55 protein-coding genes, 1 tRNA gene, 1 pseudogene and 1 riboswitch (2 of these 58 running past the window's edge) are annotated in these 56,946 nt (G+C 65.5%); of the genes and pseudogenes, 29 read left to right on the top strand and 28 right to left on the bottom strand.

The window, feature by feature from the left end:
- The 6 genes from der to ACRVY7_RS14030 form a co-directional block, all read left to right on the top strand.
- Positions 1-864 carry the 3' portion of a ribosome biogenesis GTPase Der gene (gene der, locus ACRVY7_RS14055; RefSeq protein ID WP_431817482.1) on the top strand. The gene continues 585 nt to the left of window position 1, outside the view, so 864 of the gene's 1,449 nt are visible here — the last part of the coding sequence; its start codon lies off the left edge, out of view; it ends in the stop codon at positions 862-864.
- Positions 865-912: 48 nt separating this feature from the next.
- Positions 913-1,179, top strand: a complete 267-nt coding sequence (locus ACRVY7_RS14050) for a GlsB/YeaQ/YmgE family stress response membrane protein (protein WP_049700735.1) — start codon at positions 913-915, stop codon at positions 1,177-1,179.
- A gap of 87 nt (positions 1,180-1,266) precedes the next feature.
- A tRNA-Pro gene (locus ACRVY7_RS14045) sits at positions 1,267-1,340 on the top strand.
- Positions 1,341-1,588: 248 nt separating this feature from the next.
- On the top strand, positions 1,589-1,975 hold the full coding sequence (locus tag ACRVY7_RS14040; RefSeq protein WP_431817481.1) for an ArsR/SmtB family transcription factor: 387 nt from the start codon (positions 1,589-1,591) through the stop codon (positions 1,973-1,975).
- Positions 1,975-2,454 (top strand): SRPBCC family protein, encoded by a 480-nt coding sequence (locus tag ACRVY7_RS14035; RefSeq protein ID WP_431817480.1) that lies wholly within the window; start codon positions 1,975-1,977, stop codon positions 2,452-2,454. The genes ACRVY7_RS14040 and ACRVY7_RS14035 overlap by 1 nt, the downstream gene beginning before the upstream one ends.
- Before the next feature lie 12 nt (positions 2,455-2,466).
- Entirely contained in the window at positions 2,467-3,027 is a 561-nt protein-coding gene (locus ACRVY7_RS14030) for a dihydrofolate reductase family protein (protein ID WP_431817479.1), read from the top strand.
- 128 nt (positions 3,028-3,155) lie between these two features.
- Here the strand turns inward: ACRVY7_RS14030 and ACRVY7_RS14025 are convergent, their stop codons facing one another.
- Positions 3,156-3,842, bottom strand: a complete 687-nt coding sequence (locus ACRVY7_RS14025; RefSeq protein ID WP_431817478.1) for a DUF899 domain-containing protein — start codon at positions 3,840-3,842, stop codon at positions 3,156-3,158.
- A gap of 191 nt (positions 3,843-4,033) precedes the next feature.
- Entirely contained in the window at positions 4,034-5,698 is a 1,665-nt protein-coding gene (locus tag ACRVY7_RS14020; RefSeq protein ID WP_431817477.1) for an ABC-F family ATP-binding cassette domain-containing protein, read from the bottom strand.
- Positions 5,699-5,775: 77 nt separating this feature from the next.
- Between ACRVY7_RS14020 and ACRVY7_RS14015 the strand changes: the two genes are divergently transcribed.
- The 4 genes from ACRVY7_RS14015 to ACRVY7_RS14000 all read left to right on the top strand — a co-directional run bounded on the left by ACRVY7_RS14015 (position 5,776) and on the right by ACRVY7_RS14000 (position 8,117).
- Entirely contained in the window at positions 5,776-6,171 is a 396-nt protein-coding gene (locus ACRVY7_RS14015; RefSeq protein ID WP_049700718.1) for a tautomerase family protein, read from the top strand.
- Positions 6,172-6,250: 79 nt separating this feature from the next.
- Entirely contained in the window at positions 6,251-6,832 is a 582-nt protein-coding gene (locus ACRVY7_RS14010; protein WP_431817476.1) for a dihydrofolate reductase family protein, read from the top strand.
- A 47-nt stretch (positions 6,833-6,879) separates the two neighbouring features.
- Entirely contained in the window at positions 6,880-7,227 is a 348-nt protein-coding gene (locus ACRVY7_RS14005; RefSeq protein ID WP_431817475.1) for a VOC family protein, read from the top strand.
- Positions 7,224-8,117: an exodeoxyribonuclease III gene (locus ACRVY7_RS14000; RefSeq protein WP_431817474.1), complete on the top strand. Its 894-nt coding sequence runs from the start codon at positions 7,224-7,226 to the stop codon at positions 8,115-8,117. Before ACRVY7_RS14005 ends, ACRVY7_RS14000 begins: the two co-directional genes overlap by 4 nt.
- Here the strand turns inward: ACRVY7_RS14000 and ACRVY7_RS13995 are convergent.
- The gene (locus ACRVY7_RS13995; RefSeq protein WP_431817473.1) at positions 8,082-8,297 is read right to left on the bottom strand and encodes a hypothetical protein; all 216 of its coding nucleotides are present in this window, start codon (positions 8,295-8,297) and stop codon (positions 8,082-8,084) included. The genes ACRVY7_RS14000 and ACRVY7_RS13995 overlap by 36 nt on opposite strands.
- Here ACRVY7_RS13995 and ACRVY7_RS13990 point away from each other — a divergent pair.
- Together ACRVY7_RS13990 and ACRVY7_RS13985 are read left to right on the top strand one after the other, a co-directional pair.
- Positions 8,287-8,460, top strand: a pseudogene (locus ACRVY7_RS13990) (ATP-binding protein); the annotation flags it as partial. The gene ACRVY7_RS13995 and the pseudogene ACRVY7_RS13990 overlap by 11 nt on opposite strands.
- A gap of 50 nt (positions 8,461-8,510) precedes the next feature.
- Complete coding sequence (locus ACRVY7_RS13985) at positions 8,511-9,119, top strand: MSMEG_1061 family FMN-dependent PPOX-type flavoprotein (protein WP_431817472.1); 609 nt, start codon at positions 8,511-8,513, stop codon at positions 9,117-9,119.
- On the opposite strand, the gene ACRVY7_RS13980 is transcribed toward ACRVY7_RS13985, so the two are convergent.
- From ACRVY7_RS13980 to ACRVY7_RS13970, 3 genes are all read right to left on the bottom strand, one after another.
- Positions 9,113-9,931: a DUF1684 domain-containing protein gene (locus ACRVY7_RS13980; RefSeq protein WP_431817471.1), complete on the bottom strand. Its 819-nt coding sequence runs from the start codon at positions 9,929-9,931 to the stop codon at positions 9,113-9,115. The two genes, ACRVY7_RS13985 and ACRVY7_RS13980, sit on opposite strands and share 7 nt — an antisense overlap.
- 137 nt (positions 9,932-10,068) lie before the next feature.
- On the bottom strand, positions 10,069-10,881 hold the full coding sequence (gene thiD, locus ACRVY7_RS13975; RefSeq protein ID WP_431817470.1) for a bifunctional hydroxymethylpyrimidine kinase/phosphomethylpyrimidine kinase: 813 nt from the start codon (positions 10,879-10,881) through the stop codon (positions 10,069-10,071).
- Positions 10,882-11,021: 140 nt separating this feature from the next.
- The gene (locus ACRVY7_RS13970; RefSeq protein WP_431817469.1) at positions 11,022-12,395 is read right to left on the bottom strand and encodes an NADP-dependent succinic semialdehyde dehydrogenase; all 1,374 of its coding nucleotides are present in this window, start codon (positions 12,393-12,395) and stop codon (positions 11,022-11,024) included.
- A gap of 104 nt (positions 12,396-12,499) precedes the next feature.
- Between ACRVY7_RS13970 and ACRVY7_RS13965 the strand changes: the two genes are divergently transcribed.
- Together ACRVY7_RS13965 and ACRVY7_RS13960 are read left to right on the top strand one after the other, a co-directional pair.
- Positions 12,500-12,922: a nitroreductase family deazaflavin-dependent oxidoreductase gene (locus tag ACRVY7_RS13965; protein WP_049700763.1), complete on the top strand. Its 423-nt coding sequence runs from the start codon at positions 12,500-12,502 to the stop codon at positions 12,920-12,922.
- A gap of 80 nt (positions 12,923-13,002) precedes the next feature.
- Complete coding sequence (locus ACRVY7_RS13960) at positions 13,003-13,500, top strand: flavin reductase family protein (RefSeq protein WP_431817468.1); 498 nt, start codon at positions 13,003-13,005, stop codon at positions 13,498-13,500.
- On the opposite strand, the gene ACRVY7_RS13955 is transcribed toward ACRVY7_RS13960, so the two are convergent.
- The 6 genes from ACRVY7_RS13955 to ACRVY7_RS13930 form a co-directional block, all read right to left on the bottom strand.
- Positions 13,501-13,737, bottom strand: a complete 237-nt coding sequence (locus ACRVY7_RS13955; RefSeq protein ID WP_431817467.1) for a hypothetical protein — start codon at positions 13,735-13,737, stop codon at positions 13,501-13,503.
- A gap of 99 nt (positions 13,738-13,836) precedes the next feature.
- Positions 13,837-14,691, bottom strand: coding sequence for a sigma-70 family RNA polymerase sigma factor (locus ACRVY7_RS13950; RefSeq protein ID WP_431817466.1), 855 nt, complete (start codon positions 14,689-14,691; stop codon positions 13,837-13,839).
- A gap of 143 nt (positions 14,692-14,834) precedes the next feature.
- Positions 14,835-15,911, bottom strand: coding sequence for a threonine aldolase family protein (locus ACRVY7_RS13945; RefSeq protein ID WP_431817465.1), 1,077 nt, complete (start codon positions 15,909-15,911; stop codon positions 14,835-14,837).
- 89 nt (positions 15,912-16,000) lie between these two features.
- Positions 16,001-17,527, bottom strand: a complete 1,527-nt coding sequence (locus ACRVY7_RS13940; protein WP_431817464.1) for a pyridoxal phosphate-dependent decarboxylase family protein — start codon at positions 17,525-17,527, stop codon at positions 16,001-16,003.
- A 19-nt stretch (positions 17,528-17,546) separates the two neighbouring features.
- Positions 17,547-18,935 carry an MFS transporter gene (locus ACRVY7_RS13935; RefSeq protein ID WP_431817463.1) on the bottom strand — a complete coding sequence of 463 codons (1,389 nt, stop codon included), beginning with the start codon at positions 18,933-18,935 and terminating at the stop codon, positions 17,547-17,549.
- A complete protein-coding gene (locus tag ACRVY7_RS13930) occupies positions 18,928-20,886 on the bottom strand; it encodes a sphingolipid ceramide N-deacylase (protein WP_431817462.1) in 1,959 nt (652 codons plus the stop codon). Before ACRVY7_RS13930 ends, ACRVY7_RS13935 begins: the two co-directional genes overlap by 8 nt.
- Before the next feature lie 178 nt (positions 20,887-21,064).
- On the opposite strand from ACRVY7_RS13930, the gene ACRVY7_RS13925 reads away from it, so the two are divergent.
- The gene (locus ACRVY7_RS13925) at positions 21,065-22,096 is read left to right on the top strand and encodes an LLM class flavin-dependent oxidoreductase (protein ID WP_431817461.1); all 1,032 of its coding nucleotides are present in this window, start codon (positions 21,065-21,067) and stop codon (positions 22,094-22,096) included.
- A 40-nt stretch (positions 22,097-22,136) separates the two neighbouring features.
- On the opposite strand, the gene ACRVY7_RS13920 is transcribed toward ACRVY7_RS13925, so the two are convergent.
- Positions 22,137-24,029, bottom strand: coding sequence for an acyl-CoA thioester hydrolase/BAAT C-terminal domain-containing protein (locus ACRVY7_RS13920; protein ID WP_431817460.1), 1,893 nt, complete (start codon positions 24,027-24,029; stop codon positions 22,137-22,139).
- A gap of 174 nt (positions 24,030-24,203) precedes the next feature.
- Between ACRVY7_RS13920 and ACRVY7_RS13915 the strand changes: the two genes are divergently transcribed.
- Positions 24,204-26,672 carry a Tex family protein gene (locus ACRVY7_RS13915; RefSeq protein ID WP_431817459.1) on the top strand — a complete coding sequence of 823 codons (2,469 nt, stop codon included), beginning with the start codon at positions 24,204-24,206 and terminating at the stop codon, positions 26,670-26,672.
- A gap of 39 nt (positions 26,673-26,711) precedes the next feature.
- Positions 26,712-27,128, top strand: coding sequence for an NUDIX hydrolase (locus ACRVY7_RS13910; RefSeq protein WP_431817528.1), 417 nt, complete (start codon positions 26,712-26,714; stop codon positions 27,126-27,128).
- Here ACRVY7_RS13910 and ACRVY7_RS13905 read toward each other — a convergent pair.
- Positions 27,100-27,903, bottom strand: coding sequence for an SGNH/GDSL hydrolase family protein (locus tag ACRVY7_RS13905; RefSeq protein ID WP_064867701.1), 804 nt, complete (start codon positions 27,901-27,903; stop codon positions 27,100-27,102). The genes ACRVY7_RS13910 and ACRVY7_RS13905 overlap by 29 nt on opposite strands.
- A 118-nt stretch (positions 27,904-28,021) precedes the next feature.
- On the opposite strand from ACRVY7_RS13905, the gene ACRVY7_RS13900 reads away from it, so the two are divergent.
- Positions 28,022-28,834 (top strand): shikimate 5-dehydrogenase, encoded by an 813-nt coding sequence (locus ACRVY7_RS13900; RefSeq protein ID WP_064870074.1) that lies wholly within the window; start codon positions 28,022-28,024, stop codon positions 28,832-28,834.
- 134 nt (positions 28,835-28,968) lie between these two features.
- Positions 28,969-30,333, top strand: a complete 1,365-nt coding sequence (locus ACRVY7_RS13895; RefSeq protein WP_431817458.1) for a glycoside hydrolase family 183 protein — start codon at positions 28,969-28,971, stop codon at positions 30,331-30,333.
- Between the two features lie 21 nt (positions 30,334-30,354).
- Here the strand turns inward: ACRVY7_RS13895 and poxB are convergent, their stop codons facing one another.
- Together poxB and ACRVY7_RS13885 are read right to left on the bottom strand one after the other, a co-directional pair.
- On the bottom strand, positions 30,355-32,088 hold the full coding sequence (poxB, locus tag ACRVY7_RS13890) for a ubiquinone-dependent pyruvate dehydrogenase (RefSeq protein WP_049700758.1): 1,734 nt from the start codon (positions 32,086-32,088) through the stop codon (positions 30,355-30,357).
- A gap of 95 nt (positions 32,089-32,183) precedes the next feature.
- On the bottom strand, positions 32,184-32,585 hold the full coding sequence (locus ACRVY7_RS13885; RefSeq protein WP_049700701.1) for a PIN domain-containing protein: 402 nt from the start codon (positions 32,583-32,585) through the stop codon (positions 32,184-32,186).
- A 70-nt stretch (positions 32,586-32,655) separates the two neighbouring features.
- Between ACRVY7_RS13885 and mug the strand changes: the two genes are divergently transcribed.
- Positions 32,656-33,240 (top strand): G/U mismatch-specific DNA glycosylase, encoded by a 585-nt coding sequence (mug, locus tag ACRVY7_RS13880; RefSeq protein WP_064867689.1) that lies wholly within the window; start codon positions 32,656-32,658, stop codon positions 33,238-33,240.
- A gap of 22 nt (positions 33,241-33,262) precedes the next feature.
- Here mug and ACRVY7_RS13875 read toward each other — a convergent pair whose 3' ends face one another.
- The 4 genes from ACRVY7_RS13875 to ACRVY7_RS13860 all read right to left on the bottom strand — a co-directional run bounded on the left by ACRVY7_RS13875 (position 33,263) and on the right by ACRVY7_RS13860 (position 36,113).
- A complete protein-coding gene (locus tag ACRVY7_RS13875; RefSeq protein ID WP_049700700.1) occupies positions 33,263-33,559 on the bottom strand; it encodes a DUF503 domain-containing protein in 297 nt (98 codons plus the stop codon).
- 83 nt (positions 33,560-33,642) lie between these two features.
- The gene (ppk2, locus tag ACRVY7_RS13870; RefSeq protein WP_049700699.1) at positions 33,643-34,497 is read right to left on the bottom strand and encodes a polyphosphate kinase 2; all 855 of its coding nucleotides are present in this window, start codon (positions 34,495-34,497) and stop codon (positions 33,643-33,645) included.
- 74 nt (positions 34,498-34,571) lie between these two features.
- On the bottom strand, positions 34,572-35,558 hold the full coding sequence (locus ACRVY7_RS13865) for a malate dehydrogenase (protein WP_431817457.1): 987 nt from the start codon (positions 35,556-35,558) through the stop codon (positions 34,572-34,574).
- A 60-nt stretch (positions 35,559-35,618) separates the two neighbouring features.
- The gene (locus tag ACRVY7_RS13860; RefSeq protein WP_431817456.1) at positions 35,619-36,113 is read right to left on the bottom strand and encodes an META domain-containing protein; all 495 of its coding nucleotides are present in this window, start codon (positions 36,111-36,113) and stop codon (positions 35,619-35,621) included.
- 131 nt (positions 36,114-36,244) lie between these two features.
- Here ACRVY7_RS13860 and secA2 point away from each other — a divergent pair, with 131 nt between their 5' ends.
- The 8 genes from secA2 to gcvP all read left to right on the top strand — a co-directional run bounded on the left by secA2 (position 36,245) and on the right by gcvP (position 45,854).
- The gene (secA2, locus tag ACRVY7_RS13855) at positions 36,245-38,692 is read left to right on the top strand and encodes an accessory Sec system translocase SecA2 (RefSeq protein ID WP_431817455.1); all 2,448 of its coding nucleotides are present in this window, start codon (positions 36,245-36,247) and stop codon (positions 38,690-38,692) included.
- A 1-nt stretch (position 38,693) separates the two neighbouring features.
- Entirely contained in the window at positions 38,694-39,314 is a 621-nt protein-coding gene (locus ACRVY7_RS13850) for a CDP-alcohol phosphatidyltransferase family protein (RefSeq protein WP_431817454.1), read from the top strand.
- Positions 39,315-39,342: 28 nt separating this feature from the next.
- Positions 39,343-39,747 carry a glycine cleavage system protein GcvH gene (gene gcvH, locus ACRVY7_RS13845; RefSeq protein ID WP_049700694.1) on the top strand — a complete coding sequence of 135 codons (405 nt, stop codon included), beginning with the start codon at positions 39,343-39,345 and terminating at the stop codon, positions 39,745-39,747.
- Between the two features lie 212 nt (positions 39,748-39,959).
- Positions 39,960-40,409 carry a glycogen accumulation regulator GarA gene (garA, locus tag ACRVY7_RS13840; protein WP_049700693.1) on the top strand — a complete coding sequence of 150 codons (450 nt, stop codon included), beginning with the start codon at positions 39,960-39,962 and terminating at the stop codon, positions 40,407-40,409.
- A 43-nt stretch (positions 40,410-40,452) separates the two neighbouring features.
- On the top strand, positions 40,453-41,139 hold the full coding sequence (ftsR, locus tag ACRVY7_RS13835; protein ID WP_005206868.1) for a transcriptional regulator FtsR: 687 nt from the start codon (positions 40,453-40,455) through the stop codon (positions 41,137-41,139).
- A gap of 117 nt (positions 41,140-41,256) precedes the next feature.
- Positions 41,257-41,757: a bifunctional nuclease family protein gene (locus ACRVY7_RS13830; RefSeq protein WP_049700692.1), complete on the top strand. Its 501-nt coding sequence runs from the start codon at positions 41,257-41,259 to the stop codon at positions 41,755-41,757.
- Between the two features lie 310 nt (positions 41,758-42,067).
- Positions 42,068-42,673 carry a MerR family transcriptional regulator gene (locus tag ACRVY7_RS13825; RefSeq protein WP_049700756.1) on the top strand — a complete coding sequence of 202 codons (606 nt, stop codon included), beginning with the start codon at positions 42,068-42,070 and terminating at the stop codon, positions 42,671-42,673.
- Positions 42,674-42,699: 26 nt separating this feature from the next.
- Positions 42,700-42,791, top strand: a riboswitch (glycine riboswitch).
- A gap of 168 nt (positions 42,792-42,959) precedes the next feature.
- Positions 42,960-45,854, top strand: a complete 2,895-nt coding sequence (gene gcvP, locus ACRVY7_RS13820; protein WP_431817453.1) for an aminomethyl-transferring glycine dehydrogenase — start codon at positions 42,960-42,962, stop codon at positions 45,852-45,854.
- A gap of 10 nt (positions 45,855-45,864) precedes the next feature.
- Here the strand turns inward: gcvP and ACRVY7_RS13815 are convergent, their stop codons facing one another.
- The 6 genes from ACRVY7_RS13815 to guaB1 all read right to left on the bottom strand — a co-directional run bounded on the left by ACRVY7_RS13815 (position 45,865) and on the right by guaB1 (position 54,488).
- A complete protein-coding gene (locus ACRVY7_RS13815) occupies positions 45,865-47,064 on the bottom strand; it encodes a substrate-binding domain-containing protein (RefSeq protein ID WP_431817452.1) in 1,200 nt (399 codons plus the stop codon).
- 67 nt (positions 47,065-47,131) lie between these two features.
- A complete protein-coding gene (locus ACRVY7_RS13810; RefSeq protein WP_431817451.1) occupies positions 47,132-49,348 on the bottom strand; it encodes a malate synthase G in 2,217 nt (738 codons plus the stop codon).
- A gap of 142 nt (positions 49,349-49,490) precedes the next feature.
- Entirely contained in the window at positions 49,491-50,420 is a 930-nt protein-coding gene (locus ACRVY7_RS13805) for a 3-methyladenine DNA glycosylase (RefSeq protein ID WP_431817450.1), read from the bottom strand.
- A 2-nt stretch (positions 50,421-50,422) separates the two neighbouring features.
- Positions 50,423-51,499: a hemolysin family protein gene (locus ACRVY7_RS13800; RefSeq protein WP_431817449.1), complete on the bottom strand. Its 1,077-nt coding sequence runs from the start codon at positions 51,497-51,499 to the stop codon at positions 50,423-50,425.
- Entirely contained in the window at positions 51,492-52,898 is a 1,407-nt protein-coding gene (locus tag ACRVY7_RS13795; RefSeq protein ID WP_049700686.1) for a hemolysin family protein, read from the bottom strand. The genes ACRVY7_RS13800 and ACRVY7_RS13795 overlap by 8 nt, the downstream gene beginning before the upstream one ends.
- A 150-nt stretch (positions 52,899-53,048) precedes the next feature.
- Positions 53,049-54,488, bottom strand: coding sequence for a GMP reductase (guaB1, locus tag ACRVY7_RS13790; RefSeq protein WP_431817448.1), 1,440 nt, complete (start codon positions 54,486-54,488; stop codon positions 53,049-53,051).
- Between the two features lie 148 nt (positions 54,489-54,636).
- Here guaB1 and ACRVY7_RS13785 point away from each other — a divergent pair, with 148 nt between their 5' ends.
- Positions 54,637-55,689 carry a glycosyltransferase family 2 protein gene (locus ACRVY7_RS13785; RefSeq protein ID WP_431817447.1) on the top strand — a complete coding sequence of 351 codons (1,053 nt, stop codon included), beginning with the start codon at positions 54,637-54,639 and terminating at the stop codon, positions 55,687-55,689.
- A 255-nt stretch (positions 55,690-55,944) separates the two neighbouring features.
- On the opposite strand, the gene ACRVY7_RS13780 is transcribed toward ACRVY7_RS13785, so the two are convergent.
- Both ACRVY7_RS13780 and gndA read right to left on the bottom strand, forming a co-directional pair.
- A complete protein-coding gene (locus tag ACRVY7_RS13780) occupies positions 55,945-56,568 on the bottom strand; it encodes a PIG-L deacetylase family protein (protein ID WP_431817527.1) in 624 nt (207 codons plus the stop codon).
- A 53-nt stretch (positions 56,569-56,621) separates the two neighbouring features.
- Positions 56,622-56,946, bottom strand: partial view of an NADP-dependent phosphogluconate dehydrogenase gene (gene gndA / locus ACRVY7_RS13775; RefSeq protein WP_431817446.1) — the 3' portion only. 1,136 nt of this gene lie beyond the right edge of the window; only the last 325 of its 1,461 coding nucleotides appear in the window; its start codon lies off the right edge, out of view; it ends in the stop codon at positions 56,622-56,624.

Below are 56,946 nucleotides of genomic sequence, written 5' to 3'. Positions count from 1 at the left end.
CTCCTCGACGTGATCCTGGAGAAGATGCCCGAGACCCCGCGGGATGCGGCGCCTGCGTTCGGCGGCCCCCGTCGCGTGGCGCTCGTCGGTAAGCCCAACGTCGGGAAGAGCTCGCTGCTCAACAAGCTCGCGGGTTCCGACCGTTCGGTCGTCGACAACGTCGCGGGCACCACCGTCGACCCCGTCGACGAACTCGTCGAACTCGACGGACGGCCCTGGCTGTTCGTCGACACCGCGGGCTTGCGCCGCAAGGTGCACACCGCCAGCGGGCACGAGTACTACGCGTCGCTGCGCACGAGGTCGGCGCTTGAGGCCGCTGAGGTCGCGATCCTGCTGATCGACGCGTCGGAGCCGATCACCGAGCAGGACCTACGCGTGCTGTCGCTGATCATCGAGACCGGCCGTGCCTTGGTGATCGCGTTCAACAAGTGGGATCTGGTCGACGAGGATCGTCGCTACCAGCTCGACAAGGAGATCGACCGCGAGCTCGCGCGCGTGCCGTGGGCACGGCGTGTGAACATCTCGGCGATGACCGGACGCGCGGTCCAGAAGTTGGTGCCTGCCCTCGAAGGTGCGCTGGAGTCGTGGGACAAGCGCATCTCCACCGGCCAGCTCAACAACTGGCTCAAAGACGTCATCGCGTCGAACCCGCCTCCTCTTCGCGGAGGGCGGCAGCCGCGCGTGATGTTCGCGACCCAGGCATCGGTACGACCACCGACGTTCGTGCTGTTCACGACCGGATTCCTGGAGGCGGGCTACCGCCGCTTCCTGGAGCGTCGACTCCGCGAGGAATTCAACTTCGACGGCTCGCCCGTCCGGATCAACGTGCGCGTGCGCGACAAGCGAGACCGCCGCAAGCGTTGACCGCCCCGGACAGCGAGTCCCGCCCGAAGTCGTGACATACTCCCATGCGTGCTTATCTTGGCGATCATCGTATTCGGGATGGTTATCGGCGCCCTCGCGCAGCTGATCATCGGTGGCAAGAACATGTGGAACATCGACTGGACCTTGGCCATTGTCGCGGGCCTGGTCGGCTCGTTCGTCGGCGGACTGTTGATCAGCTTGCTCTCGGGTGACGGACTGTCGTTGCGTCCGAGTGGAATCATCGGATCGTTGGTCGGCGCACTCATCGTGACCGGTGGCTGGATCTGGTACCGGAAGCGCTCCACGGTCTCCTAGCAGAACCGTCGGCGCGGCCGTGACCAGGCGATTAGCCTCGAACGGCCGCCGTCGGCTAATGTTGTCGAGGCCCTCGCGAGAGGGCAACGGGCTGTGGCGCAGTTTGGTAGCGCACTTGACTGGGGGTCAAGTGGTCGCAGGTTCAAATCCTGTCAGCCCGACGTAAAACCCAGGTGAGAGAGTTTCTCGCCTGGGTTTTTTGTATTCAGACGTGGACCCCTCTGGTCCCCGGTCCGGTCGAGCCCCGCACTCGTCGGTGCGCATCGTCCTACTCCGCTGCCGCAAGAGCTGACGGCCCGGTCAGTGCGCGTACCCAGCCTGCATTTGAGGTCAGTCTTTCGACCTGCGCTGGACGAACTCGCTCCAATATTGGATACTTAACAAAGTCGTTAAATGAACAGAGGTGGATATGGCTGGGACGGATCAACTCAGCGTCGTGTTCTCGGCGCTGGCAGACCCGACTCGGCGTGCGATTCTCGCTGAGTTGGCGAAGCGCGACGCCACAGTCACTGAACTGACTGCACCGCTGCCCATGTCTATGCCGGCTGTTTCCCGACACCTGAAGGTGCTTGAACAAGCCGCACTCATATCGCGTACACGTTCGGGGAAGTTGCGAGCTAGCCACCTAGAAGCCGAGCCGCTTCGCGAAGCTGCCGATTGGATCGCTCGATACAAAGAGTTCTGGGACTCGTCTCTTACCCGGCTCGATGCCCATCTTGCAGCCATTCAGGAGGCGACTCCCACGCGCCTCTCGTACCAAGAGGTCACTGACACCTCTGGTGAGGAGGAACTCTGATGCATACCGAAAATCCGCAGATCGACATCACCCATGTGCTCGCGGCGCCTCGGGATCTTGCCTTTCGGGTTTTCACGGATCCGATGCATTTCGCGGCCTGGTGGGGCCCGGTCGGCAACACTTTGCCCGCAAGTGAGATCGAGTTCGATATCCGATCAGGCGGTTATCAGCAATGGACGGAGGTATCCGCCGCCGATCCACACATCCGCGTCCGGGTGCGCGTCGATTTGACCGACGTGGTGGAGGGCGAACTCATCGACGGTCTGATGTATGTCGGTGGTCAGCTTCCGGGAGGGATTGAGCCATTCCAGACCAGGATTCGGTACGAGTTTTCCGACGAGAACGGTGGACGGACTCGGCTCACGATCCGCCAATGGCTCCCTCCAGAGCAACGGGGCAATGCTCGGCAAGGCTGGAGCGAGGCATTGACCAAATTGGACGCCGAGCTACTCGCGGCCAGACCCCATCATCCGAGATAGGAGAACAGTGAAGTGGCCAAGCTGATCTACGCCAACAACATGTCGCTTGACGGGTACGTGGAAGACGAAAGTGGCAAGTTCGATTGGTTCCCCATCGACGATGAAGTTTTTGCGGCGCACACCGACCTTCTTCGCTCCGCGGGCACCTTCCTCTACGGCCGGCGCCTCTACGAAGCGATGTCTGTTTGGGAGACCGACCCCGCCTTTGCAGAACAATCGGACCTCATGGCCGAGTTCGTAAAAGTATGGAAGGCGGCGAGCAAAGTTGTGTACTCGTCCACCTTGACCGACGTGGCAACCCTAGACACGAGAATCGAGCGCCAGTTCGATGCCGCATCGATACGCGAAATGAAGGCGGCGGCCACGAGCAATCTCACCGTCGGCGGCGCACAGGTAGCCTCGGCGGCGTTCAACGCAGGGCTGGTCGACGAGTGCGAACTCTTCGTTCTCCCCATTGTTGTCGGCGGCGGTAAGCCAGCTCTGTCGCGTGGCGTTCGAGCCGAGCTCGAACTGCTCGATGAGCACCGTTTCAGAAACGGTGTAGTTCGCCTTCGGTATCGCGTCCTGACCTGAGCCACCGCCGGGACTAATGGCCAGTCGAGTTCCGGTTGCCCAGAAGCGCGGATTCCGCGCGTGTGGGCAACCGCAACGACACCGCAAGGGAGCGGTGCGCTTGGGAGGTCCCGCCCTCGGCAGGTGCGCTAGTCGTTCTCGTACCGGTCGCTCAGGCGCATCCACGAGTACGTCGGTTCTTGCGGGACGCCGGGTGGCGAGTTCTCCCAGTCCTCTTGGCGACCGAACGGCGTGAGGTCGAGAAGGTCGAACACGAGCATGAATGTCTCTTCCCCTCGACCGAACGTCGACCACGTGTGAAATACACGGTCGCCCCGGCGAACGAAGACGCTGATCGCCTGGCGCTCCTCGCCGTCGACGGTCGCGCCGAAGTCGGTGTTGAATGCGTCGCCGACGGTCGAGTACCACGGCAGCTGCCAGCCCATGCGATCCCTGAAGGCACTCAGCCGATCCAGTGGTGCACGGGAGGTCAGGACGAACGACGTCCGTCGAGCGTGGAGGTGGGAGAGCGGACCAATATGGTCGGCCATCATCGAACAGCCGTCACAGCCTTCCTCCCAGTCAGGACCAAACATGAAGTGCTGCACGATGAGTTGAGGCCGTTCGTCGAACAGGTCAAGCAGTGTCACGCGGCCATTCGGGCCTTCGAAGGCATAGTCCGAGCGCACTTCGACCATCGGCATGCGGCGTCGTGCCGCGCTGACGGCGTCCTTCATGCGGGTGAGCGCCTTCTCCTGCTGCAGCAGAACACTCCTGGCGTCGTCCCAGGTAGCGCGGTCGACGATGGGGGGCCAGTCGGGTTCGCTGCTCGTCATCGGCGCACCTCTTCCGTGCGATCACTACCGCGCTGTAACCGTGCCTCGAGCGATGCGTGCATTTTGCGTCCACCCTTCACCGTGATGTCCACCATTCAGCACCACCGGACGTCGCATTGTTCCCATTTGGGTAGATTGTCGGGAAGCCTGCCGCCAAACCGGCGCGCAACCTATCGCGGTCGCCGCCCGGATCACTCGACCGTCACGTGCCCGCCGTCGACGTGCCATCGGGTATCGATGCGCACCTTCTCGAGCATCCGACGGTCGTGGGTGACCAGTAGCAGCGCGCCGTCGAACGACTCGAGTGCCGCTTCGAGCTGTTCGATCGCGGGCAAGTCGAGATGGTTGGTCGGTTCGTCGAGCACGAGCACGTTGACTCCGCGCGCCTGAAGCAGTGCCAATGCCGCGCGGGTGCGCTCGCCGGGTGACAGGTCGCCGACGGCGCGGTCGACGTGGTCGGCGCGGAGGCCGAACTTGGCCAGCAGTGTTCGCACTTGTTCGGTCGAGTAGTCGGGGACGAGTTGCTCGAACCGGTCGGCCAGCGGTTGTGAACCGGTGAATTGTCCACGCGCCTGGTCGATTTGGCCGATCGCCACACTCGCGCCGAGACTTGCCGTGCCCTCGTCGGGCGTCACGGACCCGGTGAGTAGGTGCAGGAGCGTCGACTTGCCGGCTCCGTTCGGTCCGGTGATGCCGATGCGCTCGCCGGCGTTGACCTGGAGCGACACCGGACCGAGGGTGAAGTCTCCCTGTCGTACAACGGCGTTGGCGGCGGTGGCGACGACCGAGCTTGATCGCGGCGCCGATCCGATGGTGAATTCCAGCACCCACTCTTTGCGGGGCTCGGCGACTTCGTCGAGCCGAGCGATGCGACTCTCCATCTGCCGCACCTTCTGCGCCTGCTTCTCGCTGGACTCGCTGGCTGCGCGGCGTCGAATCTTGTCGTTGTCGGGAGCCTTGCGCATGGCGTTGCGCACGCCCTGACTCGACCACTCTCGTTGAGTGCGCGCCCGAGCCACGAGGTCGGCCTTCTTCTCGGCGAACTCCTCGTACTCCTCGCGGCGGTGGCGCCGCGCGACCTCTCGCTCCTCCAGAAAGCTCTCGTAGCCGCCGTTGTAGACGGTGTTGGTGTGCTGGGCGAGGTCGAGTTCGATCACGCGAGTCACGCAGCGCGCCATGAACTCTCGGTCGTGGCTCACCAGCACAACGCCACCGCGCATGCCGCTGACGACTTCTTCGAGTCGCGCGAGGCCATCGAGATCGAGGTCGTTCGTGGGTTCGTCGAGGAGCACGACGTCGAAACGTGAACACAGCAGTGCGGCCAAGCCCACGCGAGCGGCCTGGCCTCCCGACAGTCCGGTCATGAGTGCGTCTTCGGGAGGAGTGTCGCCGGTTCGAAGGCCGACGTCGGCGAGTACGGCCGGCAGTCGCTCGTCGAGATCGGCGGCGCCGGTTGCCAGCCAGTGGTCGAGTGCAGCCGAATACACATCGGCCGGATCCTCTGCGCCAGACGCCGGCGTATCGTCGGCCAGTGCAGCCGCTGCTAGCTCCATGGCCTCGCTGGCCGCGGCGCATCCTGTTCGTCGAGCGACGTACTGTGCGACAGTCTCACCGGGCACGCGCTCGTGCTCCTGCGGCAGCCATCCGACGAAAGCGTCTGCCGGCGCACGGCTGACAGTGCCTTCGAGCGGAGCGAGGCTGCCCGACAGGACCGCCAGCAGCGTCGACTTGCCCGCACCGTTGGCGCCGACGACTCCGACGACGTCGCCCGGCGCGACTGTCAGATCGAGGTGATCGAACAGCACACGATGGGCGTAGCCGCCGGCGATGTCCTTGGCGACGAGTGATGCGGTCATTGCTACATCGTCGCACTCACATCGTTGCGGCATGTTCGCCGAGCCCATCCGTGGTGGGCAGAAGGTATCGTTTCTTGATGCCAAGCACCCAGGTCGAAGTTCGTCGGACGTACGCCCCCGAGACCGAAGCGGCGATTCTGGACGCGGTTCACGAATCCTTGGTCGCAGCGTTCGCGATCCCCGTCGAAGACAAACACGTGAGACTTGTTGTGCACGAGCCTCATCGCTTCGCGGTACCTCCGACGCTGTCCTCGCCGGAGGCGTACACCCTTGTCGTCGTCGACTGCTTTGCCGGCCGGAGCGTCGACGCCAAACGTGCTCTCTACCGAGAGGTTTCACGACGACTGGGCGTGCTCGGCATTCCGGCTGATCACATCACCGTCATCGTTCGCGACATCGAGACCACAAATTGGGGTATTCGAGGCGGACAGGCCGCCTGTGATGTGGACTTGGGTTTCGATGTCAACGTGTGAGTGAAGCGCACGCCGCCTCACGACGACGCGCGCGTGAGCAGGCGCCGTCGATCGACGTCCGTTCTGCGAGAATCAACCGATGCGCAGACTCGTCTACTACGTGGCAACGACGCTCGACGGATTCATCGCAGGACCCGACGGTGGCGACCCTTCCGGCGCCGACTTCTTCCCGATCACCGACGACGTTGTGCAGTTCATCGTCGAGAACTATCCCGAGACGCTACCGGGGCCTGCGCGCGAAGCACTCGGAATCGACGGTGCAGGAACAGTTTTCGACACCGTCGTCGAGGGGCGTGCATCGTATGAGCTCGGTCTTGCCGAGAGTATCGACGACGTGTATCCGCATCTTCGCCACCTGGTGTTCTCCACGACGCTTCCCGAGAACAACTCTGGTGCGGTGGAGATCGTGCGAGACGAACCCGCCCAGATAGTGCGCGAACTCAAACGCGAAGAGGGACTCGACATTTGGCTCGTCGGCGGCGGAACGCTGGCACATGCGTTGCTTCCCGAGATCGACAGACTGGTGCTCAAAGTGAACCCGTCGATCATCGGCAGTGGGGTGCCGCTGTTCAACGGGCCGTTCGCGCCGACCCTGTTCACCTCGGTCGACGAGACCCATCTGCCCGGCGGCGTACGGGTCCTCACCTACGACCGCCATTGACTGCAGCCCGCGCCGTCGGACCAGACCGTCGGTGAGAGAGTGGGAGCATGCACGTTGATCGAGTGGTCCCCAATCTCACCGTCTCGGATCTCCACCAGGCCGTTGCCGAGCATTCTGCGATTCTCGGCTTGCGCGTCCTCATGGATCACGGGTGGATCGTGACTCTGGGAGACGACGACGGGCACCAGCTCAGCATCATGACCGCCGACGCATCCGCGCCGGTCAACCCCGACGTCTCGATCTTCGTCGACGACGTCCGAGAAGCGCTCGCCCGGGCTCGTGACGCAGGAGTGGAGATCGTGCACCCACTGACCGACGAACCGTGGGGCGTCACACGATTCTTCTACCGGGCGTCCGACGGTCGAGTGATCAACGTCGGCACTCACACGCGATGAACGACGCCGGGTCCACGTCCGACGACCGGCCTGACCCGTTCACCGTGGTGTCGTTCAACGTCAACGGGATTCGAGCAGCGCGACGTCGGGGATTCGACGGGTGGTTGGCAGAACGAAATCCCGACGTCGTGGCGCTTCAGGAACTGCGCTCTCCGGCAACGGAAGTCGGCAGTTTTCCCGGCTACTCGGTCGCGCTCGACGTCGGATCGATCGCCGGTCGCAACGGCGTGGCGATTCTGACCAAGACACCACCGACCGGAGTGCGGACCTGGCTGACCGATCCGCCGAAAGCACGCGGCCTCAACGAGTTCGCCACGCATGGAAGGTATATCGAGGTCGACCTCGCCGACCGACCTGTCACCGTCGGGTGCCTCTACCTACCGAAGGGTGGACTGCCCGCGCATCGTCAACGAGCAGGAGCCATGCGCGACGCACCCGACGGTGGAGCGAAGTACGAACGCAAGCAGCGATTCCTGAGCGCTTTTGGCCGCGAGCTGAACCGAAATCGCCTGTCGGCCCACCGTGACGGTCGGGAGTTTCTGCTCGTCGGGGATCTCAACATCGCTCACACCGAATACGACGTGACCAACTGGCGTGCGGCCCGGTCGATGGACGGCTTTCTGCCCGAAGACCGCGCCTGGTTCGACGCGGTCCTCGGGTCGCGTCGACTCGTTGACGTGGTCCGGCAGGTCTACGGCGACCGACCCGGACCGCTGACCTGGTGGAGCTGGGCGGGGGAGTCGTTCGCCAAGGACGTTGGCTGGCGCGTCGACCACCAGCTCGCCACGCCAGGTCTGGCTCGCCGTGCGGTGTCGGTGACAGTGGACAAAGAACCGTCACCGGCGCAGCGATTATCAGACCACGCGCCGCTCGTGGTGACCTATCGGTAGCGACGACGTGTGATGCGGGTTGACGGCCGCCAGCGTGGTGCGCAGGTTTATTCGTGACGCCGACGACGCGAATGCCGCGACGGCTACAGAGAGCGCAAGCATGACCGGGTATTGCGTGACGAGCTGATCCGCCGACCAGTAGTTGCAGAGCTGAAACGCTGACAGCAGCCGCGCGGACACCGCGCGCACATCTGACCGCGATGACTCCGCGACGACTGGCGCAGGTCTGGGCCTCGCGATCGTGCGAGGCATCGTCGAAGCGCACGGTGGCACGATTCGGGCGCAGCGCACGGCCGCCGGCTTTCAACTGGACATGGAGCTGCCGACCGCCGCAGCCGGGTGACCGCGTATCGAGTTGACTGGGCATCGAGTCGACTGGGCATCATGGAGGGTATGCAGATCACCACGCAGGCACAGTTGCGGGAGATCGTCGGACATCCGGCAGAGATCATCGCGAACAAGGCCATGTCGCAGCTGCTGTCGGCGCACATCGACTGGCTCGCTGCGACACCGATGATCTTCCTGGCCACATCCGACGCGTCGGGGCGTGTCGATGTGTCACCCAAGGGCGACCCTGCGGGCAAGGTGGTGCACGTCATCGACGAACGCACCATCGCGATCCCGGAGCGCCCCGGCAATCGGCGGGTGGACGGTTACGAAAACCTTCTCAGCAATCCGCACATCGGCGCGATCGCGGTGATTCCTGGGCGCGGCGATACCTTGCGGGTCAACGGATCGGCACGCATCGTCGACGACGGTCCGTACTTCGATCAGCTCGCGGTCCGCGGCAGGCGACCCATCCTCGCCGTCGAAGTCGACATCGAGGAGGTGTTTTTCCACTGCTCCAAAGCGTTTATGCGATCCGAACTCTGGAAGCCCGAGACGTGGGAACCCACCAGAGTGCCGAGCACCGCGAAGCTCGCCAAACAGGTGATGGCGGGCCTCGACGACATTCCGGACGAAGAGTTCGGCGACGAAGCGTACCGACCGTGGCTTTACTGAGCCGAGCGCTCGTACGGCGTCTTCTCGCCGGCGGTGACCTCGACATCGAGGTGGTTGCCCGCGGGCGGTAGCGGGCACGTGGCGAAGTCGATGAACGCGCACGGCAGATTGGTCGCGCGATTGAAGTCGAGCACCACACGTCCGCCGTTGCGCAGAACCTCGTCGGCAGCCTCGACGGCCAGGCTTCGATTCGCCGCGTACGTGGTGATTCCCGAGGTGGCGTCTGTGAACAGGACGCTCAGCCCGCCCTGCTTGCCGTTGAAGGCGATGAGTCGACGCTGCTGCCCGTCGTGGTCAAAGACCAGGTCACCGGGGGAGACGTACACGTGGGCCAAGCCCTCCGCGACTGCGCCGACGGTGACCGGCCGCGGCTGTTCGTATGGCTCGAACCGCGCTTCGACGACCCACGCGAGATCGGCGTCATACGCCGGCACGCCACGAAAATTGCGCACCGTGGGCGCGTTCTCGTCGTGCACGCGGATCAGATAGCCGTCGCCGCGACGTGCGACCTCGATGTGCACGTCGTCGATGTCCACAACCTCGCCCGGGCCGGTCGGTTCGAGGTCGAAATCGCGGGCGTCGAAAGACTCGCCGTCGCCTGGTCGAAGGTGGGCGGTCGGGCCGTCGAACCACCAGGTTCCCGGCAGTCCCTCGAAACGCGACGGTTCGGTGTCGAGCCATTCGAGGCGGTTGATCGACAGCCATCCAAGCGGAGCAGCGAGGTCACGCTCGCGAATGGTGTGCCACTGCTGCCATTCGTCGGCGAAGTCGCCGTCGGCTGGTGTCGTCGAGGTGGACAGTGCTCCGGTCATTCGATGCTCCCTGAGTCGTCGCGTATGTGACTCTTTCTGCAACGTCGACGACGTCGCACCCATGGCCATTCGCGTCCGCTGGGCGCAACCCTTGACGTCGAGCCAGATCGCCCTGACTCACGGTGAAAGTGTGCAGCTCAGCCCTCGAGCGCGTCCACGAAAGCGCCCTGCCACACGGTGTCGAACGGCGTGTGCGCCGACACGCGGCCGTTGATTCCCGCTGTGGTGAACTCCTTGGCGAACGCGACAGCGTCTCCGACCTCGGCGCCCTTTGCCAACTCGGCGGTTATGGCGGCAGCGAGCGTGCAGCCCGCCCCGGAGACACGCTCCGACCCGACTTTCGGCGCAGCCAGCACGGTCACGTCTGTGCCGTCGAACAGCACGTCGACGGCGTCGTCGCCGGGAAGTTCGACGCCGCCCTTCGCGATGACGTACTTCGGCCCGAGATCGGCGATCCGGCGCGCGGCCTCAGCGAGATCCTCGACGCTGGTGATCTCGTCCATCCCGGAGAGGATCTGCGCCTCGAAGAGATTCGGGGTGACAACTGTCGCGAGCGGAATGATCTTCTCGCGCAACGCGGTATCGGTGTCGAGGGCAGCTCCAGGCTCCTGCCCCTTGCAGATGAGGACGGGATCGACCACGACGTGACGCCACTCCCGAGCGGCGAGGGCATCGGCGACGACGTCGATGGTCGCAGGCGTACCGAGCATGCCCACCTTCACCACGTCGAGATCGTGGGTGGCGGTGGCCGCTTCGATCTGGTCCGCGATGACCTGCGGTTCGACAGGGACGAACCGGTGTGCCCAGCCGTTCTTCGGATCGAACGAGACGATGCAGGTGATGGTGCCGACTCCGTAGACACCCAGCTCCTGGAAAGTCTTCAGATCGACTTGGATCCCGGCGCCGCCAGTCGCTTCCGAACCGGCGATGACATATGCAAAATCAACCACTCATCAAGCCTACGACTCCGCAACTTGCGGCCTGAAGTCGCCTTTCACGAGGGCGACGATGTCTGCCGCAAGCCGAGGCGGGCGCGCCCGGTGCAGGCGTGTGACCCCTCACCAGACGATCTGACGATCAAGCCGCCTGATCAGGCAATCCAGACCGTCTTGATGTTGCAGAACTCGTGCATGCCGTGGGAGGTCAGTTCGCGGCCGTTGCCCGACCGCTTGATTCCACCGAATCCCAGTTCGGGATACGAGGTGGTCATGCCATTGATGAACACCTGGCCCGATTCGATCCGGTCGATGAATTGATCCTGTTCGGCGGTGTCGGTGGTCCAGGCGTTTCCGCCGAGGCCGAAGGTGGTGTCGTTGGCGATCGCAATCGCCTCGTCGATGTTCTCGACTCGATAAAGCGCTGCGACCGGGCCGAACGCTTCGGCGGAGTAGATCTCCATGTCGTCGGTGATGTCGGCGAGGATCGTCGGTTCGTAGAACCATCCGGGCCGCTCGACCCGGCTGCCCCCGATGAGTACCTTCGCGCCCTTGCCCACCGCGTCGTCGACGAGTTCTTCGAGATCGGTGCGTCCCTGTTCGGTGGCGAGCGGTCCGACGTCGGTGGCCCCGTCGGTGGGATCTCCGATGACGAGCCCGCGAAATCCTTCGGTGAACGCGTCGACGAACTGGTCGTACACATCGGCGTGGACGATGAATCGTTTTGCGGCGATACAGGATTGGCCGTTGTTCTGCACTCGTGCCGTGACGGCGGTCTTCGCTGCGGCCGCGATGTCGGCGCTGGGCATGACGATGTAGGGGTCGCTTCCTCCGAGTTCGAGCACGGTGTGCTTGACCTCGTCACCCGCGATCGCGGCCACCGATCGACCCGCTGGCTCGCTTCCGGTCAACGTCGCTGCGGCGACCCGCGGGTCGCGCAGGATCGACTCGATCATTCCCGAACCGATCAGGAGTGTCTGGAAGCAGCCCTCCGGAAAGCCGGCTCGACGCAGGACGTCTTCGAGATACAACGCGGACTGCGGAACGTTGGAGGCGTGCTTGAGGATGCCGACATTGCCTGCCATCAACGCGGGTGCCGCGAAGCGCACCGCCTGCCAGAGCGGGAAGTTCCACGGCATGATCGCCAGTACGACGCCGAGTGGCTGGTAGCGCATATATGCGCGACTGGCGCCAACGGCCTCGGCGTCGGCGGGTTCGTCGGCAAGCATGGCGGCACCGTGGTCGGCGTAGTAGCGAAAACCCTTCGCGCACTTCAGTGTTTCTGCCTTGGCGGAGGCAACGGTCTTGCCCATCTCCTCGGTCATCATTGCCGCGACACCGTCCGCTTCGGCTTCGAGCAGGTCGGCGGTGGCACGCAGCCAGGTCGCCCGCTGCTCGAACGACGTCGTGCGATAGCTGGCGAATCCACTGACCGCGCGGTCGAGCGCCTCGTCGACTTGCGCTTCTGTCAGGGAATCGAACTCCCGGACAGTTTCTCCGGTCGCCGGATTGATGGTGGCAATGGCCATGTCGCTGGTCCTTCCGCGTCGGGTCCCCTTTCATGCCTACCACTCGTGATCGAAACGTTGCGCCGATGCGGAATCAGCGCGGTACGACGAGTGTTGTGTGAGCCATGAGCGAACAACCGGAATTGAGCCCGAGCGACTGGGTACGCGATCAGACCAAGAAGATTCTCGAGCAGGGGACAACCGACGGCGTGCAGGTCGCCGATCGTCCCGTCGTGCTGTTCACCACGACGGGCGCCAAGTCGGGGAAGAAGCGGTACACACCGTTGATGCGCGTCGAGGAGAACGGCAAGTACGCCATGGTCGCGTCGAAGGGCGGCGCTCCCGAACATCCGGCGTGGTACTTCAACGTCAAGGCGCACCCACAGGTCACAGCCCAGGACGGCGACAAGGTGTACGAACTCACCGCCCGCGAGGTCGAGGGCGACGAGCGTGCGCATTGGTGGGAACTCGCGGTGGCCGCCTTCCCGCCCTACGCCGAGTACCAGACCAAGACCGATCGTCAGATCCCGGTGTTCGTGCTCGAGTGACGATATAGGCAGCTCCCGCGGGGTGATTTGCATCCCATCTCATGGACTTGAAGTGCCCTTGAGGTTTTATTGTCGACGGTATGCAGTCACTGTCTGACGCGGTGGATGCGCGCATTGCCTTCACCACCGCGTTTCGTCTCCACCCCGCGGGGGTTGCCATCGTCGCCGCCGAGACGTCTGAGGGTCTCGCGGGCCTGACGGTGTCGAGTTTGGCGTCGGTGTCGGTCGACCCATTCGCCGTGTCGTTCTCCGTGACCAGTTCGCGGGGGAGTGCCGGCGCGGTCCTCGGCGCAGACACCATCGGCATCAGTCTGCTCGACGCCCGACACGTCGACGTTGCCGACGCCTTTGCACGTCCGGGAGCACCCCGATTCACGACGAACCAGGGCTGGACCAGCTTCGAGTCGGGCGAGCCGATCCTGCGCGATGCACACGCGGCGTTGCGTTGTGTCATCGTCGAGACGATCGCGGTGGGGTCGTCGACCCTCGTCGTGGCCGAAGTGCTCGAGACGCGGCTCGGATCGTCGACACAACCGCCGATCGTCTACCGCGACCGCGCTTTTCACACGCTGACCTGATCAGTCCTCGGGCAGCCCGGCGAACGTCTGCTTGACGCCCTTGTACCAACCCATCGACTGACGAGGGTGGCGCCAGCGACCTTTCATCGCGTCGCGGGCATCCTGATGCGTTGCGTCGCCGGCCTTTTCGGCATCCTTGAGGTGCTGGTCCTGCGCGTTGATGATCTCGTCCGCGGTCGCGCCGTGGTGCGCCAGTCCGCACGGACCTCCGAGCTGCGTGCAGGTCATGGTCTTCATTGGATCTCCTCAGTGACATGGCCGGTTCTTTGTCACGCGGCCGGTTGTGGTGCTGCATAGGGATGACGAATCGGCGGCCTCGAATGTGACCGAACGAGGTCAGGCGCGGTGCTCGTTCTTCTCGCGCCGGACAACGCGGTCGAGAACGTCCTGATCGGCGCGGAACGTGATCCGAGAGACCGTGCCGTCGACCACGTCGAAGTCGAACAGAACCATCGCCGTGCCGCGATGGAACCACGCCGACGCCGGGCGATCGTCGACGAAGACCGCCAGCGCGGCCTTGGCGCTCCCGTTGAAGAAGTCGGCGATGCTGCGTCGGCCGTCGATCTGCGCGGGCGTGCCGGTGGCTATGGCAACCTCGTCGGCTCTGACCTGGGCATCGGGGGCCAGGAGTTCGAGAAGACGCTCGAAGTCGCCTTCGCGGGCCGCTGTCATGAACGCGTCGACGACCTCCCAGTCGGCGAGGGCGTCGTCGGCCGCGGGTTGGCGTACTTTCGCCCTGGCTCTCGAGGCGAGTTTGCGTGCGGCAGTCGGCGTGATCTCGAGTGCTGACGCGATGGTCGCGAATTCGAAACCAAACGTGTCATGCATGACGAACGCGACGCGTTCGGCCGGTGACAGGCGGTCGAGAACCACGGTGAGCGCGATCCCCACTGAATCCGACAGCGCGATCACGTCAGCGGGATCGGGATCTTCGGAGTGCTCGTCGATCGCGGGTTCTGCTGCCTCGGGGATTCGCGCTCGCAGCCGGTCGAGACACAGCCTGCTGGTGACGGTGGTCAGCCATGCCGGCAGATTGTCGATGTCGGTCTCGGTCGAGTTCATTCGCAGCCATGCCTGCTGCACCACATCCTGGGCTTCGGCGTCGTCGCCCAGGATGCGGCCGGCCACGCGGACAAGGCGTGGTCTTTCCGCCTCGAATTCGTGGGCGCGATCAGCCGAGTTCAGAACCATGTCACCACCTCGTTTCCGGTTGGCTTGTCCCAGTCCGTTGTGTTCCGGTCCGCAGTGTCGTGTTGTTGACTCACACCTTGTTGACGAGTGACAGCGCACAGATGTGACAGCGCTCAGATGTGACAGGGCCGCGGCGAGCACGACTACTTCGTCGCGAATCCCCACCGGATGGCGTCGACGAAACGGTCGACGTCGTCGGTGGTCGTGTCCCACGCGGTCATCCAGCGCACCTCGCCGACGCTTCGGTCCCAGTCGTAGAAGTGCACGCGTTCGCGGATGCGGTCGGCGATCTCGACGGGCAGTCGGGCGAAGACGGTGTTGGACTCCGTCTTCTGGGTCAGCGTGAGCCCGGGCAGGGAGCCGTCGTCGATGCCCTTCTCCAGCTCGGCGCGTAACCGCGCCGCCAGAGCGTTGGCGTGCGCGGCGTTTCGGAGACCGAGATCACCGTCGAACAGCGCGAGTAACTGTGCGGAGGTGAACCGCATCTTGCTCGACAGTTGGGTGGTCGACTTTCGGAGGAATCCGACGCCGGGTGCCCGGTCGGGTTCGATGACGACGACCGCCTCGGCGGCCATGGTTCCGTTCTTCGTCCCGCCGAGGCTGACGATGTCGACGCCGGCGTCGGTGAGGAACTCCCGAAACGGTTGTCGCAGAGCGGCGGCGGCGTTCCAGAGCCGCGACCCGTCGACATGTACTGCCATTCCGAATCGGTGTGCCGTCTCACTGAGGTCGGCGATTTCTGCTGCCGTGTACAGGGTTCCGAGTTCGGTCACCTGTGTGATGCTGACGGCCAGGGGCTGTGCGAGTTGCTCGTCGCCCAGCGCGGCCGCCCCTGCCTCGATCTGCGAGGGTGTCAGCTTGCCGTCGTCGGTGCTCATGCCGATCACCTTGATGCCCGAAAGACGCTCGGGCGCAGCACCTTCAGAGGTGTTGATGTGTGCGCTGGAAGGCGCGATGACAGCACCCCAACGCGGGAGAAGCGCCGACAATGCGACGACGTTCGCGCCCGTGCCATTGAAGAGCGGGTAGACCTCGGCACGATCGCCGAAGTGACCACGAACGACGTCGCGCAGGCTGCGCGTGTACTCGTCTGCGCCATACGGAGACTGGTGTCCGCCGTTGGCGGCTGCGAGCGCTGCGAACACGTCGGGATGGATTCCGGCGTAGTTGTCGCTGGCGAAGGAGCGGTGGTTGTCGTCGTGGAGCGAGGAGATGGTCACGCTGTCCACGTTGTCACTGTCGGCGAGCCGACTCAATGTTGTCCCGTCGGCGAGCCGACTCAATGTCGCTGTCGGCGAGCCGACTCAATCTATGGGCTGCAATACGCCGCGAGGAACTCGGCGAGCAGACGGGCGGTGACGGGGCGTGGCAACGATTCGACGGCCGCGATGATCGCGGGCATGTCCAGGTCCGACGCCCCACCATGCCGATGTGGGTCGATCCCGGCGGCAATCAGAACCTCTTCCGCTGCAGCACTGGGCAACGCGAGCGCCTGGTCGAGAGTGACGGCGCCGCTGTCGAATGCTCCGGCCAGTTCACGTAGGGCCTCGGGCGCCAGCCGAGCGGGCGCGCCGCGGACCTCCTCGGCCGCGAGCGAGAGAACCTCGACGAGTTCGTCGACGACCGAATCGGTGACCGGTGTGATCGTCAGGTGTGTGGTGGCAGGCAGGACTGTGCCGTCCGGCTGCGTGAATGCGGGCTGAGCCTGCAATGCGAATCCGCGGGCAGACACCGCAGAGCCCCACAGGTGGGTGTCGACGGGTTCGGACGCCTCGGGGTCGGTGCGTACGGCGAGCACCGGTCCCGACGGCGCGCCGACGACGCGTAGCCCGTCGATTCCGTCGATGGCTGTGACGACGGCATCGAAGGCGTGTCGGATTCGTCCCGTGAGTGCGGCGTACCCGTCGGCACCCAGCGTTCGGCTGACCGCCCATGCCGAGGCGAGTCCCGCAGCGGAGCGGGAGCCGAGCAGCGTCGGATTGACGATCGGGTAGCCGGGCCAGTCGGTGATGGAGAAGAACTGGGCGCGGTGTCGGTCGCGGTCGCGGTGCAGCAGGAGCGACGAGCCCTTTGGCGCGTAGCCGTACTTGTGCAGGTCGGCGGAGAGACTGGTGACGCCGTCGACTCGAAAATCCCAGGGAGGCAGACCATCCCACCACGCCAGTGCGAAACCGCCGAGGCAGGCGTCGACGTGGAAGGCGAGATTGCGCGACCGGGTGATCTCGGCGATCTCGGCAATCGGATCGAGCACTCCCGTCGGGTAGTTGGGTGCCGAGGCCACGACGAGGATCGTGTCGTCTCGAATGGCATCGGCGATGTCGTTGGCGCGCACCGCGGTCGATGCCGTCGGCACGGGTACCCGGATCGCCTCGACACCGAACAATTCGGCTGCCTTGAGGAACGCCGCGTGTGCGGTCGTCGGTAGGACCATCGACGACTGCCCGGGTCCGGCGCCTGCGCGATCGCGGGCAGCCTTCACGGCGAGCAGGCAGCTCTCGGTGCCACCAGAGGTGACCGACCCGACGGCGTCCGGACCATGAAAAGTTGTGCGGCCGAACTCGATCAGATCGCGTTCCATCGCTGCCACGGAACCGAAGACGGTCGGGTCGAGTCCGTTGACCGACTGCACCAGTCGTGCTGCCGACGCCGCGACTTCGTCGAGCACCTCGAGCCCGGAATCGTAGACGTACGACAGCACGCGTCCGCCATGCGTCGGCGCGTCCGTCGACCGATACCCAGCCAGCTCCCGCAGAGCCGCGTCGGCTCGCTCCTTCAGGTCTGGTTCATGAGCTAGTGGTTGTGTCGGGTCGGCTGCGTCGGGGCCGGGAGACGTCATCGACATCGGTCCTTTCGGGTCACTGCGCGGGGTGCCTTGTCGTGTCGGGGTGAGCTGACAGAGCGTCGACGCCGGCGTCGTCGCGGTACCCGCGAAGGAAGAGCAGACTGAACGCGACGAGGAGCGCGGGTACCAGTGAGAAGGCGAGCGCGATCGCTGTGAGCGCCGAATCCGGTTGTCCGACTGTGGTATCGCCGCTCGACGACACGAACCCTCCGATCGCGAGAATCAGCAGGAACACGCCAGGTCCCAGAGCAAGGCCAACCGTCTCACAGGCGGTCCACACTCCGGACATGGCGCCACCCCTGTCATGGCCGGTGGTGCGGCGATCCGATTCGATGATGTCGGGCAGCATCGCGAGCGGGAATGCCTGCATGCCCGCATATCCGATGCCTGCGACCGCCACGGACGCCAGCATCCACCAACCAGGTGCCCACGCTGCGACCACCAACGACGCCGTTGCCGCGATGAACAGCGCGGACGCCAGGACTACTCCGGCCACCTTCCCGAATCGATGTCCGAGTCGATACCAGAGCGGCATCACGATCAGTGCGGGTCCGACCAGCGCGACGAACATGTACGTCAGGGCGGATTTGTCGCCGAGGAGATACGTCGCTACGTACTGCGCGCCACCGAGCATGACGGCGCTCGCCAGTGCCTGAATCACGAAGAGCGCGACGAGAAGTCGGAAGCTGCGCACCTGGGCCAGTGCGGCGACTCCGTCGCGCAGGCGAGTTCTGGGAGGTTCGGCCGCTTGCGGCGCTGGAGTGGATCGGGGTGCTGCGCCGAACGTCGCGATGAGCATGCCGGTGCAGAGGACCAGGGCTGCCACGACAGCCATGACCGCGTAGCCCACGTGGCCGCCGCCCGCAGCGTCGCGGATGGCCGGGCCGCCCGCGCCGACCAGCAAGATGGCGAGCGCGAGTACCGCGATTCGTGTGGTGATGAGGCGGGTTCGTTGGTGGTAGTCGTGCGTGATCTCTGCGGGTAACGCGACGTAGGGCACCTGGAAGAAGCCGTAGGCGATAGCCGTCAACGTGAAGAACACGAACACCCAGGCCGCGGCCAGCGCAGGGGACGCGCTCGGTGGGACGAGGAACGTGAGCACGAACAGCGGGACGAGCGCCAGCGCCCCGAACAGCATGAAGGAGCGTCGGCTTCCGGTGCGGGCGGCACGTGCGTCCGAGCGGGCACCGATGATCGGGTTCACGACGACGTCGATGATCTTCGGTGCGACCACGACCACCGACGCAACCGTCGCCGCCACCGCAAGGGTGTCGGTCAGGTAGTACGCCAGTACCAATCCGGGAAGCGTGCCGAAACCGCCCGTGCCGACACTGCCCGCGGCGTACGACAGCAGTGTCCGACGTCCGAGCACGTCTGCAGGTGCCGCTGGCCGGTCAGCCACGGTATGCCTCGACCCGTTCCCACATCCGCGTGTACGCCTCGGCGGCGGCGAACAGGTCGCCGACGACGCGCGGACCCTCGACCGGTCCCGCCTGCACGCGAAGGCTCTCGATCCAGTCCGGCAGTAGTCCGTAATGTGCTGTGCCGTCGACGTTCACGTCGAAGACGCGTTTTCCTGAGACCTGCCTGCTGATCTCGGTGACCCCGTCGGCTCCGCGGAACGGATACCGTACGGGGTTGCGACTTGCTGACGGTCGCGGGTGTGCTTGGGCGCCCAGACCACCCATGTCAGGGCCGAAGCCGACGCCGAAGAAGTAGTCGGGACTGCGCTGCTCGCGCAGCACCCGCCACGCGGAGAGGTAGTCGGGCGGTAGATCGCCGTGTCGCCCCTTCTCACCCGGTTTGCCCTCGGCAGGTGTCGCGAACAATCCGACGATGCCGCCGGCGGAGAGAATGCGGCCGTAGTTGCGCGGGTCGGTCCATGTGTGCGACGAGATCACTCCCGGATAGTGGCGTCTGGAGATGATGTCGAGGACGGCTTCGGCCGATTTTGTACTGAAGTGGTCGATGTCGATGGCCATGTTGCGGTCGATGAGCCCGTTGACCGCGTACGCGCCCAGCGACGTCAGTCCGCGGACGTTGCACTGCTGCCCGCGCGGGTAGCCGAGGACCGGGTTGTCCTTCTCGGCCGTCTGGCACTTCTCGACCTGCCACGGATGCCCGTTGGACAACTGCTCGCCGGTGTTGACCGCGGTTCCGGTGACGCCCTGGTCGAATCGTGTTCCGCCGAGCGCGTTGTCGAACTTGTGCGTGAGGATCACCTGGCGGATGCCCATCGACTTCAGTTCGTCGAGTCCCGCGTCGATATCGGTGCGCGAGCACAGTGAACGACCGGAGACCTCGCGACAGCCGAACGGCTCGGAGATCTCGATGCCGAGCGTCACGGCCACCTTGCCGTCCGCGATGACTCGACGGGCGTCTGCCGCCGAGGACACGATGCGCAGGAATCCCTTTCCTGGGCCGCCGTTTTGGGCGTCGACGTAGTCGACGAGCTGGCGCAGCAGCCGGTGCTGGATGCGCACCGATTCCATTTCGTTGCACGGCTGATCACCACGCCAGTACTTCTCGCACAGCACGCGGTTCTGCACGTAGTAGTTCTGGATCATGCGCAGTCCCGACCGCCACGAACGTTCGATCCAGCGGTAGTAGGTCTGCTCGTGCGTCAGCGAATCCCACCTCGGCCAACCAGAGAATGTCGGCCAGCCGTCGGTGGCGTGCGGGCCGGGGCGCGACAGCACCTGCTCGGACACCGCGGGAATACCCTCGGGCTCGTGGTCGGGGCAGTCGCGCAACGCAACCGTCACACCCAGCGGATCAAAAGGCTTGCCGCAGTGCAGTTCTCCGCCGAGAAACTGCTCGGAGAGCAGATGCGCGTGCGAGTCGACGAAGCCGCGAAGATTGCCTTGGGCATCCGTGCCACGCATGACCGGGCCTGCCACATCGATCTCGGGTTCGGGAAACGGTCGACATCCAGTTGCCGGGGTGAGGCGCACATCTCGAGGTCCGCCACTTCCTGCGACGGCGGGTGTCAGCGTGAAGTCGCGACCGCTGCCTGTCACATTCCACTGGGCGCGAGGACTGACGGCGGGCGTGAGTGTCGGCGCTCCGGAAGTCGCGGTGAGGAGACGTCCGTCCCTGCCGGAGAAGAGATAGCTGCCGAGGCCCGCGGCCTTGGCGGTGAACGGCCCCGACTGCCCGCCCACATTCTTGCCGCCTCGATCGACGATCTGAACGCAGGTGTTCGCCAGAGCGTAGACGTCGCCCGTGACCGCTCCCGCAGGTGCAGGGAGAAGGATTGTGAAGACGCCGACGGCGATGCAGCACGCGAGGAGCATGGCGGTCGGTGCGACGCGAACCCGGTTGCGTCGGCGATGCGTCGCCGTTCTGGTCATTCCCGGCACGGTAACCGAGGGCGCTTGTACGCGCAGACTTTTCGATACCCGTGAGCGAAAGTCGAACGTGGTCACGTCGTCGCATCGACGTGCATTTCCTGCGACGACGCTCCGCGACGCGCAGCGGGCACGGACGGAGTATCACTGACACGAGAGCAGAATCACGACGGGAGATGTGATGCCGCGCGAGGGTCAATCGCTACAGAAGATGGGTTTCCTCACCATCGGTCGGTTCGACGAAGCCGACCCGAGGCAGGGGCACCTCGAGACGCTGCGCACGATAGAGGCGGCCGAAGAACTCGGCTTCGACAGCGTGTGGCTGCGCGACCGGCATCTGCAGCACGGTATCTCGTCGCCGGTCGCGATGCTCGCGGCCGCGTCGATGCGGACGACGCGGATCGAACTCGGTACGGCGGTGATACCGCTCGGACTCGAGAATCCGTTCCGCCTCGCCGAAGACCTCGCCACGGTCGATCTTCTGTCCGGTGGTCGTATCAATCCGGGTGTGTCCGTGGGTACTCCGATGAGATACGACGATTTCAAGACTGCGCTCTATCCGGACACATACGACCGTGAGGACTTCTCCAAGAACCGGGTGCTTCGGCTGCTGTCGCATCTGCGGGGTGAACCGGTCAGTGAGTTCGAGGGCACCGTCGGGATCGAGACCTTCTCCCGAAGCGTGCAGCCGCAGTCACCTGGCCTGGCAGGACGTGTCTGGTACGGCGGCGGACTCGAATCGGCGAAGTGGGCCGCGCAGCACGGACTGAACTACCTGACCTCCTCGGTGGTCAGCATCGAGGGCACGACGTCGCGCGACTTCGCGACGATTCAGGCCGAACACATCGACGCCTACCGGGCAAACCATCCCGATCCGTCGTCGGCGCGGGTGTCGCAGGGGCTCGTGGTGATCCCGACGGACTCCGCGACACCTGAGCAGGTACGCAAGTACGAGGCGTACGCACAGTCGCGCTTCGAGCGGACGCTGAGCCCGCAGGGTCCGCGCGGCATGATGTTCTCGCCGGACTACGTCGGAAAGTCTGCCGATCTGGCCGAAAAGCTGTTCTCGCACCAGGGTTTTCAGAGAGCGACCGAGGCGGCATTCGCGTTGCCCTTTACCTTCGACGCGGCAGACTACGAGCAGATCATCACCGACATGGCGCAGCATCTCGGACCAGCGCTGGGCTGGACACCCAAGACCACCGAGTCATAGGCAGTCGAGTCATAGACAGTCGGGACATAGGCAGTCGGGGTCACGCAGGGGCGGCGTCGAGGAATTCGGTGATCTCGTCCGTCAGCGCGAGGCAGGCCATGCCGTGTTCACGAGGCCGGCCACCGAGGTCGATGCCGCCGACCACCTGAACCTGTGCAGGGTAGAGACCAGGACGCAGCAGGTGGCCCGCGCCGTCGTAGCGGATGTGCGTGTCGGACTGGGACTGACGCCTGCCGAGCAGTGCATCAGCCATCTGTTCCGACGGCCAGAGGTGATCGTCGGAGCCGCTCACGCACAGGATCGGGCAGGCGATGTTCTCCGACGCGATGAGAGCACCGGTGGTGTGCGTGCGTTTGCGTGACATGGTGTCGAGTCCCGCACTGTATGCGGGGGCCAACCTCAGCAACGTCGGCTTGCTGCGCGCGACATCTCGCGAGAGATGCCATGCGTTGCTGACCAATTGGGGCATGAGGACCCCGCTCGGCAGCGGCGCGTACGGGCACGGTTGGCCGCGATAGCTCCACGACGACGTGTCGGGTATCTCGCCGCCGTCGCCGATCGCCTGCCAGGTCACCGAACTCGGGCTCAACAGGACCAGGGCGCCGACGGGAAGGTCCGGTTCGCGTGCGAGGGTGGCCGCAACCCCTTCGGCCCCGCGGGAAATGCCCAGTGCGGCAACGTCGCTCGAATCGACCTCGGGCCGCCGCGACAGCCATGAGATCGCGGTGGCGAAGCGTTCGAGCGGAATGCCCGACACCGGAACTGCTTCCGGGTCCGCGTCGAGCCAGTCGTAGGCAAGGGCGACGAAACCCCGCGACGCCAGTGCGCAGATCGTCGCCCGCTGCGAGTCGTACCCACCCTCCGAACCACCGAAACAGACCACCGCGCGTCGTGCGTGGCCATCGGCGGGCAGTGCGAGAAGGCCCGGTCTGCCGTCGACGTCGACCTCGCTGACGCTGACGCCGGGAGCTGTCGCGTACCGGAGTCGCGTCACGATGGAGCGATGCTGACCTCCGCTCGCCTCGATGCGGAGCTGCCATGGTTCTGCGGGAGGAACGAATAGGTCGGCGCGGTCGGGTTCGCCGGTGAATGCCATGGCCCAGAGAATGTCGTCGACGGATTGTCCTGTGCCTGCCAGGCGGCCCTGCCAGCGCCAGAGTCTGCCGAAGAGATCCTGGCCGGACACCGACACCGTGAGGTCGGGTATGCCGGCGGCGTCGACGCCGATGGAGAACGGTTCGTCGTGACGGCTGGTCGACGACGCGCGCACGACGACGCGAGGATCCTGCACGTCAGCGGGAGCGTCGGGCTGGGCGACCGGATCACCCGGACGCGTCGCGTCCTGTCGCTTGCCGATCGCGTCGGTGTGCGACGAGAACCACGCGGGGAAGACCCCGGAGACGGTGCCTGCGACACCCAGGAGCGTGAACGGCACAACCCAGTAGCAGACGATCGACAACGTCGACGCGCCGTCGCGGATCGTCGCGTCGCCCTGTACGAGGGGCGGGATCAGCGACACCACGGTCATCACTCCGAAAACCGCGATCCACATCCACGTCATCGCAGAGGTGATCACGCGGAATCCGTCGCTCCGAGCGACGTCGTCGGTGACCGACGCACGCGCGTACTCGCGGACGAAGGGTCGACCGATCACCATGCCGACGAGGGCGATGAGGAAGATCGCGGCGTTGCCCAGTGGTTGTAGCCAGCGCTCCAGAAACGAGTCGCTGACGGTGAAGGCGAGGACGGTGAACATCGCGAAAACCAGGACGGCGCCGGCCTCGAGTGTGTGCCAGGGCTGTTTACGCAGCCGCTGCACCGCGACAGCGAGCACGGCCAGGCAGAGCGCGACGATCACGGCGACGCGAAACGAGGTGTTGCCTACCAGAATCCAGTAGATGATCCAGGGGGAGAAGCCGATCAGGAATCCCATGAGGCACTCGATTCTCGGTAACGGACCGGCCGGCGGCGACCCCCACCGGCCGATCTTACGGCTGGTCCCGGCGGTGCGGGACCGAAACGCGCACCGCATCCGCGGCGATGCGGTCGACGACACGCACATCCACCGCACAGATCGTTGTCAGCGCGCTTCGGTAGGGTGCTCCGAGTGACTTCGAGTGCATCCGAGACGGTTTCCGGAATCAAGTCGGTCAACGCGCGCCTGGCGGACGAACTCCAGGTCGGCGAGCATCAGGTAGCCGCGGCGGTCAGACTCCTCGACGAGGGGTCGACGGTCCCGTTCATCGCGCGCTACCGCAAGGAGGTGACCGGCTCGCTCGACGACGCGCAACTGCGCCTGCTCGACGAACGGCTGCGTTACCTGCGTGAACTCGACGAACGACGGGCCGCCGTGCTCGCCTCGATCGAGGAGCAGGGCAAACTCACCGACGAGTTGCGGAACGCTCTGCTGGCCGCGGAGACCAAGTCGCGCGTCGAGGACATCTACCTGCCGTACAAGCCCAAGCGCCGAACCAAGGCGCAGATCGCCCGCGAGGCAGGTCTCGAACCGCTCGCCGACCGATTGCTCGCCGATCCATCACTCGACCCCGCCGTCGCCGGAGCCGAATTCGTCTCCGACGCGGTGACCGACTCCGCTGCGGCGCTCGAGGGTGCCCGACAGATCCTCATCGAGCGGGCCAGTGAAGATGCACAACTCGTCGGCGAGGTGCGCGAGACGTTCTGGCGACAGGGATCGTGCGCCAGCGCCCCACGCTCGGAGGAGATCGCGAAAAGCGCTGCGGGACAGAAGTTCCGCGACTACTTCGACTTCGCGGAGCCGCTCGACGAGATGCCGTCGCACCGGGTCCTCGCCGTGTTGCGCGGTGAGAAGGAGGGCGTGCTCGCCGTCGACTTCACCGGCGGCGACGACGAGGGTTATCAGGCGATGGTCGCGGCGAGTCTCGGTGTCGACCTGTCCGGGACCGGCGCGGCGTCGACCTGGTTGGCCACCACCGTGCGGTGGGCATGGCGTACCAAACTCATGATCTCTACGGCCGTCGACGCTCGGGTCCGTCTGCGTCAGCGTGCCGAGGACGACGCTGTCGCGGTGTTCGCGAAGAACCTGAAAGACCTGCTCCTGGCGGCACCCGCGGGTAACCGCACCACTCTCGGTCTCGACCCGGGGTTCCGTACCGGCGTCAAGGTCGCCGTGGTCGACGGCACCGGAAAGGTGCTCGATTCGTGCGCCATCTATCCGCATCAGCCGCAGAAGCAGTGGGACACAGCGAAGGCGACGTTGGCCGCATTGGTAGCACGTCACGGCGTCGAACTGATCGCGATCGGAAACGGTACTGCGTCGAGGGAGACGGATTCTCTTGCCGCCGAGCTGATCTCGGACATCTCGGCCTCGGGTACGCGGCCGCCGATCAAGGCAACGGTGAGCGAAGCGGGAGCGTCGGTCTACTCGGCGTCGGAGTACGCGTCGGGTGAGCTACCCGACCTCGACGTCTCGATCCGAGGTGCGGTGTCGATCGCGCGCCGCCTGCAGGATCCCCTCGCGGAGCTGGTGAAGATCGACCCGAAGTCGATCGGCGTCGGCCAGTATCAGCACGACGTCACGCCGGGCACGCTCGCGCGCAGCCTCGACGCGGTGGTCGAGGACGCGGTGAACGCAGTCGGCGTCGACCTCAACACCGCGTCGGTGCCGCTGTTGGCCCGAGTGTCCGGTGTTACCCCGGCACTCGCCGAAGCCATCGTCGGACATCGGGATGCCGCAGGTCGCTTCCGCAGTCGCGGGGCACTGCTCGAGGTTCCTCGATTGGGGCCCAAGGCATTTGAGCAGTGCGCGGGATTCCTGCGGATCACCGACGGCGACGACCCGCTCGACGCGTCCGGCGTGCATCCCGAGGCGTATCCCGTGGTGCGTCGCATCCTCGACCGCACAGGCCTCGAACTCGCAGAACTCATCGGCGACGAGCGCTCGCTGAAGTCGTTGAAGCCCGCGGAGTTCGCCGACGAGAGGTTCGGCGTGCCGACGGTCACCGACATCCTCGGCGAGCTCGAGAAGCCGGGACGCGATCCGCGCCCGGCCTTCACCACCGCGACTTTCGCCGCGGGCGTCGAGAAGGTCTCCGACCTCCAGCCCGGCATGGTCCTCGAGGGTGTCGTCACCAACGTCGCTGCGTTCGGCGCATTCGTCGATGTCGGGGTGCACCAGGACGGGCTGGTCCACGTGTCGGCCATGGCGAATCGGTTCGTCTCCGACCCGCACGAGGTGGTCAAGTCCGGCCAGGTGGTCAAGGTCAAGGTCGTGGAGGTCGACGTCGATCGGCAGCGCATCGGCCTCAGTCTTCGACTCGACGACGAGGTGCGCACACCGGGCGGCGATCGCGGCGCGCGGCGCAACGACGCCCGCACCGGTCAGGATTCGCGCCAAGCCCCTCGTGGCGGGGCGGCGAACGGACGCGGCGGAAACGACGGCCGCTCCGATCGAGGTCGTGCAGGCAACGGGCAGGCTCGTGGCGGTCAACCGCGCGGGGGTAAGGGACGTGACGGCAAGGGGCGAGATCGGCGGGAATCCCAGCCGATCAACGGATCGATGGCACAGGCGCTGCGCGACGCGGGCTTCGGCAAATGACGCGGCTTACGTCACAGCGTGAGTGAGCCCGACGAGCCGATGACGTCGCCCGGCGGGCTCGCCCCGGTCATCACGGTTGCTGCGGTCGTCATCCGCGACGACGACGGTCGGTTGTTGACGGTCCGGAAAAAGGGAGCCGTCAGATTCATGCTGCCCGGCGGTAAGCCCGAGCCGGGGGAGGATCGTCGACGTACGGCGCTGCGCGAGTCCCGGGAGGAACTGGCGGTCGAGCTACGCGCCGACGACCTCGTCGAACTGGGCGTGTTTCGCGCCGACGCCGCCAACGAGGTCGGTCATCTCGTCGGAGCCACGGTGTTCGAGCATCCGTACGTCCGCGTCGACGCGCCTGCCGCCGAGATCGCAGAGCTTCAGTGGATCGACATCGCGTCGACGGATATCCCGCTGGCGCCGCTGCTCGCCGACCACATCATCCCGTTGTTGCTGGCTCGGCGCTGACATCACCGAGCGCTTCGGCAGCGACGACCGGCTCCGGCCACCGCGGACTGATGCTGTCACCTGACGACACCCCACGAACGCGACGCATGAGCCAGGGATAGAGAAAAGTGCGCGCCCACTCGACGTTGTCACGCCGACGCTGCTCACGTGTCGGCACGGGGAGTGGCGCCAACGGGGGCACGTCGATGCTGTGCGGTGCGCCGATCAACTCGAGCACCTCGGCTGCCATGCGTGTGTGTCCGAGCGACGACATGTGCAGTCGGTCGGAATCCCACATCCGATAGTCGTCGTATCCCGCCAGCCGCCAGAAATCGAGGATGCGCGCACCCTGGCGCTCAGCGATCGCCCGCAGCAGCTCGTTGTAGATCGCGCTCCGGCCGCGCGTGAGCCGGAAGATGGGAGCCCAGCCTGCGTCGTACGCGGTGAACACGACGACAGTTGCACCTGTCGAGAGCAGTCTGGCCAGCGCTGCCTCGTAGCGGGACATCATCGCGTCGAGGTCGACCGAACCACGCATCAGATCATTCCCGCCCGCGTAGATCGTGATCAGATCCGGCTGCAGCGATATGGCGCGGTCGATCTGCTCGTCGAGCACCTGATCGAGCAGGCGGCCACGGATCGCGAGGTTGGCGTAGCGCAGCGACGGGTTGTCGACGGCGAGTTGTTCTGCGACACGATCGGCCCATCCGCGTAACCCGTTGGGGCGGGTGGGATCCGGATCGCCAACCCCCTCCGTGAACGAATCACCAAGTGCCACATATGTGTTCCAGCCCACAGAATCGACCTCCTGATGTCCCAGTGCGACTAACGACGAGGCTACGACGCGACTCGTAGTGCTGTCACATCGTCGTTCGGTCGGTCTGAGTGGCGCCGTGGGCCGTAGCGTGGCACGCATGCCGATTCTCAACAAGGACATGACCCTGTGCATCTCGCTCGCCGCGCGGCCGTCGAACATCGGCACGCGGTTTCACAATTATCTCTACGACGAACTCGGCCTGAACTACATCTACAAGGCATTCACCACCACCGATATCGACGGCGCGATTGGTGGTGTTCGTGCGCTCGGCATTCGCGGGTGTTCGGTATCGATGCCGTTCAAAGAAGCCGTGATCGAGCTTGTCGACGAGGTGGAGGAGTCTGCGGCAGCGATCGACTCCGTGAACACGATCGTCAACGACGACGGCCACCTCAGGGCGTCGAACACCGACTACGAGGCGGTGGCCACACTCATCGCAGACATCGATCCTGCGTCGTCGGTGGTGGTGCGGGGATCTGGCGGAATGGCGAAAGCCGTGGTTGCGGCGTTCCGTGGCGCAGGCTTCGACGATCTGACGGTGTGGGCTCGCAACGCTGCGGCCGGTCAGGAGTTGGCAGCGAAGTACGGCTACCGTGCGGCGGATACCGAGCAGGCTCCGGGACCGCAGATCCTGGTCAACGTGACTCCGCTCGGCATGCGAGGTGCCGACGAGGACGTGCAGTCGTTCGACGACGACGCGATCGCCGCTGCTGATCTCGTGTTCGACGTCGTCGCGTTGCCCGACCAGACGCCGCTGATCCGCGCGGCGTCGGCATCAGGGACCCCCGTGATCACCGGAGCGCAGGTCATCGCACTACAGGCGGCGGCGCAGTTCGAGAAGTACACCGGCCGGGTGCTGACCGCAGAACAGGTCACCCGAGCGTCGGAATTCTCGCGCGCCGAAACGTGATCGTGACCATGCCTGCGAGTGAACGGTAATACTCGTACGTCACACTGGCCTCTTGAATCACATCTGTCACACAGGGTGACGGACGTGGTGCCACCGACTCACAGTCGGACCGTTCATCGAGAGGACCGTCGACCATGCTCCGAACCCGAGCGGGTGCACGCAGACTCGTCACCGCGGCGCTTGTGGCGACTTCCGTAGGCGCTTTTCTCGTCTCCGGTGAGGGACGTGCGACCGCGGCGCCGTGCGCAAATGTGGGCAACGGCTCGCTTCCCGATCTCGGCAGCGCATCCGGGTCTCTGGGCGGAACGGGCTCCCTGGGGACCGGCTCGCTGGGCTCGGGTTCGGGTTCTGGCTCGTCCGGCGCGCGACCGGGCCTCGGAACCCAGGGGCCACTGCCCATCTACGTCACGCCACGCGCCCGCACGGTGTCGTGGGTGACCGGGCCGCGCAGCATCAACAGCACCTTCAACCGGTTCACGATCAGCGGCACCGATCTCGGAATCTCCTGGGACAACGGCTCCGGGCAGACGCTGATGGCGTTCGGCGACACCTTCGGCGACTGCAACGTAGTCGGTCAGGAGTGGCGACACAACACGCTGATGCGGACCCGCGACACCAAGTTCGACGACGGCGTGAGCGTCCCGCCCGGTATCCCCGGAGATGTGCAGTCCGGGAGTCCCGTCGACGCCGCACGCCCCACCTATGCCCGCGAACTGATTTCAGCACTCGGTGTCAGTCCCATCGAGACGACGACCATCCCCACCGCTGCGATTTCGCTGCCATGGGGCTCGGGGTATCGGCAGTACATCAACTTCATGTCGGTGCGATCGTGGGGTTCAGCGGGGCACTGGGTGACCAACTACTCGGCCGTCGCCCACTCTGACGACAACGGTCAGAACTGGACGGTCGATCGCGACACCATCCTCGTGAATTCGCCAGTGGCCGCGGCACTTCCGTTCGACCTGCCGCCCGCGGAGCCCAACAACGGAAAGTTCCAGCAGAACGCCTACGTGCGCGGGCACGGCGCGCAGGACGAGTACGTGTACCAATTCGGCACGCCCAACGGACGATTCGGCGCAGGCTTCCTCGCACGGTTCAAGCCGACCGAAATCCTCGACGTGACCAAATACAAGTACTGGGCAGGTCGCGATCGTCAGTGGGTCGACCACATCGCTGACATTCCCGACGACGGATCGGCGATCGTCGTTCCCGCGCCCGTCACGGAGCTGTCGGTGGCGTGGAGTCCGTACCTGAACAAGTACATGATGCTCGACGGAGACAACGGAATTCGCATCCGCACAGCGGATCGACCAGAAGGTCCGTGGAGTGCCCCGACCTACCTCGTGGAGCCGGGCGCTGTCGTCCTGTACGGACCCATGATCCAACCGCGCTCGCCCGCAGTCGTCGGGTCGTCGCCGGAATTGTTCTTCAACGCCTCGCGCTGGAGCGACTACAACGTGATGCTCGTGCGCGCCGACCTCAGCAAGGTGCCGCACTGAGGGCGGTGTCTGCCGCGGATGTCAGTCGAAGAGCCTGCGGAAGACGTTGGTTTCGGCGAGGTCCATCAGTTCGTCGCCGCGCCCGGAGAGAACGGTTCGGATCGCATATAGCGTGAACCCCTTGGCCTGCGCCGCCGACACCGTTGGCGGAATCGACAACTCCTGACGTGCGGTGACGACGTCGAGCAGTGCCGGTCCGTCGTGAGCGAGGAACTCGCGCACCGCGGAGTCGAGGTCGCCTGGATTCTCGACGCGGTCACCCTTGATGCCGATCGCACGAGCCAACGCGGCGAAGTCGGGGTTCTCCAGGTCGGTTCCGAAGCTCACGAACCCCGCAGCCTTCATCTCCAACTCGACGAAGTTCAGCGACGAGTTGTTGAAGACGACGATCTTGACCGGCAGCGCGTTCTGCGTGAGCGTCAGCAACTCGCCGAGCAGCATGGCGAGGCCGCCGTCGCCCGCCATCGCGATGACCTGCCGTCCGGGGAAACTCGCCTGCGCGCCGACTCCCTGCGAGACGGCGTTTGCCATCGACCCGTGCGTGAAGGAGCCGATCAGCCGCCGCTTCCCGTTCATCTCGAGGTATCGCGCCGCCCAGACGACCGGTGAGCCGACGTCCGGGATGAACACGGCGTCGTCGGTGGCGTGGTCGGAGAGCAGCTTTGCGAGATACTGCGGGTGGATCGGTGTCTTGCCGTCGTTCACGGCGAGATCGTTCAGCGACCCGCGTGCCTTGACGTAATGCTCACGCGACGAAGTCAGATGCTCCGAGCTGCGGTTTCGGTCGATGAGTGGCAACAGTGCCGGGATCGTGTCGGCGACGGATCCGACAAGCCCGACGTCGACCGGTGTGCGTCGACCGATCTGCTCGCCGCGGATATCGAGTTGGATGATCGTCGCCTTGGAGGGAAAGAACTGCTGATACGGAAAGTCGGTGCCCAGCATCAACAAGGTGTCGCATTTCTCGATGGCGCGATACCCCGAGCTGAAGCCGAGCAGTCCGGTCATCCCGACGTCGTACGGGTTGTCGTACTCCAGAAACTCCTTGCCGCGCAGCGCGTGGACAACCGGGGCTTGCAGGGCTCCCGCCAATTCGACGACGGCGTCGTGCGCACCGGCAACACCCGCGCCACCCAGGATGGTGACCTTTTCGGCGGCATTCAGCGCTGCCGCGACGTCCTGCAACTGGGCGTCGGTGGGGCGGACGATCCTGTCGATGGCGCGGATCGGCGCGCCGCCCTGACGGTGATGCTCTTTCTCGAGGAAGATCTCGCCCGGGATCACCAGAACGGCGACACCTCGTCGTTCGACGGCGGTGCGGATCGCGATGTCGAGCAACCGTGGCAATTGTGCTGGGGTGCTGACCATTTCGCAGAAGTCGCTGCACTCGACGAACAACTGCTCGGGGTGGGTCTCCTGGAAGTACCCGCTGCCGATCTCGGCGGCGGGGATGTGTGCAGCGATCGCGAGCACCGGAACGCGACTGCGCTGAGCGTCGAACAGACCGTTGATCAGGTGCAGGTTGCCCGGCCCGCAGCTACCGACGCACACCGCGAGTTCGCCGGTCAGTGTCGCCTCCGCCGACGCGGCGAATGCGGCACCTTCTTCGTGGCGCGCGTGGACCCATTCGAGCCGTTGATCCTTGCGTAATGCGTCGGTAAATCCGTTCAACGAGTCGCCGGGGATTCCGTAGACCCTCCGTACTCCGGATCGGTCGAGCGTCTCGATGATGTTGTCGGCCACGGTTCGTGCCACGTGCACACTCCTTGATCGGGGACGGGCGTTCAGTTCGGCGTGCTCGTATCCCATCGTAGGCACGGCGCGGTTGATACCCGCTGCGTCGGTGTCGGTCAGGCACCCTCTCGGATCACCCGCGGGCCGATGGTCTCGGCACCCAAAGCCTCTACCCGAGAACGCAATCCGCGATCAGCGGTAACCACCGCGACCCGCCTGTCACGGTTTTCCGACACCACGTCGACGATGGCGTCGTCGCCCGATCCCGGTGCCTCGACGACTTCCACTCCCGGCCGACCGGCGGCTCCGCGGGCACGTCCCTCGACGACCACCGTGATGTCGATGGGACCGGGCAAACCCGGCACGCCGGTGGGGGCGAGGGGGGCCACGGAGTCGAGGAGACGTTCGGTCGCTGCTCGACGGTCCCGCCACCAACCGTCGGGAACCGAACCGACGACATTGGCGGCGTCGACGACAAGGAGGGGAAGTGAGGGAGCTGGCGCGTCGTCAGTGCTCATCTACTCATCGAATGCGCCCGCGGGCATCAGGTCAAGCGCGCCGGGAGACGACGCGCGTAGCGTCTGGCAGATGGGCTTCACCAAAGCCGAACTGGCAGCGTGTAGCGATCGGCTGGTTCCCGACCTCATCGGGCCGGGGTGCCGGTTGCTGTTCGTCGGTATCAATCCCGGTCTGTGGAGCGCGGCAACCGGCGCGCATTTCGCCCGACCGGGCAACAGATTCTGGCCCGCGCTGTACCGAGCGGGCATCACAGACCACGTTGTCGACGCGTCGGCCGGGATGAGTGATGCAGATCGCGAGCAGGTCATCGGCGCCGGCGTCGGGATCACCAACGTCGTCGAAAGGGCAACGGCGACAGCGGCAGAACTCGACAAGGCAGAACTTGTCGCGGGCGGCGAACGCCTGCGCGCGCGGGTCGAACACATCGGTCCTGCGGTCGTGGCCGTTGCCGGTATCACCGCCTACCGCGCCGCATTCGGCGATCGCCACGCACACCCGGGCGAGCAGGCCGAACGATGGGGCACCGCCCGGGTGTGGGTGGTGCCCAACCCGAGCGGACTCAACGCACACGAAACCGTCGACACCCTCGCGGCCGCGTATCGCGTCGTCGCTGTCGAGGCTGGAGTGGTGAAGGCGGGAGTGCCCGACAGCTGAATCAGTGCTGTCCGCGCACCTGTCAGATGTCGGTGGACGACAGTTCGCGTCTGCGCACCGACAGCAACTCGACCTCGGGGCGCGCCGCCGCGAACCGCTCCACCGAATCGAGGATGTCGACGACATGCCCCCGATCGGCGGCGACGAGCGACACCCCGATCGTGGTGCGTCGATGGGCGTCGAGATGGTCGACCTCTGCGACCGACACCGAGAAACGTCGTTTGCACTCGGCGATCAACGGGCGGACAAGCGAGCGTTTCGTCTTGAGCGAGTGCACGTCACCGAGCAGGAAGTCGAATTCAGCGATACCAATCCACATCGCGCCTCATGCTACGCAGGCGCGGTCGGGTCAGTCACCGGTGTTTTTGGTGAGGCGCCGGTGTTGATCAGTCGCCGTCTTGATCAGTCACTGGGTCCGATGAGTTCTGCGACGTGATCAGGAACGTACTTCGACAACGAGCGCGGCGGGCGATGATAGTTCCCGCTCTCGATCGGCTTCTTCGGCAGCGAGACCTGCGGGCGCGGAACCTCGTGATAGTCGATGGTCGAGAGGAGGTGCGACATCATATTGAGTCGCGCATGCTTTTTGATGTCGGATTCGACGACGAACCAGGGGCTCAGCGCGGTGTCGGTGTGCACCATCATCTCGTCCTTCGCGCGCGAGTAGTCCTCCCACCGGTAGACGGACTCCAGGTCCATCGGGCTCAGCTTCCACTGCCGCACAGGGTCATTCATTCGCGAGCGGAACCGGCGCAGCTGCTCGTCGTCGGATACCGAGAACCAGTACTTGCGCAGGATGATTCCGTCGTCGATCAGCATCTGCTCGAAGATCGGGGTCTGTCGGAGAAAGCGGGTGTGTTCTTCGGGTGTACAGAAGCCCATCACCTTTTCGACTCCGGCACGGTTGTACCAGGATCTGTCGAACAGGACGATTTCGCCGGGAGCGGGCAGTTGCGCGACGTAGCGCTGGTAGTACCACTGGCCGCGCTCACGATCGGTGGGGGCGGGCAACGCGGCCACGCGCGCGATCCGAGGGCTGAGGTACTCGGTGATGCGCTTGATGGTGCCGCCCTTACCGGCGGCGTCGCGCCCCTCGAAGATCACGACCACGCGCGCACCCGTTTCGCGTACCCACTCCTGCAGTTTGACCATTTCGGTCTGCAGTCGGAAGAGTTCCGCCTCGTACACCTTGTTGGGGATTTTCTTCTGCTTGGGCTCGGCGGACTTCGATTTCTTCGACGTCGACTTCTTTGACATGTCGGAAGTTTAAGCTGCCGTGAACGATTGGGCGGGCAAGAGTGACCAACAGGAGACGTATTGGGGTCCCTGCGTCAGCGCCGTGCGGCGACCGCGTCGAGTTCTGACTGCAATTCGGCAACCGAGGCGTCGATTCGGGCGCGCGAGAACTCGTTGATCTCGAGGTCGTCGACGATCTGCCACGCGCCGTCGACCGATCGGACGGGGAACGAGCACATCAGGCCTTCGGGAACTCCGTATGCACCGGGAGAACTGACCGCGGCTGACGTCCAGTCGTCGGCGGGGGTACCCAGTACCCAGTCGCGCACGTGATCGATTGCCGCATTGGCGGCCGACGCCGCCGAGGACGCGCCCCGTGCCTCGATGATGGCGGTGCCTCGGGCGGCGACGGTCGGGATGAAGTCGTCGACAAGCCAGTCGGTGTCGGCAGCGACGTCGGCGCCACTTCGATCACCGATGCGCGCGTGGAAGATGTCGGGGTACTGCGTTGCCGAGTGGTTACCCCAGATGCTCACCCTGCTGATGTCGCGCACCGGGGCTCCGGTGTGTGCCGCGAGTTGCGCGATGGCCCTGTTGTGGTCGAGACGTGTCAGTGCGGTGAATCGCTCGGCGGGGACGTCGGGCGCGCTCGCCGCGGCGACCGCCGCATTGGTGTTCGCCGGATTGCCGACGACGATGACGCGGATGTCGTCGGCCGCGACGTCGTTGATGACAGCGCCCTGCTCGGCGAAGATGGCCGAGTTCGCCGACAGCAGGTCCGCTCGTTCCATGCCTTTGGAGCGCGGTTTCGCACCGATGAGGAGCCCGAAGTCCGTGCCGTCGAATGCTGCACGCGCATCGTCGAAGATGTCGACGGAGGTCAGTAGCGGAAACGCGCCGTCCTGCAACTCCATCGCCGTGCCGTGCGCCGCGGAGACCGCCTGGGGGAGTTCGAGGAGGCGGAGTTTGATCGGGCGGTCGGGCCCGAGCATGTCGCCCGCGGCGATGCGGAACACGGCGGCGTACCCGATGCTGCCTGCGGCGCCGGTCACGGTGACGACCACTGGAGTGGTGTCTGTCATCTTCGGTTTCCTGTCTCGTTGTGGGTGACGGGTCGACTTGTGTCTGACGTGCCGCACACGTCAGCTCTGTGAAGAACTCTCGGTCAGAACGACTTTCGTCGAGCCGTGCGTGAGCGTCAACGTGGTTCCCTCCAGATCCCAGGTCACCGAGTCGGAGAGAAAATCACTCAGCCACTTGTCTGCACCGTCACGCGGCGGGGGACACGCCATCATCGTGGTGGCCAGCTTGTCGGTGCGGAACGCGTTGTCGACGAAGGTCAGTGCACCGTTGTGGCGATTGCAGCCGGCCGTTGCCGAGATTCGCCCGGCTTCGGGGAACGAGACCTGCATCGGCCCGCCGCCGGGAATCGGTGTACCGGTCACCGACGTCGACGAGTAGTTCTTGCCGACCAGCACGCCCGGGTCGACCTCCCGCGATGATGAGTCTGTGCTCGCACCACAGGCGGCGAGGATGACGACACACGCAGCGCCCAAGGAGGCGACGAGCAGTCGCACCGGCGAACGAGATCGAGCTGGGCGGTACTGACACGTCGAACCCCGGCGTCGGATGCTCACGGGATTCACGGTAGCCGAAAGCGTCTGGTGGACGCGTCGTAATTGTCGGCTGCGTGGCCGCGTACCGTGGTTGTCGATCCGGGCCGTGACGTCGGAGTTCGGATGAAACGACGAGGTAGGAGAATCGTTCGGTGGGAAAGCTGACGAACAGCATGTGGCGGCTGCTGGGAGCCCAGTCCTCACGTAACCAGTCCAAGTCGGTCGGGTTGATCAAAGAGGCGGACAACTACACCGACTGGGCCTCGGGCTTGGACACCGAGCACTTCCGTGACGAGGCCGAGAAACTCGAGATCAGCGCCGACGAGAAGGACCGAGCCAAGTTCCTTGCGCTGGCCCGGGAGGCCGCCGACCGCACGCTGGGTCTGAGGCCGTTCGACGTCCAGCTCCAGGGCGCGCTTCGCCTTCTCGAGGGCGACGTCATCGAGATGGGTACCGGCGAGGGCAAGACCCTCGCGGGCGCGATCGCTGCCGTCGGTTATGTCCTCGACGGCCATCAGGTGCACGTCATCTCGGTCAATGACTACCTGGCCACTCGTGACGCGGAGTGGATGAAACCGCTCTTCGATTCGTTCGGGATCGTCGCGGGCGCGGTGTCGGAGAACTCGACCCGCGAGGAACGCAAGCGGGCCTACGCGGGCGACATCACCTACGGATCGGTCAACGAGATCGGGTTCGACGTGCTGCGCGACCAGCTCGCACAGTCAGAGGACGATCTGGTTTCGCCGACGCCCGACGTCGCGATCATCGACGAGGCAGACTCCGTGCTGGTCGACGAGGCGCTGATCCCGCTGGTGCTCGCAGGCTCGACCGAGGCCGAGGTTCCCGACCAGGCGATCCACGAGGTCGTCGGGCGGCTGAAGAACAAGCACTACGACATCGACGCCGAAGGCCGAAACGTGACCCTCACCGACGAGGGCGCAGCCTTCGTCGAAGAGGAACTCGGCAGCATCAACCTCTACGACGAAGAGCATGTGGGCACCACACTCGTCCACGTCAACATCGCGATGCACGCGCACTACCTGCTCGAGCGCGACGTCCACTACATCGTCCGCGACGGCGGCGTCCATCTCATCAACGCCTCGCGTGGTCGCGTTGCGCAGCTGCAGCGCTGGCCCGACGGCGTGCAGGCCGCCGTGGAGATCAAAGAAGGACTCGCACAGACGGATTCGGGCGAGGTCATCGACACGCTCACCGTGCAGGCACTGATCGGTCGCTACCCGCGCGTCTGCGGCATGACCGGTACAGCGCTCGCCGCGGGCGAGCAGTTGCGCCAGTTCTACGAATTGCGCGTCTCGCAGATCCCGCCGAACACCGCCAACATCCGCACCGACCTTCCCGATCGTGTGTACGACACGAAGGCCAACAAGGTCGAGGCAGTGGTCGACTACGTCAAGGAGATCCACGAGACCGGGCAGCCGGTGCTCATCGGAACCCACGACGTCGCCGAGTCGGAAGAGCTCGCCTACTTCCTCGAGAAGGCAGGAGTTCCGAGCGTCGTCCTCAACGCGAAGAACGACGTCGAGGAGGCGAAGATCATCGCCGAGGCGGGCGTGAAGGGCGCCGTCACCGTGTCGACCCAGATGGCAGGCCGAGGCACCGACATCCGACTCGGCGGTTCCGACGACGACCCGGCAGCGCGCGAGGAGGTCGTCGAACTCGGTGGCCTGTGCGTGGTGGGAACCGGTCGTCACGACACCGAACGACTCGACAATCAGCTCCGCGGCCGTGCGGGCCGTCAGGGAGATCCGGGTTCCGCGGTGTTCTTCAGCAGCCTCGAGGACCCGGTCGTCACCAAGAACCTCGCGTTCAAGCGCGACCCGGTCTCCTCGGAGCCCGACGGATCGATGGGGCAGAAGGGCATCGACCTGATCGAGCAGGCCCAGCGCGTCGCCGAGGGCGTGATGCTCGAGCTCCACGCCAACACCTGGCGATACAACAAGCTGGTCAATCAGCAGCGTGAGATCGTCGTCGCACGTCGAATGAAGCTGCTCACGACCGACACCGCGCTCGAGGAACTCGCCGAGCTCGAGCCGGAGCGCTACGCCGCGCTGACCGGGACCGCGAGCCCGTCGGCAGACCCGGCGGACAAGGCAGACCTTGCGGACAAGGCGACGGCCGACGGGGAGACCGGTGACAAGGATGCCGGTGACACGACAGCCGACACGGCCGACGACGCTGCTGAGCCAACCCCTGCGACACCCACCGAGCCCGTTGCTCGCGACGTTCTCGTCCAGGCCGCCCGCGAGATCATGCTCTACCACCTCGACCGTGCCTGGGCAGATCACCTCGCATTCGTCTCGGATGTCCGCGCGAGCATCCACTTGCGGGCGATCGGCAAGGAGAGTCCGCTCGACGAGTTCCATCGGCTGATCCTCGCCGAGTTCGGCGAACTGCCGAACGAGGCCGTCGAGAATGCGCGTGCAACGTTCCGTGATGTCGCGATCACCGCGGACGGCGTCGACCTCGGTTCCGCCGACCTCCACCGATCGACGACGACGTGGACCTACATGGTGCACGACAACCTGTTCGCGTCGGGCGGGGCCAAGACCCTGCAGGGCGTCATCGGCATCTTCCGCTGACGTGGACGACCACGCCGATTCCGTGAGCTCGACGTCGCGGATCGTCACGGTGCCCAACGCGCTGAGCGTGCTGCGTCTGGCGCTGATCCCGGTGTTCCTGTGGCTGCTGCTCGACGTCAAGGCCGATGCCTGGGCGTTCTGGGTACTCATGTTGTCGGGTTTCACCGATTGGGCCGACGGCAAGCTGGCTCGCCTGCTCAACCAGTCGTCGCGGCTCGGTGAACTGCTCGATCCGCTGGCCGACCGGCTCTACATCGTGATCATTCCGGTCGCCTTTGCGATCAGGGGGATCATCCCGTGGTGGATCATCGGCATCATCGTGGCGCGTGATGTGCTGCTGTTCGCGTCCGGTCCGCTGTTGCGGAGCAGGGGACTGCTGGCTTTACCGGTGCTCTACATCGGCAAGGCAGCGACATTCGCATTGATGAGTGCGTTCCCGTGGTTGCTTGCGGGACAATTGGATTCGGTGATCGGCACGATCTGTTACCCGATCGGTTGGGCGTTCCTGATATGGGGCGTCGCGCTGTATGTGTGGTCATTTCTGCTGTACTGGGCGCAGACGATTGCGGTGGTCACGAAGATGCCGCGTGCTGGCGTGCCGACCGGCAGGGACATGGCCTAAAGTCTCGGAGGACTAGAAAGGGGTCGACGTGACCGATACCAATGTGCCGGCTGAACTGAGCTACACCCCCGAACACGAGTGGGTGCGCAAGGTCGGTCCGACCACGGTTCGAGTGGGGATCACCGACTACGCGCAGGGACAGCTCGGCGACGTCGTCTTCGTGCAGCTGCCGGAGATCGACAGCGAGGTCGAGGTGGGCGAGTCGTTTGCCGAGGTCGAATCGACCAAGAGTGTCTCCGACATCTTCGGACCGCTCAACGGGACGATCTCACAGGTCAACGACGAGCTCGATTCGTCGCCCGACCTCGTCAACTCGGAGCCGTACGACTCGGGCTGGCTCGTCGAGATCAGCCTCGACGATGCATCGGTCCTCGACGCTCAACTGGCCGACATGCTCGATGCAGATGGCTACCGGGCCGTGATCGAAGGCTGACCATTCCCAGGGCACGGGAAAGTATGATCGTCGTTGTCGTGGCCGAGTCGCACGTGGTTGCGTTCGGCACAGGCGGTACGGTTTAGCCAACGGAAATCGACGTCGCATCCGCGGCGTCGGGTGGCCTGGTGCGAGACCTCGCAGCGCGTGAGCGCGGACGCCGACGGTGAGTGCACTCAAGGTGACGAACGGATGAGGACGAAGGAGAAGCGGTGAGCGATAACGACAACGGCTACGAGGCGCCGGTGGAAACCACATCGGTGTTCCGTGAAGAGTTCATCAACGAACTCGACGCGGGCGCGGCGACCTCGAGCGAGCCGGCCGACACAGGGGTCGAGCGGCTGTCGCCCGGTACCGCATTGCTCGTCGTGAAGCGTGGCCCGAACGCCGGTTCGCGCTTCCTGCTCGATCAGCCGACGACATCGGCAGGTCGGCACCCCGACAGCGACATCTTCCTCGACGACGTCACAGTGAGCCGACGACATGCTGAATTCCGGTTGGGGGACAACGAGTTCCAGGTTGTCGACGTGGGCAGCCTCAACGGCACCTACGTCAATCGCGAGCCTGTCGACAGCGCAACTCTCAGCAACGGTGACGAGGTCCAGATCGGTAAGTTCCGGTTGGTCTTCCTGAGTGGTCCGCGCGACGGTTCCGGCGCCTGACACCGTGCCGGCCTCGACTGCGGACGCGCGCGGCGGAGGATCGATGTCCATCGGGTCGGTCCTCGCGCTGCTGCGCGAGGATTTTCCCGATGTGACGATCTCAAAGATCCGTTTCCTCGAAGCCGAAGGGCTTGTCACGCCAGAACGCGCCCCGTCGGGCTACCGGCGATTCAGTCAGTCCGACTGTGAGCGCCTGCGTTTCGTGCTCACGGCACAGCGCGATCGCTACCTGCCGCTCAAGGTCATCAAAGAGCAACTCGACGCCATCGACCACGGTGACGGGGGATTCGGCGCAGGTGGCACACCGGTGTTGTCGACGGCGCGCAGCGTCGTCGCACCGGCCACCGACTTCTCGGCGCGTGGTGGTCGGGTCTCCCGCGAGACCCTCATCGAGCGAACCGGAGTCGATTCGGCGTTCGTGACCGAACTCCAGCGCAACGGTCTATTGACATCCGGGCCCGCGGGATTCTTCGACGAGGACGCGGTGCGGCTCGTCGAAGCCGCCGCCGCCCTCGCCAATTACGGCGTGGAAACCAGGCATCTGCGCGCGTTCAAGGTCTCCGCGGATCGTGAGGCGGGACTCGTCGCGCAGATTGCCAACCCGATCGCGAAGGGCAAAGGCACCGGCGCCCGCGACCGCGCCGAAGAACTCATTCGCGAAATCGCCGCGTTGTCGGTGACCCTGCACACGCAACTGGTCAAGCAGGCCGTGCGTGGCGTGCTTGATTGACGTTCTTCTTGACGAAAGCGGCACGGCTCGCCGGAGCCGTGTATCTCGCCACGACGCCGCAGCGGGTCCAGTCGGTGTAGCGTCGATGGCAATTATTGACGGCGCGGGAGGTGCGAGATGAGCGAGATGCGTGTGGTGGGCATTCGGGTCGAGCCGCCGCAGAGTCAGCCGGTTCTGCTGCTGCGCGAAGTCGACGGCGAGCGCTACCTGCCCATCTGGATCGGGCAGAGCGAGGCGGCGTCGATCGCCTTGCGCCAAAAAGGGATCGAGCCGCCGCGGCCGCTCACCCATGACCTGATCGTGAATCTCATCGAAGAGTTCGGTCAGACACTCGTCGAGGTGCGCATCGTCGACATGCAAGAGGGCACCTTCTACGCCGAGATGGTCTTCTCGGGCGATGTGCGGGTGTCGGCCCGACCGTCGGATTCGATCGCGGTCGCGATGCGCGCAGAAGTGCCGATCATCGCCGACGAGGAAGTCCTCGCCGAGGCAGGTCTGTTGATCCCCGACGAAGACTCCGAAGACGGCCCCGAGGCGAAAGAGGACGAGGTGGAGAAGTTCCGCGAATTTCTCGACAACGTCTCGCCCGACGACTTCAAGGCCAGCGGCGGAGCCTGACACTCCCGCAGCGACACGTCACGGTTGCGTATCCCGTAGATCACCGTTCATCTCGATCTCAAGTTGAGGTTGAGTCTTAGGGCGCGTCGCATTGATTCGACGCACGGCCGCGACATACCGTCACGCACGTGATCGTCGGGGACACACCCGACGAGAGAGAGCAGATCGGGTTCGGCGGCGTATCGTGGTTGCAGGTCCGCACCGGTCCGATCCGAGCGTGGCGAGGGAGTCTGCAGTGGGCGATGTGCCGTTCGACGGTGACGAAGGTCAGCCGTCAGACAGCGAGACGACGACCGACGGCAACGTCGGCGTGGAAGCCGAGCATCCGGCGGACGACCCGACCCCACGTCGCCGGGCAACGCAGGGCAGCCTCGACGACATCGCGCCGGGACTCTTCCCCAACGACACCGTCCCCGACGAACTCGTCGGCTACCGGGTGCCGAGCGCATGCCAGATCGCAGGGATCACCTACCGACAACTCGACTACTGGGCACGCACATCACTCGTCGTGCCGTCCATCCGCGGTGCGGCAGGTTCGGGTAGTCAGCGTTTGTACTCCTTCAAGGACATCCTGGTCCTCAAGATCGTCAAGCGTCTGCTCGACACCGGGATCTCGCTGCAGAACATCCGGGTCGCCGTCGATCACCTGCGCCAGCGCGGCGTCGAGGACCTCGCCGGAATCACCCTGTTCTCCGACGGCACCACCGTCTATGAGTGCACGTCGGCCGAAGAGGTCGTCGACCTGCTGCAGGGCGGACAGGGAGTGTTCGGTATCGCGGTGAACGGTGCCATGCGCGAGCTGACCGGTGCCATCGCCGATTTCCCCGGCGAGCGAGCCGACGGTGGAGTCACCGAGTCGGCCCCCGAGGACGAACTCGCAGCGCGTCGCAAGAACCGCACCCGCCGAACCGGATGAGCGTACGGGTAGACTGAACAACGCGTCGCTGCAGTACGGGAGAGCGTCATCTCGAATGGCCGCCGAAGGAGCAACACCTCCTCGTCAAACTCTCAGGCACCCGGACCGTACTGTCGACGGCGTCTCTGGAAAGTGGTGACGGCCAAGCCGTTACCCGCCCACGGTGAAAGGTTTTCGTGTCATCGCCGACACGATGACTGAATCTCTCAGGCGCCGCCCCGCGGCATGACAGAGGGGGAGGGCCGACCCGCCGGTGCGACCGGTGCGCGCGAGAGGTTCCACCCCCATGACATCCGTCGATGCCTCGACCCCCGAGATCCGCGGCTCCGAGTTCACATCCGCTGCCTTCGTCGACCGCCACGTCGGGCCGGACGCAGACGAGACCGCAAGAATCCTCGCGCTCCTCGGAGTCGAGTCACTCGACGACCTCGCTCAGCAGGTCGTGCCCTCTCTGATCCTCGACGATCCGTCGGACAACGGGCTGTCGGCACTCGACGCCCCACTGACCGAGCAGGAGGCGCTCGAGCGACTGTCGGCGCTGGCATCGAAGAACACCGTCAACCGGTCGATGATCGGTCTCGGCTACTACGACACGATCACTCCCGGCGTCATCCTGCGCAACGTCGTCGAGAATCCGGCCTGGTACACCGCGTACACGCCGTACCAGCCGGAGATCAGCCAGGGCAGGCTCGAAGCGCTGCTGAACTTCCAGACGATGGTCTCCGACCTCACGGCCATGGAGGTGGCGAACGCGTCGATGCTCGACGAGGCCACCGCTGCCGCCGAAGCCATGACGCTCATGCGGCGTGCCGGAAAGTCGAAGTCGAATCGGCTCGTCGTCGACTCCGATCTCTTCCCGCAGACCAGGGCCGTCATCGACACTCGTGCACTGCCGCTCGGTATCGAGGTTGTCGAGGCGACGCTGAATCCGGGGCTGCCGGGGTGTGGGCTGCCAGACGGCGACTATTTCGGTGTCATCCTGCAGACGCCGGGAGCGTCGGGTCGAATCCTCGAAGTCGCGCCGATCATCGACGCCGCGCACGACGCCGGAGCACTGGTGACGGTCGGGGCCGATCTCCTCGCACTGACCCTCATCACGCCGCCCGGTGAGCAGGGTGCCGATGTGTGCTTCGGGACCACCCAGCGATTCGGCGTGCCGATGGGCTTCGGCGGACCGCATGCAGGCTACTTGTCGGTGCGCGCCAAGCTTTCTCGTCAGCTCCCCGGGCGTCTCGTCGGTGTCTCCAAGGACGCCGACGACAACCTCGCGTACCGGCTGGCGCTGCAGACACGTGAGCAGCACATCAGGCGTGAAAAGGCGACAAGCAACATCTGTACCGCGCAGGTGTTGCTGGCAATCGTGGCCGCGATGTATGCCTCCTACCACGGCCCAGAAGGCCTGCGCGCCATCGCACGTCGGGTACACGCACACGCCGCGACGCTCGCCGACAGTCTGAGTGCTGCCGGATTCAGCGTCGAACACGCGAACTTCTTCGACACGGTGCAGGTCCGCGTGGACGGCCGCGCAGACGCGATCGTCGCCGATGCCCACCGCGCCGGAATCAACCTCCGCTTGGTCGACGTCGACACGGTGTCGATCGCGTGCGACGAGACCACCTCGGCCGCAGACATCGACCGGGTCCTCGAGGTGTTCGAGGTGGCAGGCGTGACGCCGCGCAGCTTCGCGCAGTCGGTCGAGACGCGGACGAGTGAGTTCCTCACTCATCCGGCATTCAACCGGTTCCGCACCGAGACGTCGATGTTGCGTTACCTCCGCGCCCTGTCGGACAAGGACATCGCGCTCGACCGCAGCATGATCCCACTCGGGTCGTGCACCATGAAGCTCAATGCCACCACCGAGATGGAGCCCATCACCTGGCCCGAATTCACCCGGCTGCACCCGTTCGCGCCGGACAGCGACGGCGCGGGCATTCGCGAATTGATCGCCGACCTCGAGCAGTGGCTGGTGACGATCACCGGCTACGACAGGGTCAGCCTTCAGCCGAACGCGGGCTCGCAGGGTGAGTTCGCCGGACTACTCGCGATCCGCCAGTATCACCTCAGCCGGGACGACGCCGCTCGTGACATCTGCTTGATCCCGTCGAGCGCGCACGGCACCAACGCGGCGTCCGCGGTCATGGCGGGCATGCGCGTCGTCGTCGTCGCGTGCCGCGAGAACGGCGATGTCGACGTCGATGACCTGCGCGCCAAGATCGACGCACATGGCGAGTCGCTGGCCGCGATCATGATCACCTACCCGTCGACGCACGGTGTGTTCGAGCACGACATCCGCGACATCTGCGCAGCGGTCCACGACGCCGGCGGTCAGGTCTACATCGACGGCGCAAACCTCAACGCGCTGGTCGGCGTTGCGCGCCCCGGCCGGTTCGGCGGCGACGTCAGTCACCTGAATCTGCACAAGACCTTCTGCATCCCGCACGGCGGTGGTGGTCCCGGCGTCGGGCCGATCGCGGTGCGCTCACACCTGGCGCCGTTCCTGCCCGGACATCCGCTCGCCGACGAACTGCCTGGCGCGGCAACGATTTCGGCGGCGCCGTACGGATCGGCGTCGATCCTCCCGATCACCTACGCGTATATCGCCATGATGGGTGCCGACGGGCTGCGTCGCGCCACCCTGACCGCGATCGCGTCGGCCAACTACATCGCACGACGCCTCGGCGATCACTACCCGGTGCTCTACACCGGCGACGGTGGATGGGTCGCACACGAGTGCATCCTGGATCTTCGCGGGCTGACGAAGGAAACCGGAGTGACCGTCGACGACGTCGCAAAGCGATTGGCCGACTACGGTTTCCACGCGCCGACGATGAGCTTCCCGGTGGCGGGAACCCTGATGGTCGAGCCGACCGAGAGCGAGAATCTCGACGAGATCGACGCCTTCTGCGACGCGATGATCGCCATTCGTGCCGAGATCGACAAGGTGGGCAACGGCACCTGGACCGTCGACGACAACCCGCTGCGCGGAGCACCGCACACCGCGGAATGCCTTGTCGCCGAATGGGATCACGCCTACTCGCGTGAAGAAGCGGTCTATCCCCAGGGATTGCCGTCCGCGGGTGCGCGGGCGAAGGTCTTCCCGGCGGTGCGTCGTATCGACGGCACCTACGGAGACCGCAACCTCGTCTGCTCGTGCCCGCCGATCGAGGCGTTCGCGGACTGAGCGTTCCGGTTCAGGCGGAGGGGCCGAAGTCGCGACCGTAGACGAGTTTGTTGATCGTCACGATGGCCGAGTTCTCAGGCTGCGGCATCGGCTCCTTGGTGATCGGGAATCCGACGGTTTTCGTCGCGGGCGGTAGCGGTGCGTTGCCGCGGAATCCCTGCGACGTCAGTAACGACAGGTGCTTCTGGTCCTGGGCGAAGCGGAAGAAGTCTGCGATCGCGGCGCTCGCCACGGGCGAGACCTGATCACCGGCGAGCCGGACGATCGGGAAGTCGGCAAAGGGTGTCGGGCCGCTCGGCACGATCTCGGCCAGACGGGCCGTCGAATCCTCGCGGGTGAGCTTGTACAGCTGCTGCTCGGTGATCGGAACAGCGTGGATGGGCGAGGTTTTCGCGTCGGACGCGTCGCGCATGACCGTCGCCGCTCCGACGGGGCTGCCGTCGGGTGATTGCGGCGCGCCGTCGAGCATCGCCCCGACACTCGACGCGACTCGGTCAGATGAGGCGTCGTCGTTGGTGAGCGGTCCGGTGGTACGCATGACACGCATGGCTACCGCCTGCGCGGCAAGCGAGGAGGCATCGGACTGCGCGCCGAGCGGCATCGCCATGCGCAGCGAACCCCAGCCGGTCATGTCGAAGTCGCGGAGGCTGCCGTCACGTTGCTGCAGCGTGGGGACCTGGCCCCAATCGATCTTGCCGTCGATCTTGCTGCCCAGCTCAGCAGACGTCGCGAGCACGACAGGCGAGGTCACCAACGATGTCGGTGTTCCCTCGAGCGCCGACGGCTTCGCCTGCGCCAACTCGGCAGCCCACACCGACGACTGCGGAATCCACGCGGCGGGAAACGCTCCCATCGACGCGGCGTCCCAGTTTCCGGCCAGCCCGTCCAGGGTGGTCTTCGCGTCGCCCGCACGCACGGCGACGGTGATGCAGTGGTCGCGAACGACGGGTTTGCTCGCACCGAACTCGCGGGCGATCGCAATCAGTGCCGGAGCGACGTCGGCGTCGGCCACGACATCGACGGTCGCAGGCCCCTCGATGCATGAGGCGGCGGCAGAATCAGCCTGCTTGTCCAGATGGTCGCCGAGTTGCTGCCATGCCACGATCACGGCGGCGATCAGCACGAGGGCTAGAAGCACGAACACCAGCCCGCGACTGACCCCCCGCTGCCTGATTCCGTTTCCGCCACCGGTCACCCGATGATGCGCCACTACCGCCTCCGTTGTCGCGTGCGAAGTCCCGGACGGACAGGGCGCCCGTCCGGGACCTCACGCGTGCTCACGCCTTGGCCGCGGCAGCCTTGTACTCGCGGCGCTTGCGATGCAGGATCGGCTCGGTGTAGCCGCTCGGCTGCTTCGCCCCCTCGAGGATAAGTTCCTTGGCGGCCTGGAATGCGATATTCGTGTCGAAATCCGGAGCCATCGGCGAGTAGGTCGGATCGTCTGCGTTCTGTCGATCGACCACCGGGGCCATCCGCTCGAGCGCAGCGACGACGTCGTCGGCGGTGACGATCCCGTGATGAATCCAGTTGGCGAGGAGCTGGCTGGAGATGCGCAGCGTTGCGCGGTCCTCCATGAGCGCGACGTCGTGGATGTCGGGAACCTTGGAACAGCCGACGCCATGGTCGATCCAGCGCACCACGTAACCGAGGATCGACTGGCAGTTGTTATCGAGCTCTTCCTTCTTCTCCGCGTCGGACCAGTCGGTCTTCGGTGCGAGCGGAATGGTCAGGATGTCGTCGACCGATGCCGGGTCGCGCTTGGCGATCTCGTCCTGGCGCTCGAACACATCGACAAGGTGGTAGTGCATCGCGTGCAGCGTTGCGCCGGTGGGCGAGGGCACCCATGCGGTGCTCGCGCCCGCCTCGGGCTGTGCGATCTTCTGCTCGACCATGTCGGCCATCAGATCGGTCATGGCCCACATGCCCTTACCGATCTGCGCCTTGTGCTGAAGTCCGGCGTGCAGGCCGGTATCGACGTTGGAGTCCTCGTAGGTGACCATCCACTTGGCCTTCTTCATCTCGCCCTTGCGGATCATCGCACCCGCCTCCATGGAGGTGTGGATCTCGTCGCCGGTGCGGTCGAGGAAGCCGGTGTTGATGAACACCACTCGGTCTTCTGCTGCCTTGATCGACGCCTTGAGGTTCACCGAGGTGCGGCGCTCCTCGTCCATGATGCCGACCTTGAGGGTGTTCTCCGGCAGGCCGAGGACCTTCTCCACTCGGCCGAACAGCTCGACGGTGAATGCGGCCTCGACGGGTCCGTGCATCTTGGGCTTGACGATGTAGATCGATCCCGTGCGCGAGTTCTGCAGGCCGTCGTCGCTCAATCCGTGAATGCCCGCGAGCGAGGTGACCAGAGCGTCGAGGATGCCCTCGGGAACCTCGTTGCCCTCGGCGTCGAGAACGGCGGGGTTGGTCATGAGGTGACCGACGTTGCGCACGAACAGCAGCGAACGACCGTGCAGGTCGAAGCCCGTGCCGTCGGGTGCGGTGTAGGTCCGGTTGGGGTTGAGCACGCGGGTGAACGTCTTGCCGCCCTTGCTGACCTCTTCGGACAGGTCGCCCTTGTTGAGTCCGAGCCAGTTGCGGTAGCCGAGCACCTTGTCGTCGGCGTCGACCGCGGCGACCGAGTCCTCGAAGTCCATGATCGTGGTGATCGCCGACTCCATCACGACATCCTTGATGCCTGCCGGATCGGTCTGCCCGATCGGCGACGTCGGGTCGATCTCGATGTCGAGGTACAAGCCGTTGTGGCGCAACAGGACCGACGCGGGGGAGGCGGCATCGCCGGTGTAGCCCGCGAACGCGGAGGGGTCGGCGAGGGTCGACGTCGTGCCGTCGGCGAGCGTCACCTGCACCGCGCCGTCGACGACGGCGATCTTGGTGACGTCGGTGTAGCTGCACTGCTCGAGCGGAACAGCCTTGTCCAAGAAGCCCTTTGCGTACGCGATGACCTTGTCGCCGCGAACCTTGTTGTAGCCCTTGCCCTTCTCAGCGCCGCCCTCGTCGCTGATGACGTCGGTGCCGTAGAGGGCGTCGTAGAGGGAGCCCCAGCGCGCGTTCGACGCGTTGAGTGCGAATCGCGCGTTCAGGATCGGCACGACGAGCTGAGGTCCGGCGGTGTCGGAGATCTCGCGGTCGACGTTGGTGGTGCCGATCTGGAAGTCTTCGGGCACCTCGGCGAGGTAGCCGATGTCGGTGAGGAACTGCTTGTACTCGCCGAACACCGCGGGATCGGAGAAGTCGACGCCCTTGTGGTCGCGGTGCCACGCGTCGACCTTGCTCTGGAGGTCGTCACGCACTGCGAGCAGCTCACGGTTGCGAGGCGCGAGATCGTTGATGACGGCGGCGGCGCCCTTCCAGAAGGTGTCCTTGTCGACACCGGTGCCCGGAAGCGCCTCGTTGTTGATGAAGTCGTAGAGGACGGTGGCGACCTGAAGGCCCTCCACATTCGTGCGGGCGGTGGAGTCAACGGCAGGGGTCTGGTCCGACATAAGAGCCTTCCTTCTCCGGTGGCCCGGAAGCCGGTGGCGCTGCGGCTTTCGATGTCGAATCCGCGCACGTCATCAGCCCTCATCGGGACAACAGGGGCGATCGTGAACGCGCTCCATGTTACCCGCGGGGTAAATGGCGTCGTCAGCAGGCGTCGAGCAGCGCGCCGAGGTAAGAACGCAGCGTGCCGCGCAGCTCGACGCCGCGATCGGCGATGGCCGACTGCTCGCGGACATACTCGGCGCGTCCCGCGGCCGTCTCGATCTCGACGGGCAGATATCCGAGGTCGCGCAGATCGTAGGGACTCGCCCGCATGTCGAGCTCACGGGCGGTGAGAGCGAGCTCGAACGCGTCCAGCGTCAACTCCGCGGGAATGAGTGGCGCCAGAGTGATGCATGCGCGGTACAGATCCATGGTCGCGTGCAGACAGCCGGGTTGTTCGTGGTCGATCTGTGTGCGCCGCGTCAACGTCGACTCATTGCGTGGACGAGCAGCGTCGGTGAAGAAACGAAAGGCGTCGAAATGTGTGCACCGCAACGGCATCGATTCGACGACGGCGTCGGTCGCCGCGGGTCCGAGACGCAGCGGGACCGAATGTCGGGGAGCGTCGGTGCGATAGACCATCGCCCACTCGTGCAGACCGAAGCATCCCAGGCGTGCGGGGCGGGATGCAGTGGCGTCGAGCAGTGCGCAGGTGGCGAGAAGCGCACCGCGACGTTCGTCCAGGAACGCGGGGTCGACGGTCACGCCTCCGTCGCGGGTGCGGGTGTAGCCCCGCAGCGTCGACAGTTCGTCGAGGACGCGCGCGAGGTCGCGGCCGCCCGCCGTGCCCGGCGACGCCAACACAACGCCGTACCCCGGGTGCCAGCGGCGTATGTGCGACGGGCGTGCCGAGTAGTAGGTGAACAAGAAGTCGAGGACGGGGTGCTTCTCGCCCTGCGCCCTCGACCGCAGGTAAGGCCCGACGAGATCCTCGACGCGCGACTCGTGCTCGGCGCGGCGCGCCTGCCAGGTGGCTGGGGATAGGACAGCGTTCGAGAGCTCGACGGGTTGGCCGGGTGCTGCGGACGGCATCGTCACACCCGATGCGTCTCGTCGCGGACGGTGCCGACGAATTCCTCCACGAGGTCGGCGAGCGCCACGATGCCGACGGTGCGTCCAGAGTCGTTGACCACCGCACCGAGGTGCGAACTGGTGCGGCGCAGGGCACGCGTCGCGTCGTCGAGAGGGGTGTCGATGCCGATCACCGGAAGTGGACGGATCTTGTCGACGCCGATGATCGTCTCCTGGCCGACGTTGTCGTCGAGGATGTCGTCGAGCACGTCCTTCAGGTGCAGGTAGCCGGTGAAGGTGCCGTCGAGGCCGCGCACCGGGAATCGGGAGAAACCGGTGTCGCTGACGGCCCGCTCGACCGACCCGAGGGTTGGGCCGACGCCGCCAGTCACCGGATCGACCTTGACGTCGACGCTGCGCATGCGATCGAGCGGGATCATCACCTCCGACACCGTGCGGGCGACCGAGCGCAGTGCGCGGGTCAGGCGCTCGTGTTCTTCGGCGTCGATCAGGCCTTCCTCGCGGGACTCACCGAGCATCTGGGCGAGTTCGACGGGGGAGACCGTCGAGTCGAGTTCGTCCTTGGGTTCGATACGCAATGCGCGAAGCGTGATGTTCGCCAACCAGTTGTAGAACGCGATGAGCGGGCGGACGATCTTGATGAAGCCGAGGTGAACGGGGACGAGCAGCATGGCTGAGCGTTCCGGACCGGCGAGAGCGATGTTCTTGGGCACCATCTCGCCGAGCAGGATGTGGAGCACCGCGACGAGTCCGAGGGCCACGGCGAACGAGATCGGGTGCAGCAGCGATTCGGGGACGTGAGCGGCGTCGAGGGGACGCTCGAGGATATGTGCGACGGCAGGTTCGCCGACGCGACCGAGCAGGATCGAACAGATCGTGATGCCCAGCTGGGCGCCCGCGAGCATGAGTGAGAGATGCTCGCCTGCGCGGATCACGGTGCGGGCTCGCGATTTTCCGCTCTCGGCGAGCGCTTCAAGTCGGTCGCGACGTGCCGAGATGAGGGAGAATTCGGCGCCGACGAAGAACGCGTTGCCCGCGAGCAACACGACGGTGAGGACGATTGCCCATGCGTCACTCATCGCGAGCTCCCGGACTGTCGGATGTTGCGTCGTCTGGTGTGATCGGGGTCAGCCGTACGACGTCGACGCGTCGGCCATCCATCGCGACGACAGTCGCGTTCCACGGGGTGGTGTCGAACTCCTCGTCGGATTCGTCTTCGTCATCGTCGCGCAGGGTCACCACCACCGGGAGGTCGACGGAATCGCCTGCTGCCGGGATGCGACCGAGTTCGTTCATCACCAGCCCGCCAAGCGTGTCGTAGGGACCATCGGGAGCGCGGTAGCCGGTGGCGTCGGCGACCTCGTCGGTGCGCAGCAGCCCTGAGAGCAGATATCCGTTCGCGTCGACCTGGACGTCGGCGCGCTCGTCGTCGTGCTCGTCGGTGACGTCGCCGAGGATCTCTTCGATCAGATCCTCGGTCGTCACGATGCCGGCCGTGCCGCCGTACTCGTCGATCACGACGCAGACCTCCATGCCGTCGGCACGGATCTGCTCCATCAACGCGTCGCCGTCGAGGGTGGTCGGGACGGTGGGCACCGAGCGCGCTATCGACGAGAGGGTCGTCGAGAGTTGTTCTTCCGGTGCGACGGTGAACGCCTGTTTGATGTGGACGACACCGATCATGTCGTCGAGATCGCCGTCGTTGACGATCGGGAAGCGCGAGTGTCCGGTGCGCGACGTCGCCATCACAAGGTCGCGAATCGTGTCGTCGCGGTCGAGATATTCGACCGTGACCCGCGGCGTCATCAGATCTTCGGCGGTGAGTTCACCGAACTTGAGTGAGCGATCGACCAGCATCGCCGTCTCCGGGTCGATCGACCCCTGCTTGGCCGAGTTGCGCACGAGCGAACCGAACTCCGACGGCGACCGCGCCGACCGCAGTTCCTCGGCCGGCTCGATACCCATCCGACGCACGATCCAGTTCGCGGCACCGTTGAGACCGCGGATGACCCAGCGGAACGCCAGCGAAAAGTAGGCGAGAGGAGCGGCGGTGGCACGTGCCACCGCCATCGGGCGTGCGATCGCGATGTTCTTCGGTACCAGCTCGCCGAGCACCATCGACAGTGACGTCGCGATGAGCAGCGCGAATACGAGTGAGAGGACCGACGCGACCGATTCGCTCACGCCCATCGCGCGGAACGCGGGACCGAGGATCTGCGCGAGCACCGGTTCGGCGATATAACCGGTGATCAGCGTGGTTATCGTGATTCCGAGCTGTGCGCCGGAGAGCTGGAACGACAGCGTCTTGTGCGCGCGTTGCACAATGCGTGACCGACGGTCGCCACGCGTGGCGACCTCGGATTCGACAGCTGACCGTTCGAGCGCCGTAAGAGAGAACTCGGCTGCGACGAAGATCGCGGTACCCAGTGTCAGCGCTATGAAGCCGATCAGGCTGGCGACGATGATCAGCGCCTGCACGAGTCACCTTCGTGGCGAGACAGAGCGTCCGGTGCCTGTGGCACAGGCGATCCCTCCATGACGCACCGAGTGGCTGGGGACAGCGCCACGGAGTCGGTGCACTCCGTGGGCAACGCAGACCATTCTAGGTGCGGCGTCGGTGGCGAGGGCTCACCAACCTGTCGGTAGCGGTTTGCCCTCGGCGAAGCCTGCGGGCGACTGCACTCCGAGAACCACGCGCTCGCGTAGTTCACCGAGCGATCGCGCGCCGGTGTAGGTGGCCGTGCTGCGCACACCGGAACAGATGTGGTCGATGAGGTCTTCGACGCTCGGGCGCTCGGCGTCGAGTTTGATCCGTGAACTGGAGATGCCCTCCTCGAACAGTGCCTTGCGGGCCTGGTCGAAAGCACTATCGGCAGAGGTGCGTGCTGCCACAGCGCGCTTGGACGCCATCCCGAAGCTCTCCTTGTAGAGCGCGCCCGACGCGTCGCGCTTGAGGTCGCCCGGCGACTCGTAGGTTCCCGCGAACCACGACCCGATCATGACGTTCGACGCGCCTGCGGCAATCGCCAGCGCGACGTCGCGCGGATGGCGGACACCTCCGTCGGCCCACACATGCTTGCCGAGTTCTGCTGCGGTGGTTGAACATTCGGCGACCGCGGAGAACTGCGGCCGTCCGACGCCTGTCATCATCCGCGTCGTGCACATCGCGCCCGGCCCGACGCCGACCTTCACGATGTCGGCACCGGCGTTGATCAGGTCGCGCGTGCCCGCGGCCGACACGACGTTTCCGGCGGCCAACGGGACGCCGAGGTCGGCCGTAGCGACGGCTTCGGGCGCCGACAGCATCTTTTCCTGGTGGCCGTGTGCCGTGTCGATGACCAAGAGGTCGGAACCCGCGGCCACGAGTGCCTTCGCCTTGCCGACGACGTCACCGTTGATGCCGACCGCCGTCGCGATGCGCAGGCGGTTCTCGTTGTCGACGGCGGGACGGTAGATGCCGCTGCGCAGCGCGCCCGTTCGGGTGACCACGCCGGTGAGTCGTCCGTCGCCGTCGAGCATGATCGCGGCGTGTTGGTGCGCGGCGTCGAGGATCTCGAACACCTCCCGGACGTCCGTTCCGGCGGCCACCGACACGAACCCGCGGTCGAGGACGTCGCCGAGTCGGGTGAAGCGGTCGACGTCGGTACATGCCGCCTCGTCCACGGTGCCCACGGGTCGTCCGTCACCGTCGACGACCACGACGATGCCGTGCGCACGCTTGGTGATCAGTGCGAGCGCGTCGCTGACCGAATCGTCGAGTTCGAGCGTGACCGGGGTGTCGGCGACGAGGTCGCGCGACTTGACGAACGCGATGCCCGACTCCACGGCCGGAATCGGCAGGTCCTGCGGCAACACGACCAGCCCGCCTCGTCGGGCGACGGTTTCAGCCATTCGCTTTCCGGCGACAGCGGTCATGTTCGCGACGACGACGGGGATGGTCGTGCCGGAGCCGTCAGAAGACGCGAGGTCGACGTCGAAGCGGGAGATCACGTCACTGCGTGACGGAACGACGAAGACGTCGTCGTACGTGAGGTCGTATGCGGGCGAGTGTCCCGAGAGAAAGCGCACGTACGCACACTGTACCCGGCGAGGACTCGACTGCGATCGCCGGTTGTTGCCGTTCGGCGCGTCGGGCGATTGGAGTCTTTTCTTGCGGGCAAGGCTAGGCTAACTTTGCTGGCAAACCGCTGTGAAGTGACTGAGTACGAGGAGTGACGTGGGCAAGGTGGCGCCGACGCCCGGACCGACGCGCCTGTCGGTCGTCATTCCCGTGTATCGAAGTGCGCAGTACATCGAGCCGTGCCTGCGCGCGATCTTGAGCCAAACCCGGCCCGTCGACGAAGTGGTCCTGGTCGACGACCGCGGCGACGACGGGTCGATCGCGATGGCGACACGCATCCTCACGTCCGCTGATGTCGAACACCGCGTCGTCGAACTCGATCGCAATCACGGAGCGGGCTACGCGCGAAACGCGGGCGTGCGTGCCGCAACCGGTGACGTGATCTGGTTCTTCGACAGCGACGACCTCGCCGACCCCGCGTTCGCCGCCCGCATGCTCGACGCGCTGGTCCGCGAAGATGCCGACTTCGCCTCGTGCCGAACGATGTTCGTCGATCCGGTCGGCGCGGCTCTCGGAGTTGCCGAACCGCGACAACCACGTCAGGGGGCTGTCGACGGCAACGAATTCGCTCTCATGCTCATGCGGGGCAAGGTGAAGGCCTATCCACCCGCACGTTTGTTCCGGCGTGCGGTGCTCGGCGACGCGCCCTGGGACGAACGCAGAGCCTACGAGGACATGGCCGCAACGCTGCGCATCGCGCTGCGCGCCGACCGCGTCGCACTCGTCGACGAGCCGCTGCTCTGGTATCGGCAGCATCCCGAGTCGACGTCACAGGTCACCTGCACACATACCGCCGATGTCTTCGCGATGGGCGACGAAGTGGCCCGACTTGCCCCGGAGCTTCGCGAGCGCAACACGCTGTCGGGGTGGGGATCGAGCTGGCTGGAGGGGAGTCGGAACCGCTCGCTCGCCCGCGCGTTTCGATATCGGGAGGTGCTCATACCCGCCGCGCACATGGCGATGCGCGCCGCGCAGGCCAACTCCGGCGACCCCGACATCGTGCGATCTCTGATCGCGGAGTCGCGCCGGCGATCGTCGCTTGCCGACGTTGTCCCGCTGGTCGCCAGCGGCCAGTTGCGCTCCGCGGCGTTCGCGGTCGGCATGGCGGCGTCGCCATCGGCGTACGCGCGAGTGCTGCGCACCCGGTGACCGACCGCAGGCTCGTGGCGGGGCGGCGGGCTACGTACACAATCCGGTCGTCAGCGCGAGGCCGCGACAATTATTGTCGCGGCGTCCCGCTGACGTCGCAGTTGTGTACGCAGCGACCCCGCGCGGCCGTGTCCTGGTTGAGCATTCAGTGAGATCGGGTCGAGCTCGGCAGTCGAGGCCAGTGGTCGGCGCTGGACTCTGCCGCACGCTGCGGCGGCTCCCGCGCCGCCGTGCCTCGTGCGCATCCGGTGACTGTTAGAGGTTGCGGGTGACAGCCCAAAAACGTTCGGGTGCAACGATTTTGTTCATGTCGAACTGCGTGTTCTGCGTGGGGTAGCACTCAACGGCCGCGCGTTTGAGATCCATCGACCCGGCGGCCGGATGCACCTCGTCGAGCACGCATCCCCGCCAACGCAACACGTCGCGACTGGCCATCTCGTCGCTGCGGCTGTAATTGCAGTACGGCAGATCCGCGTACATCCACAGGGGAACCGGCACCCGTGCCGCAAGAACCGCGTTACGTACGAGCAGGTGGTCGGCATGCCTGATGCCGAGCGGTCCGATAACCACCTGTGGTCGGTGGGTTTCCACCAGTTCGGAGACCGCGCCGCTCAGCGCTCCGAGGTCGGCGCCACCGTACTGCTGGTCGAGGAAATCGAGATGTACCGCGCGACCACCGATCGTCGCGACGGCCTTCTCGTCCTCTGCTCGGCGGATGTCGAGTGCTTCGGTCGAAGACGCGAAGCCGGTCGAGCGATCCCATTCCGTGTGCTGAGGCGGATCGGGCCGCCCGGCCAACATGGTCACGACAACGACGTCGTCCATCGCCGACAGCGCTGCGCCGGCCGAATACACCGCATCGTCGAGATGCGGAGAGATGACCAGAACCCGCGACAGCTCCGCTGCGTTCAGTCGGTCTTCGCCCTCGACGTTCAGTCTGTCTGCACCTCGGTGCGATCCTGGCCCCAGAGTGTGTGGAACGTTCCGGGCTTGTCGATGCGCTTGTAGGTGTGGGCGCCGAAGTAGTCGCGCAGGCCCTGCGTCAGGGCGGCAGGCAGCCGCTCGCTGCGCAATCCGTCGTAGTAAGAGATCGACGAGGCGAATGCCGGTACGGGCACTCCCATCAGCGTCGCCGACGACACGACTCGGCGCCAACTGTCGAGTGACGACTCGACGGCGTCGGTGAAGTACGGCGCGAGCAGCAGGCTCGGCAGATCTTTGTTGTCGGCGTATGCGTCGCGGATTCGGTTCAGGAAC

The organism is Gordonia jacobaea, assembly GCF_965344965.1.
GTDB classification, from domain to species: domain Bacteria; phylum Actinomycetota; class Actinomycetes; order Mycobacteriales; family Mycobacteriaceae; genus Gordonia; species Gordonia jacobaea.
The sequence above is the reverse complement of the archived record's forward strand: the minus strand, read 5'-3'. Positions and strand labels throughout refer to the sequence as shown.

Excerpts from the sequence above, each read along its gene's own strand:
- ACRVY7_RS14040 (WP_431817481.1), top strand. The coding sequence starts at position 1,589 with ATGGCTGGGACGGATCAACTCAGCGTCGTGTTCTCGGCGCTGGCAGAC.
- ACRVY7_RS14035 (WP_431817480.1), top strand. The coding sequence starts at position 1,975 with ATGCATACCGAAAATCCGCAGATCGACATCACCCATGTGCTCGCGGCG.
- ACRVY7_RS14025 (WP_431817478.1), bottom strand. The coding sequence starts at position 3,842 with ATGACGAGCAGCGAACCCGACTGGCCCCCCATCGTCGACCGCGCTACC.
- ACRVY7_RS14020 (WP_431817477.1), bottom strand. The coding sequence starts at position 5,698 with ATGACCGCATCACTCGTCGCCAAGGACATCGCCGGCGGCTACGCCCAT.
- ACRVY7_RS14015 (WP_049700718.1), top strand. The coding sequence starts at position 5,776 with ATGCCAAGCACCCAGGTCGAAGTTCGTCGGACGTACGCCCCCGAGACC.
- ACRVY7_RS14010 (WP_431817476.1), top strand. The coding sequence starts at position 6,251 with ATGCGCAGACTCGTCTACTACGTGGCAACGACGCTCGACGGATTCATC.
- ACRVY7_RS14005 (WP_431817475.1), top strand. The coding sequence starts at position 6,880 with ATGCACGTTGATCGAGTGGTCCCCAATCTCACCGTCTCGGATCTCCAC.
- ACRVY7_RS14000 (WP_431817474.1), top strand. The coding sequence starts at position 7,224 with ATGAACGACGCCGGGTCCACGTCCGACGACCGGCCTGACCCGTTCACC.
- ACRVY7_RS13985 (WP_431817472.1), top strand. The coding sequence starts at position 8,511 with ATGCAGATCACCACGCAGGCACAGTTGCGGGAGATCGTCGGACATCCG.
- ACRVY7_RS13980 (WP_431817471.1), bottom strand. The coding sequence starts at position 9,931 with ATGACCGGAGCACTGTCCACCTCGACGACACCAGCCGACGGCGACTTC.
- ACRVY7_RS13970 (WP_431817469.1), bottom strand. The coding sequence starts at position 12,395 with ATGGCCATTGCCACCATCAATCCGGCGACCGGAGAAACTGTCCGGGAG.
- ACRVY7_RS13965 (WP_049700763.1), top strand. The coding sequence starts at position 12,500 with ATGAGCGAACAACCGGAATTGAGCCCGAGCGACTGGGTACGCGATCAG.
- ACRVY7_RS13960 (WP_431817468.1), top strand. The coding sequence starts at position 13,003 with ATGCAGTCACTGTCTGACGCGGTGGATGCGCGCATTGCCTTCACCACC.
- ACRVY7_RS13955 (WP_431817467.1), bottom strand. The coding sequence starts at position 13,737 with ATGAAGACCATGACCTGCACGCAGCTCGGAGGTCCGTGCGGACTGGCG.
- ACRVY7_RS13950 (WP_431817466.1), bottom strand. The coding sequence starts at position 14,691 with ATGGTTCTGAACTCGGCTGATCGCGCCCACGAATTCGAGGCGGAAAGA.
- ACRVY7_RS13940 (WP_431817464.1), bottom strand. The coding sequence starts at position 17,527 with ATGACGTCTCCCGGCCCCGACGCAGCCGACCCGACACAACCACTAGCT.
- ACRVY7_RS13930 (WP_431817462.1), bottom strand. The coding sequence starts at position 20,886 with ATGACCAGAACGGCGACGCATCGCCGACGCAACCGGGTTCGCGTCGCA.
- ACRVY7_RS13925 (WP_431817461.1), top strand. The coding sequence starts at position 21,065 with ATGCCGCGCGAGGGTCAATCGCTACAGAAGATGGGTTTCCTCACCATC.
- ACRVY7_RS13920 (WP_431817460.1), bottom strand. The coding sequence starts at position 24,029 with ATGGGATTCCTGATCGGCTTCTCCCCCTGGATCATCTACTGGATTCTG.
- ACRVY7_RS13910 (WP_431817528.1), top strand. The coding sequence starts at position 26,712 with ATGACGTCGCCCGGCGGGCTCGCCCCGGTCATCACGGTTGCTGCGGTC.
- ACRVY7_RS13900 (WP_064870074.1), top strand. The coding sequence starts at position 28,022 with ATGCCGATTCTCAACAAGGACATGACCCTGTGCATCTCGCTCGCCGCG.
- ACRVY7_RS13895 (WP_431817458.1), top strand. The coding sequence starts at position 28,969 with ATGCTCCGAACCCGAGCGGGTGCACGCAGACTCGTCACCGCGGCGCTT.
- ACRVY7_RS13885 (WP_049700701.1), bottom strand. The coding sequence starts at position 32,585 with ATGAGCACTGACGACGCGCCAGCTCCCTCACTTCCCCTCCTTGTCGTC.
- mug (WP_064867689.1), top strand. The coding sequence starts at position 32,656 with ATGGGCTTCACCAAAGCCGAACTGGCAGCGTGTAGCGATCGGCTGGTT.
- ACRVY7_RS13875 (WP_049700700.1), bottom strand. The coding sequence starts at position 33,559 with ATGTGGATTGGTATCGCTGAATTCGACTTCCTGCTCGGTGACGTGCAC.
- ppk2 (WP_049700699.1), bottom strand. The coding sequence starts at position 34,497 with ATGTCAAAGAAGTCGACGTCGAAGAAATCGAAGTCCGCCGAGCCCAAG.
- ACRVY7_RS13865 (WP_431817457.1), bottom strand. The coding sequence starts at position 35,558 with ATGACAGACACCACTCCAGTGGTCGTCACCGTGACCGGCGCCGCAGGC.
- ftsR (WP_005206868.1), top strand. The coding sequence starts at position 40,453 with ATGTCCATCGGGTCGGTCCTCGCGCTGCTGCGCGAGGATTTTCCCGAT.
- ACRVY7_RS13830 (WP_049700692.1), top strand. The coding sequence starts at position 41,257 with ATGAGCGAGATGCGTGTGGTGGGCATTCGGGTCGAGCCGCCGCAGAGT.
- gcvP (WP_431817453.1), top strand. The coding sequence starts at position 42,960 with ATGACATCCGTCGATGCCTCGACCCCCGAGATCCGCGGCTCCGAGTTC.
- ACRVY7_RS13810 (WP_431817451.1), bottom strand. The coding sequence starts at position 49,348 with ATGTCGGACCAGACCCCTGCCGTTGACTCCACCGCCCGCACGAATGTG.
- ACRVY7_RS13805 (WP_431817450.1), bottom strand. The coding sequence starts at position 50,420 with ATGCCGTCCGCAGCACCCGGCCAACCCGTCGAGCTCTCGAACGCTGTC.
- ACRVY7_RS13800 (WP_431817449.1), bottom strand. The coding sequence starts at position 51,499 with ATGAGTGACGCATGGGCAATCGTCCTCACCGTCGTGTTGCTCGCGGGC.